The organism is Flagellimonas hymeniacidonis (genome assembly GCF_008040165.1).
GTDB lineage: Bacteria > Bacteroidota > Bacteroidia > Flavobacteriales > Flavobacteriaceae > Flagellimonas > Flagellimonas hymeniacidonis.
Map to the genome: position 1 here is coordinate 1,796,409 of NZ_VRUR01000001.1, position 57,671 is coordinate 1,854,079.

The 57,671-nt window shown below is 39.2% G+C and carries 50 protein-coding genes (2 of these 50 cut by a window edge); 28 read left to right on the forward strand and 22 right to left on the reverse strand.

Annotated elements, in window-relative coordinates; translation table 11 throughout:
* The 5 genes from FVB32_RS08135 to FVB32_RS08155 all read left to right on the forward strand — a co-directional run.
* A protein-coding gene (locus FVB32_RS08135; protein ID WP_147743021.1) for an MBL fold metallo-hydrolase crosses the window boundary here: on the forward strand, nt 1-153 show its end. Its footprint begins 1,851 nt before the window's first position; 153 of the gene's 2,004 nt are visible here — the last part of the coding sequence; its start codon lies beyond the left edge, outside the window; the stop codon is at nt 151-153.
* A gap of 267 nt (nt 154-420) precedes the next feature.
* Nucleotides 421-1,014, forward strand: a complete 594-nt coding sequence (locus FVB32_RS08140; RefSeq protein ID WP_147743023.1) for a Crp/Fnr family transcriptional regulator — start codon at nt 421-423, stop codon at nt 1,012-1,014.
* A gap of 79 nt (nt 1,015-1,093) precedes the next feature.
* Nucleotides 1,094-1,543, forward strand: coding sequence for a DMT family transporter (locus tag FVB32_RS08145; protein WP_147743026.1), 450 nt, complete (start codon nt 1,094-1,096; stop codon nt 1,541-1,543).
* Nucleotides 1,544-1,547: 4 nt separating this feature from the next.
* On the forward strand, nt 1,548-2,285 hold the full coding sequence (locus FVB32_RS08150) for a GNAT family N-acetyltransferase (RefSeq protein WP_147743029.1): 738 nt from the start codon (nt 1,548-1,550) through the stop codon (nt 2,283-2,285).
* Between the two features lie 40 nt (nt 2,286-2,325).
* Nucleotides 2,326-2,955, forward strand: coding sequence for an NAD(P)H-dependent oxidoreductase (locus FVB32_RS08155; protein ID WP_147743032.1), 630 nt, complete (start codon nt 2,326-2,328; stop codon nt 2,953-2,955).
* 255 nt (nt 2,956-3,210) lie between these two features.
* Here the strand turns inward: FVB32_RS08155 and FVB32_RS08160 are convergent, their stop codons facing one another.
* From FVB32_RS08160 to FVB32_RS08200, 9 genes are all read right to left on the reverse strand, one after another.
* A complete protein-coding gene (locus FVB32_RS08160; protein ID WP_394348883.1) occupies nt 3,211-3,504 on the reverse strand; it encodes an alanine:cation symporter family protein in 294 nt (97 codons plus the stop codon).
* Nucleotides 3,505-3,633: 129 nt separating this feature from the next.
* On the reverse strand, nt 3,634-5,268 hold the full coding sequence (pafA, locus tag FVB32_RS08165; protein ID WP_147743036.1) for an alkaline phosphatase PafA: 1,635 nt from the start codon (nt 5,266-5,268) through the stop codon (nt 3,634-3,636).
* Nucleotides 5,246-6,502, reverse strand: coding sequence for a ComEC/Rec2 family competence protein (locus FVB32_RS08170; protein ID WP_147743039.1), 1,257 nt, complete (start codon nt 6,500-6,502; stop codon nt 5,246-5,248). Before FVB32_RS08170 ends, pafA begins: the two co-directional genes overlap by 23 nt.
* Entirely contained in the window at nt 6,492-7,370 is an 879-nt protein-coding gene (locus tag FVB32_RS08175; protein ID WP_147743042.1) for a nucleoside phosphorylase, read from the reverse strand. Before FVB32_RS08175 ends, FVB32_RS08170 begins: the two co-directional genes overlap by 11 nt.
* An 8-nt stretch (nt 7,371-7,378) precedes the next feature.
* Nucleotides 7,379-8,308 carry a glycerophosphodiester phosphodiesterase family protein gene (locus FVB32_RS08180; protein WP_147743045.1) on the reverse strand — a complete coding sequence of 310 codons (930 nt, stop codon included), beginning with the start codon at nt 8,306-8,308 and terminating at the stop codon, nt 7,379-7,381.
* Nucleotides 8,309-8,440: 132 nt separating this feature from the next.
* Nucleotides 8,441-9,856 carry a RagB/SusD family nutrient uptake outer membrane protein gene (locus FVB32_RS08185; protein WP_147743048.1) on the reverse strand — a complete coding sequence of 472 codons (1,416 nt, stop codon included), beginning with the start codon at nt 9,854-9,856 and terminating at the stop codon, nt 8,441-8,443.
* A 17-nt stretch (nt 9,857-9,873) separates the two neighbouring features.
* The gene (locus FVB32_RS08190; RefSeq protein ID WP_147743051.1) at nt 9,874-13,398 is read right to left on the reverse strand and encodes a TonB-dependent receptor; all 3,525 of its coding nucleotides are present in this window, start codon (nt 13,396-13,398) and stop codon (nt 9,874-9,876) included.
* A 191-nt stretch (nt 13,399-13,589) separates the two neighbouring features.
* Complete coding sequence (locus FVB32_RS08195; protein ID WP_147743054.1) at nt 13,590-14,711, reverse strand: FecR family protein; 1,122 nt, start codon at nt 14,709-14,711, stop codon at nt 13,590-13,592.
* A 129-nt stretch (nt 14,712-14,840) separates the two neighbouring features.
* The gene (locus FVB32_RS08200; RefSeq protein WP_147743057.1) at nt 14,841-15,431 is read right to left on the reverse strand and encodes an RNA polymerase sigma-70 factor; all 591 of its coding nucleotides are present in this window, start codon (nt 15,429-15,431) and stop codon (nt 14,841-14,843) included.
* 1,823 nt (nt 15,432-17,254) lie between these two features.
* Between FVB32_RS08200 and FVB32_RS08205 the strand changes: the two genes are divergently transcribed.
* From FVB32_RS08205 to FVB32_RS08255, 11 genes are all read left to right on the forward strand, one after another.
* Nucleotides 17,255-20,311 (forward strand): SusC/RagA family TonB-linked outer membrane protein, encoded by a 3,057-nt coding sequence (locus FVB32_RS08205; RefSeq protein ID WP_147743060.1) that lies wholly within the window; start codon nt 17,255-17,257, stop codon nt 20,309-20,311.
* A gap of 12 nt (nt 20,312-20,323) precedes the next feature.
* On the forward strand, nt 20,324-21,880 hold the full coding sequence (locus tag FVB32_RS08210; RefSeq protein ID WP_147743063.1) for a RagB/SusD family nutrient uptake outer membrane protein: 1,557 nt from the start codon (nt 20,324-20,326) through the stop codon (nt 21,878-21,880).
* A gap of 16 nt (nt 21,881-21,896) precedes the next feature.
* Entirely contained in the window at nt 21,897-23,360 is a 1,464-nt protein-coding gene (locus FVB32_RS08215) for a hypothetical protein (RefSeq protein WP_147743065.1), read from the forward strand.
* 84 nt (nt 23,361-23,444) lie between these two features.
* Nucleotides 23,445-24,452, forward strand: a complete 1,008-nt coding sequence (locus FVB32_RS08220) for a glycoside hydrolase family 16 protein (RefSeq protein ID WP_147743068.1) — start codon at nt 23,445-23,447, stop codon at nt 24,450-24,452.
* Nucleotides 24,453-24,471: 19 nt separating this feature from the next.
* Nucleotides 24,472-26,025: a sugar porter family MFS transporter gene (locus FVB32_RS08225; RefSeq protein ID WP_147743071.1), complete on the forward strand. Its 1,554-nt coding sequence runs from the start codon at nt 24,472-24,474 to the stop codon at nt 26,023-26,025.
* Nucleotides 26,022-27,614 (forward strand): glycoside hydrolase family 43 protein, encoded by a 1,593-nt coding sequence (locus FVB32_RS08230; protein ID WP_147743074.1) that lies wholly within the window; start codon nt 26,022-26,024, stop codon nt 27,612-27,614. The genes FVB32_RS08225 and FVB32_RS08230 overlap by 4 nt, the downstream gene beginning before the upstream one ends.
* 19 nt (nt 27,615-27,633) lie before the next feature.
* A complete protein-coding gene (locus FVB32_RS08235) occupies nt 27,634-29,505 on the forward strand; it encodes a right-handed parallel beta-helix repeat-containing protein (RefSeq protein WP_147743077.1) in 1,872 nt (623 codons plus the stop codon).
* A complete protein-coding gene (locus tag FVB32_RS08240) occupies nt 29,502-30,629 on the forward strand; it encodes a glycoside hydrolase family 26 protein (RefSeq protein ID WP_147743080.1) in 1,128 nt (375 codons plus the stop codon). The genes FVB32_RS08235 and FVB32_RS08240 overlap by 4 nt, the downstream gene beginning before the upstream one ends.
* Before the next feature lie 12 nt (nt 30,630-30,641).
* The gene (locus FVB32_RS08245; RefSeq protein ID WP_147743082.1) at nt 30,642-31,343 is read left to right on the forward strand and encodes a phytanoyl-CoA dioxygenase family protein; all 702 of its coding nucleotides are present in this window, start codon (nt 30,642-30,644) and stop codon (nt 31,341-31,343) included.
* Between the two features lie 9 nt (nt 31,344-31,352).
* Complete coding sequence (locus tag FVB32_RS08250; RefSeq protein WP_147743085.1) at nt 31,353-32,336, forward strand: Gfo/Idh/MocA family protein; 984 nt, start codon at nt 31,353-31,355, stop codon at nt 32,334-32,336.
* 9 nt (nt 32,337-32,345) lie between these two features.
* The gene (locus tag FVB32_RS08255) at nt 32,346-33,368 is read left to right on the forward strand and encodes a LacI family DNA-binding transcriptional regulator (protein ID WP_147743088.1); all 1,023 of its coding nucleotides are present in this window, start codon (nt 32,346-32,348) and stop codon (nt 33,366-33,368) included.
* A gap of 184 nt (nt 33,369-33,552) precedes the next feature.
* On the opposite strand, the gene FVB32_RS08260 is transcribed toward FVB32_RS08255, so the two are convergent.
* The 8 genes from FVB32_RS08260 to FVB32_RS08295 form a co-directional block, all read right to left on the reverse strand.
* Entirely contained in the window at nt 33,553-34,191 is a 639-nt protein-coding gene (locus FVB32_RS08260) for a pyridoxamine 5'-phosphate oxidase family protein (protein ID WP_147743091.1), read from the reverse strand.
* Between the two features lie 11 nt (nt 34,192-34,202).
* Nucleotides 34,203-34,643, reverse strand: coding sequence for a nucleoside deaminase (locus tag FVB32_RS08265; protein WP_147743094.1), 441 nt, complete (start codon nt 34,641-34,643; stop codon nt 34,203-34,205).
* Between the two features lie 6 nt (nt 34,644-34,649).
* Entirely contained in the window at nt 34,650-35,105 is a 456-nt protein-coding gene (locus FVB32_RS08270; protein WP_147743097.1) for a DoxX family protein, read from the reverse strand.
* Between the two features lie 30 nt (nt 35,106-35,135).
* Nucleotides 35,136-36,182, reverse strand: coding sequence for an alpha/beta fold hydrolase (locus FVB32_RS08275; RefSeq protein ID WP_222707951.1), 1,047 nt, complete (start codon nt 36,180-36,182; stop codon nt 35,136-35,138).
* A 151-nt stretch (nt 36,183-36,333) separates the two neighbouring features.
* Nucleotides 36,334-37,320 (reverse strand): alpha/beta fold hydrolase, encoded by a 987-nt coding sequence (locus tag FVB32_RS08280; protein WP_147743101.1) that lies wholly within the window; start codon nt 37,318-37,320, stop codon nt 36,334-36,336.
* A 17-nt stretch (nt 37,321-37,337) separates the two neighbouring features.
* Nucleotides 37,338-38,072, reverse strand: coding sequence for a cysteine hydrolase (locus FVB32_RS08285; RefSeq protein ID WP_246139847.1), 735 nt, complete (start codon nt 38,070-38,072; stop codon nt 37,338-37,340).
* A gap of 99 nt (nt 38,073-38,171) precedes the next feature.
* Nucleotides 38,172-38,645, reverse strand: a complete 474-nt coding sequence (locus FVB32_RS08290) for a YHS domain-containing (seleno)protein (protein WP_147743104.1) — start codon at nt 38,643-38,645, stop codon at nt 38,172-38,174.
* A gap of 254 nt (nt 38,646-38,899) precedes the next feature.
* Nucleotides 38,900-39,466, reverse strand: coding sequence for a TetR/AcrR family transcriptional regulator (locus tag FVB32_RS08295; RefSeq protein ID WP_147743107.1), 567 nt, complete (start codon nt 39,464-39,466; stop codon nt 38,900-38,902).
* Nucleotides 39,467-39,672: 206 nt separating this feature from the next.
* Between FVB32_RS08295 and FVB32_RS08300 the strand changes: the two genes are divergently transcribed.
* The 5 genes from FVB32_RS08300 (at nt 39,673) to FVB32_RS08320 (ending at nt 43,635) form a co-directional block, all read left to right on the forward strand.
* Nucleotides 39,673-39,981 (forward strand): hypothetical protein, encoded by a 309-nt coding sequence (locus FVB32_RS08300; protein WP_147743110.1) that lies wholly within the window; start codon nt 39,673-39,675, stop codon nt 39,979-39,981.
* A 106-nt stretch (nt 39,982-40,087) separates the two neighbouring features.
* A complete protein-coding gene (locus FVB32_RS08305; protein ID WP_147743112.1) occupies nt 40,088-40,453 on the forward strand; it encodes a hypothetical protein in 366 nt (121 codons plus the stop codon).
* A 112-nt stretch (nt 40,454-40,565) separates the two neighbouring features.
* Nucleotides 40,566-40,979: a hypothetical protein gene (locus tag FVB32_RS08310; protein WP_187269521.1), complete on the forward strand. Its 414-nt coding sequence runs from the start codon at nt 40,566-40,568 to the stop codon at nt 40,977-40,979.
* Nucleotides 40,980-41,088: 109 nt separating this feature from the next.
* Nucleotides 41,089-42,657 carry an outer membrane protein assembly factor BamB family protein gene (locus tag FVB32_RS08315; protein ID WP_147743118.1) on the forward strand — a complete coding sequence of 523 codons (1,569 nt, stop codon included), beginning with the start codon at nt 41,089-41,091 and terminating at the stop codon, nt 42,655-42,657.
* A gap of 666 nt (nt 42,658-43,323) precedes the next feature.
* Complete coding sequence (locus FVB32_RS08320; protein ID WP_222707952.1) at nt 43,324-43,635, forward strand: hypothetical protein; 312 nt, start codon at nt 43,324-43,326, stop codon at nt 43,633-43,635.
* A gap of 87 nt (nt 43,636-43,722) precedes the next feature.
* Here the strand turns inward: FVB32_RS08320 and FVB32_RS08325 are convergent, their stop codons facing one another.
* From FVB32_RS08325 to FVB32_RS08335, 3 genes are read right to left on the reverse strand one after another with little or no spacing between them, the layout of a single operon-like run.
* Complete coding sequence (locus tag FVB32_RS08325) at nt 43,723-43,980, reverse strand: hypothetical protein (protein WP_147743124.1); 258 nt, start codon at nt 43,978-43,980, stop codon at nt 43,723-43,725.
* A 26-nt stretch (nt 43,981-44,006) separates the two neighbouring features.
* Nucleotides 44,007-44,585 (reverse strand): hypothetical protein, encoded by a 579-nt coding sequence (locus tag FVB32_RS08330; protein WP_147743127.1) that lies wholly within the window; start codon nt 44,583-44,585, stop codon nt 44,007-44,009.
* Nucleotides 44,582-45,103: a hypothetical protein gene (locus FVB32_RS08335; protein ID WP_147743129.1), complete on the reverse strand. Its 522-nt coding sequence runs from the start codon at nt 45,101-45,103 to the stop codon at nt 44,582-44,584. The genes FVB32_RS08330 and FVB32_RS08335 overlap by 4 nt, the downstream gene beginning before the upstream one ends.
* 219 nt (nt 45,104-45,322) lie before the next feature.
* Here FVB32_RS08335 and FVB32_RS08340 point away from each other — a divergent pair, with 219 nt between their 5' ends.
* Nucleotides 45,323-45,862 (forward strand): RNA polymerase sigma factor, encoded by a 540-nt coding sequence (locus tag FVB32_RS08340; protein ID WP_147743132.1) that lies wholly within the window; start codon nt 45,323-45,325, stop codon nt 45,860-45,862.
* A 14-nt stretch (nt 45,863-45,876) separates the two neighbouring features.
* Nucleotides 45,877-46,662 (forward strand): zf-HC2 domain-containing protein, encoded by a 786-nt coding sequence (locus FVB32_RS08345; protein ID WP_147743135.1) that lies wholly within the window; start codon nt 45,877-45,879, stop codon nt 46,660-46,662.
* Here FVB32_RS08345 and FVB32_RS08350 read toward each other — a convergent pair.
* Nucleotides 46,654-49,743, reverse strand: a complete 3,090-nt coding sequence (locus tag FVB32_RS08350) for a CHAT domain-containing protein (protein WP_147743138.1) — start codon at nt 49,741-49,743, stop codon at nt 46,654-46,656. The genes FVB32_RS08345 and FVB32_RS08350 overlap by 9 nt on opposite strands.
* Nucleotides 49,744-50,140: 397 nt before the next feature.
* On the opposite strand from FVB32_RS08350, the gene FVB32_RS08355 reads away from it, so the two are divergent.
* The 3 genes from FVB32_RS08355 (at nt 50,141) to FVB32_RS08365 (ending at nt 54,968) form a co-directional block, all read left to right on the forward strand.
* Complete coding sequence (locus FVB32_RS08355) at nt 50,141-50,758, forward strand: aminotransferase class I/II-fold pyridoxal phosphate-dependent enzyme (protein ID WP_147743141.1); 618 nt, start codon at nt 50,141-50,143, stop codon at nt 50,756-50,758.
* 535 nt (nt 50,759-51,293) lie between these two features.
* Nucleotides 51,294-53,186 (forward strand): helix-turn-helix domain-containing protein, encoded by a 1,893-nt coding sequence (locus FVB32_RS08360; RefSeq protein ID WP_147743145.1) that lies wholly within the window; start codon nt 51,294-51,296, stop codon nt 53,184-53,186.
* A gap of 165 nt (nt 53,187-53,351) precedes the next feature.
* Complete coding sequence (locus FVB32_RS08365; RefSeq protein WP_147743148.1) at nt 53,352-54,968, forward strand: hypothetical protein; 1,617 nt, start codon at nt 53,352-53,354, stop codon at nt 54,966-54,968.
* Between the two features lie 251 nt (nt 54,969-55,219).
* On the opposite strand, the gene FVB32_RS17720 is transcribed toward FVB32_RS08365, so the two are convergent.
* Nucleotides 55,220-55,387 carry a hypothetical protein gene (locus tag FVB32_RS17720; RefSeq protein ID WP_187269523.1) on the reverse strand — a complete coding sequence of 56 codons (168 nt, stop codon included), beginning with the start codon at nt 55,385-55,387 and terminating at the stop codon, nt 55,220-55,222.
* A gap of 863 nt (nt 55,388-56,250) precedes the next feature.
* On the opposite strand from FVB32_RS17720, the gene FVB32_RS08370 reads away from it, so the two are divergent.
* The gene (locus FVB32_RS08370; protein ID WP_147743150.1) at nt 56,251-57,450 is read left to right on the forward strand and encodes an FG-GAP repeat domain-containing protein; all 1,200 of its coding nucleotides are present in this window, start codon (nt 56,251-56,253) and stop codon (nt 57,448-57,450) included.
* Between the two features lie 6 nt (nt 57,451-57,456).
* Nucleotides 57,457-57,671, forward strand: partial view of an alpha/beta hydrolase gene (locus FVB32_RS08375; RefSeq protein ID WP_147743154.1) — the 5' end (the start) only. It continues 1,597 nt past the right edge of the window; the window shows 215 of its 1,812 coding nt (coding positions 1-215); it begins with the start codon at nt 57,457-57,459; its stop codon lies beyond the right edge, outside the window.

The following is a 57,671-nucleotide window of genomic DNA, read 5'->3' on the forward strand; positions in this document are numbered from 1 at the left end:
GAGGGCAGGTATCCTGCGAACCAAAAGATTAAAAGATTAAAGGAAGTAGCAGCTGACCGATTGCGATCTTCTGTACAATTTTTCGATCCCTTTAAGTTTGTTACCTACACAGAAATAATTGAAAAAGAACATCATCCTATATCTAGAAAATAGAAAGCGTTTTGCCATTTATAATATTCAAAAAGGATTCCTTAAGGAACCTTATTACAAGCAGGAAGACTTCCATTTTAAAATAGCACAGTCAATATTTAAATGTATTGGACCAAAGATTATCTGATGCGGTTTAGGAATGCTTCCAAAAAAGTTGATATTCCTCTTGTAAGCTTGAAAATAGCCTGATTCTGTTTTACTTAAGTATTGATTTCATTCTCGATAAAATGGTATCTTTATTTTGACCGAAATTTTAGCCATTAATCAAGAATGATTTCTTTTGACCATCCACATATTCAACTTTTCTACCAATACATTAACAGTTTTGCTCCGGTTTCCCAAGCCTCTTTTGAGGAGTTTTTGCCCTTGATAAGTATAAAAAAAGTTCAGAAAAATGAAATGATAATTTTTCGTGGTCAGACAGCAAGAAAAATTTACTTTGTATGCAAGGGAATATTGGTATCCCAGTGGGAGGATGATGAAGCCAACGTATATGTCAAAAACTTTTTTATCGAAGGAAGTTTGGCCGGTTCCACCGTTTCAATGCTGACAAACACACCTTCGGGATTTGGTATTGAATGTGTGGCGGATGGAATTATACTAGAGATGAATTATCAACGCTACAAAGAAGTTATATATGGCCACGAGGATTTGAAGAACTACTATATTTCTAACCTAGAAAAAAATTGGATCATTGAAAATGAAAGAAGACAGATTTCTTTCGCTGCAGAAAGTGCCACAGAACGCTATATATCTTTCCTTAACAGGTATCCCAAATTGCCCCAGAGAGTCCCACAGTGGTTAATAGCATCTTATCTGGGAATTACTCCGACACAGCTTAGTAGGATAAGAAAAAGCCTTTAATTCATTTATCAACATATGTAAATGCAGGGCATATAGCACTGTACTAATTTTGACCTATAAATCATAAATACTTTGAGTTATGAGTCAGTCAACACCAATTCTTTTAGCATTTATAGGCGGAGTGTTTTTGGCCTTACATGGAGGTTTGAACTCACAATTGAGCGAACAACTTAAAAGTCCGATGCTGACTTCACTGGTAGCCTATATTTTCAGTACGTTGATAGCTTTTTTGGCTGTGGCCATCAACACCAGACATCTTCCTTCTTTTTGCCAATTGAAGGACGTGCCCTACTACTTGTGGTTTTCGGGAGCACTATTTAGTGTGGCAGGGATTGGTCTGTACTATTATACCATTCCCAAACTGGGCATCTCAACAATGATCTCTATCGGTCTGTTCGGACAGATTTTGTTTTCGGTCGTTGCTGGTTACTTTGGGTGGTTTGGACTTCCTTCTGAACCTATGGCCTATAAAAAGATTTTTGGTGTTCTCGCCATGACTTTGGGAATTATTTTAATCAAAAACAATTAATGCAATGGATTTAGTAAAAGCAAACATAGATAATTTGACCTCTTTATGGCAATTGGTAAATCGAAAAGCTGGGGCTTATGTAATTGGGGATGTTTTCGACTACGGAATTATAAACTACTCCAGTTGGCCCAATAGGCTGTGGTTCATAAATACACCAAATCAAGGTGACCTGAACAATGCTAAACAAATTATTTCTTCGTCCAAGACCAGTATTACCGTTCCCTTTTGGAACATCAGCGGGAACGATTACGAGCCCTTGCTGATAAAAAATGGCTTTGAAAAAGTTTTGGAACAGGTAGGAATGTCTTCCGACCTTACAAAAGGTAATTTTACACTTTCAGAAATTGACTTTCGCGAAGTAAAAGACGAAGGCACAGCGCTATTATGGGAATCATTATTTAAAAAGGCCTTCAACTACAAAATTCATCATGAACTACTCCTGAAAAGCTATGATGAAGTGAATTATCTAATTGCCTATGACAAGGCATCCCCCGTTGGCACTGCTTTGATTTACTATACTAAAAATGAGATAGTTGGAATTCATTCCATGGGAATCATTCCCGAGATGCGAAGAAAAGGTTACGCTGAAAAGATGATGCATTCCATGTTATATGAAGCGGTTAACAAAGGATATAATTATGCTGTACTTCAAGCCTCGGCAATGGGAAAAGGGTTGTATGAAAAGCTAGGTTTTGAAGAACAGTTTTTAATGAGAAATTACGCACTAGAGCAAAATATATAAATAGAAGGATAACAATTTTTAATCTATAACAATTAAAAAAATGAGACTAGTTGAAAATTTAAAATGGCGTTATGCCACCAAAAAATTTGATTCCGGGAAAATCGTGTCAGAGCAAGATTTGGATTACCTGAAAGAAGCGGTACAATTGTCTGTGTCGTCCTATGGTTTACAGTTATACAAAGTGCTGATTATTGAGGACAAGGCATTAAGAGCGCGCTTAAAAGAGGTTTCTTGGGGGCAATCGCAAGTGACCGAAGCATCGCATTTATTCGTCTTTTGTAATTTTTCAGAACACAAAGAAGAGCGTATAGACGATTATATAAACAACATTGTCAAAACTCAGCAAATACCGATTTCAGAAGTGCAAGGTTATGGGGATTTTATTAAAGAAAGCCTTTCCCAAAAGAACGAATCTGAATGGCAGTCTTGGTCCAAACGACAAACATACTTATCTCTCGCCAATTTACTGAGTGCATGTGCTGAACTCAAGATCGATGCTTGTCCGATGGAAGGCTTTGACCCCAAAGCCTATAATGAAATACTAGGTCTGGATAAAAGAGGGCTTAACGCTTCGGTTATTGCAACAGTTGGATATCGTTCTGAAAAAGATGCTACCCAATATCGCAAAAAGGTCAGAAAAACTATGGAAGAGTTATTTGAAACAGTATAAAAAGCATTTTCATTTTGATTTTTCCCACTTTCAGAATTTCAGATAATCGATACCTCTATACCAGAATGTTATTGGAATATCAATCACCAATTAGTAGACAGGCCGATTTATACTTTAAGAGGACAAGTAAATGATTCAAAGGATTTAGAGGGGTTTAGCTATCCTAAAAGTAATGATGTAGTTTATTGTGATAAATGTAGAAATCTTTAAAGCAATGAATCTATAAGCTTAAATAAAGGTTCGCTTTTAATCTGTCTACCTTTTTGATAGTAGTGCAATGTATTTTGTGAATTCGTTTTTTACGTTGGGAAACAACATTAACAATCCGATTATATTTGGAAAAACCAAAGCCAATATCATGGCATCAGAAAACTTTATTACGACATCCATGGTAATCGCAGCGGCCAAAACCGTAAAAACGAGAAACAATAGTTTGTATGTTAAATCGGTCAGTTTTCCTTGTCCAAAAAGATATTTCCAAGCCCGAAGACCATAGTAGGACCAAGATAGGATAGTGAAAAAAGCGAACAAACAAACTGCTGCCATCAAAGTATAGGACGACCCTTTGATTGAACAAAATGCTCAATCGTTAGCAGGACAGGTTGGGTTGGGTTGCATGCATCTGCACCATACAAAGCTTCTTTTCCATATCCACTATGCATTTTAAAGCCCTTGGGTTTAATCGAATAACTCATGTATCGGCTCGCTGGAAGCATTGGAAGGCAAGGGAATGTCCAATAAAAAAGAAAGAGTCGGTACAATCTGGTCAATGGTATGTTTTGCAATACTTGTTCCTAGAGGCACCTTCCAACCATACCACAACATGGGTACATGGGTGTCATCGTTATATGCTGTTCCGTGGGTGGTGCCTTCTAGTCTTTTTGGCATCCATCCTGGTTTGAAGCGTAAAAGAATATCTCCTGAGTTCTGACGATGATAGCTTTTTCTGAAAATTTTATCGATTTCGAAGTTTCTAGTATTGTGAAGATACGGCACATACATTTCCGCAATACCTTCCATCGATTCTAATAGAGCAATGGAAGTTTCGAGAACTTCTCTTTTTGATGTTTTAACCGTATTCAGATAAACTTGGATCTTATCCAAGTGGGAAATATAATCCCCCTGACCGTACAGTTTCCAGAGACTTCTATTCAGACTATCTTTGATTGCGGCCGTATCGAAGAATTTGCCCGGAAGTCTTGAACTTTCCAAAAATGGTGGGTGATCACTGGCCGCATGGTCAGCGGTCAGGAACAGTAGATAATTTCCTTTTCCAACCTCGTCATCCAAGAAACCGAGGAGTTCGGAAAGCTCCCTGTCGATGCGCACATAGGTGTCCTCCAGTTCCTTGGAACGGATTCCAAAGCCATGCCCTACATAATCGGTACTGGAATAACTTATGGTCAAAAAGTCTATTTCATCGTCCTGTCCCATTTTTTCTCCTTTGATGGTCGCCTTGGCCATTTGGGTTAACAGCGTATTGCCAAAGGGCACTTGGGGCAGCAGTGCGAAATCACCATTCTTTTTTCTGAGCTTTTTGAGGTCATAGGGGAATTCGGAGGTTTTCTTGCTGACGAATAGTTTTTCCATAGAACTGGCATCCGGTCCGCTATGGCTATATTTTTCCAAAGGTAATAAAGGTTCCCATTTCACGTTCAAAAGGGAATCGGCGACCTTTCTTTTATTGAATTTGTTCAACCATTTCGGAAGATTATCCGAATAGTAAGAACTTGTTATAAAGTCCCCTGACTCGGTATTGTACCAAAATGCATAATCGGCCAAGTGGCCCGCCGGAAAAATGGCACCCCTGTCCTTCAATGAAATTCCTGTTACCTTTGAGCGTCCGTTGGAAAACAGTTTAAGTTCATCGGTAATGGTATTGGACTTCAAATTTTTTGGGGAGCGGGAATAACCCGTCACTTTCTTTTCAGAATTTGGCCCGTCCACCAGAAATTCGGCTTCATCTTCAGCGCAATACATCGGGCGCCTTTTTTCTCTATTATACCAATCGTTGGCAACTATTCCATGATTTGCAGGTGTCGACCCTGTATAAATAGAGGCATGGCCCGGTCCGGTTGCCGTTGGAACATAGTTGTAATGCATGTTCTTGACGTTAAAACCATCTCGTATCAAACGTTTAAATCCGTTCTCGGAATAGTTATCCCAAAAACGGTACAGATACTCCTGCCGCATCTGGTCGACTACGATTCCGACAACCAATTTGGGTTTATCGTTGTGCTGTGCGAAACTATATTGGCTGCATAGTACAGCCATCAGGATAAATGCAATTTTAATTACTTTGATAGGGGCCATAATACTTGTTTATATTTAAAGTTGCTTCATCCAAAACGTAAACCATAAAGCTTGCTCCATTGTGAGCGACACGCACTACAATATGCCCTTGAAGGCTTTTATAATTGTCCTTAAACCATGGACCGTAAGTAACCAATGTTTCAGGATGCATGTTTGTTGAGAAAATATCCCTTATGTTGGTCTTCTGACTTTGATGAATTAAGCGTTGGTATACTTCTTGTCCTGGATGGTCTGAGCACCATAATTGCTGAACTACCACCTTGGGGTTTAGGGTTTCGACAAAAAACTCATTCGTCGCATCTCGATTCCCATGGTGGTTAAGAGTTGTCACTTCTACCTGGCCCACAACTTTTGCAATTGGCGTTTCTACATCAAACCATTTGGGAAGGCCAAAGCCTTGCAGACCTGTATTATCACCACCTGTGAAGTAGTCGAAATCACCATAGGACATCTTTAGTGCCAAGCTCAGTGGATTTTCATTGTAGCCACCTTTATAAAAAGCTGTCATATCATTTGCGGAAAAATACTCCATGGTAATGCTGTCCATTCCCGTCCAAATGGTACCGTTGGATTTGATATTGCGAATGGAAAAATTTCCGTACTTGTTTCTGTGGTTTAAGAGTTGTATTTGGGATTTACTGCCTACTTCCAAAGCCTCGACAGGCATTTTCGTTGTTGCCAGGAAAGAAATATATTCCTGAAAAATACTGTCATTTTTTAGATAGGTGGTAAGGTCAAATGGAAAGTTGAGGTACGGCGAATTCCGATCTATGATTTTCCCAAAGGGAATGTCCTTTCCTAAATCCATTAGACTTCCGTAGTGGTCGGAATGAAAGTGGGAAATCACCGCATAATCTATGTTGTCCTGATGTTTTTTTGGAGTAACATTTTTGATATAGTCCGATATCCATTTCCAAGTTGGTTTACTATCATCAGGTACCGGGGAGGTGGCTTTTAAGGGATTATATTTTTCTTCGAACTTCTCCTTGTCCATACTTCCGGCATCCAAAAGCATGGTGGTGCCATCTGGAAGAACAAAAAACGTGCAATTACCACTTCCTGTATTGATATGATGAATGTCCAAATAACCTTCTTGCCAATCCGAAAGTTTCTTTTGGACTTTGGGCAATTCGGTGTTTTGACGATGTGTACCTATTGGTTCGGACTTGGGCCTGCAAGCCCACTGACATCCTAACAACAAGGTGGTCAGAATTATACCGATTTTATGATTCATCTGCTATAATCTTATGTAAAACATATATTATGAGTTCTTTGACTTTTTCACGATAGTTTTTATTGGCCTCTTTGTTCAATCTATTTGCAATGACCAGGCAGATGGCGATGGCATCATGTCCCAGCATTTTGGCTAGACCGTATAGCGCAGAGCTCTCCATTTCGTAATTGGTTATTGTATGGCCATGATATTCGAAATCGGAGAGTTTATTGTTGATGTCGTCCAGTTTTTTGGAAAGGCGCAATTCCCTTCCCTGAGGCACATAAAACCCTGGTGCTGTAATGGTGATACCTATAAAGGTATCCTCGCTCTTTAATTGAAGAAGCAATTTTTTTGAGGCGTCCACCACATATGGATTCAGAAATATGGAATGGCCTCCCACCAAAATCCGAAACAATCTACGGAACTCTTCATTTACGACTTCTTCCCCTTTTTCATAGAAATATAGGAGATTATCAAACCCAACTGATTTTTCGGAAATGACATACGAATTGACAGGAATGTGTTTTTGAAGACTACCTGAAGTCCCAATTCTTATAAATTCAAGTTTTCTTTTTTCTTTCTTTATTTCCCTCGTTTCAAAGTCGATATTGACCAATGCATCCAATTCATTCATAACAATGTCGATATTACCAATGCCGACACCGGTGGAAACAACTGTAATTCTTTTATACTCGAATTTTCCGGTGATGCTCACATATTCTCTGTTGGCTATTTTGAATTCGATATCAGAAAATAAAGATTCAAATACGTCTACCCGTTTGGGGTCGCCCACCAGAATGACGGTATCTGCAATTTGCCCTGGTCTCAAATGCAAATGGAAAATACTTCCGTCAGGGTTTAGGATTAACTCGGAATCTAAAATCATGTGTGGTCTTAGTTATGCAAGTTCTCACTTCGTAAAAATTCCAGTAACAACTTCGGGCGATCAGTTTGGATAATATCGACATTGTTGTCGATGTACCATTGATAGGTATTGATGTCCATTGCGGCTTTTTCATCATCATGGCCACCACTCAGACGAGGCCATAACGAGTTGACCCAAACACTTGATCCTTTTTCACGTATTTCGTTGAAATAAGAACCTAAACCGATGGTGTCGTTCGGGATTATAAATTCGAATGCCACAGGTTTGCGGTGCTCCACATAATCATCAACAATTTCACTGCTACCTTGCTTCAAGCGGATTACAGGCATAAAATTGACGTTGCCCAGATATGTTCCGAATTCTTCTTCTACCTCCATTCTTGTTTTCGTTCCTTTGATGATAACCTGATCCAGGGTTTCCGTCAGTTTTACAATTTGAAAACACTTGTCAAAAATGGAATAGCTTTTATCCAGATTGACCAGAATCTTGTTCTTGGAGGTCATAAGTGCTTCTCCAAGTGTTGGTATTTTATGCGGAGTAGCGACTCCCAATCCATCTTTTAAGTGCAATGTCCTTAACGAATCCAATGTCCAATCTTTGACAAATCCTTTTCCGGTAGTGGTACGGTCAATAGTTTCGTCATGCATGAGCACTAAATGGCCGTCTTTGGTTTCCCTTATGTCAATTTCTACCATATCCACACCCATATCGATACAATTTTGGATGGCTTGCAACGAATTTTCAGGTGCATTCCGCCAATCTCCTCGATGCGCTACTACAATGATTTCTTTGTTTGCTGAATTGTTGAGATTAGCGATTTTATCCTGGATTGTGGATGCCTTGATATCTGCTGCATCCTTAGGGATTATCTCAGTGGTTTGTTGTCCTTTACAGTTTCCCCATAGCAGAAGGGCCGTAAAAAATAAAAAGCGTTTCATGTTATGTTTTTTGAAGGTTTGTTGGTGATTCTTTAAAAAGAAATAAAAGGGGGGACGTAATCCCCCCGATTGAAATAAACTAAACTAAACTAACTCAAACTAACTAGTGCTGTTCTTATGCTGTAATTCTGGTTAATACCCTGGATTTTGGGTGATGGATGAATCGGTGTCCAATTGACTTTGCGGTATTGGAAGAATCAATTTGTTGTCATCTATGGTTACATTGGCTCCGGTGCTGCTAAAAAAAGCGTTCATTACCGAAACTGCCGTACCGTAGCGTTTTAGATCGAACCAACGATGGCCTTCCCCGATAAACTCAAAACGACGTTCTTGGCGAATTGCATCCCGAACTTCTGCTTGGGTCGTTGCCGTCGTTGCCCCCAAACCAGCTCTTGCCCGAATTGTATTTAGCTGAAGTATGGCATCAGCGGTCTGATTGTTTTCATTTAGCGCTTCGGCGTATTTGAGGATGACATCGGTGTATCTAATAATCAAATGGTCACTTCCCCCATCATCGGCACCTGTGGTCGATACCTCATACTTAGTAGAAAAGTAAAAAGGGTTTGCTCCAGGATCTACAGCCACATAATCATTGAGTCTGGTATCCCCAGCATCATAGGAATCTATAAAATCCTGTGTGGGCAGATTGTGGCCTTTTGCATTTGCCGTTGTCCCGGAAGGGCGGAACTGGGAGCCCGCAGGACTGCCTTCAAAACTGCCATCAACGTTAAACCCGCTTGCAAACTGCACTTCGAACAAGATTTCGGAATTACCTTCGTTGGCCACACCAAAAATCTCAGCGGTTGTAGCTGCCAAGGTGTATTCACCGGAATTCACCACTGCCTCCAAATTGGTCAATGCACTGCCAAAATTACCTTGGGTCAATTGTACATCACCCAACAATGCTTGAGCTGCACCCCTTGCAGGCTTACCTAATTCTTTGCTTACCGGAAGATCCTGGATGGCATCATTTAGATCGGTTTCAATTTGGGTATATACCTGAGCCATTGGGGTACGGCCTTGACCAAAGAAATCGAAGGGGCTCTCGGTTTCGGTGGTGACCAAGGGCACATCGCCATAGAGTCTTACCAAATTGAAATACAATAGGGCCCTAATGAATTTCATCTCACCAATTCTACTGGTTTTACGGGAGGCATCTTCATATTCTATGTCGGTAATTCGATTCAAGACCGTATTGGCCCTCTGGATGCCTTTGTATGATTCGCGCCATATATCTCCTACAAGGTCGTTACCTGCGTTGGTCGAAAAATCATCTAATTGCCCAAAACGACCACCATCATTTGCCGCAATTTCCTCAAAGGAATCTTCCCCTGAAATTTCACCAACACCAATTAAATCTAGGCCATAAAGACCTCCGTTTTGCAATTGTGCATAGACTCCCGCTATAGCGCTTTCCAATTCTTGTTCATTGGAATAGAAGTTATTGGCAGACTTTTCGGTAATTGGAATAATATCCAATTCATCTTCACATGAAAACAGCCCAAGGAAGACAACCACCATTAAAAATGTATATTTATTAAAGTTCATTTTGTTCAGTTTTCGGTTTAAAATTTAACGTTTAATCCCAGTGCTATAAAGCGTGTCAACGGACTAGCAGATTGAATCCAACCCCTTGTGAGGGTTTGTTGGTTATTGCTGTCCCTTGTATCCAATGCATCAGGATTGTATCCCCGGAAATTCGTACTATTGAAAATATTGTTCCCCGTTAGGTAAATTCTTAGGAAATCGATGCCCAAATAATTGGTGACACTTTCCTGGAAGTTATATCCGAGTTGCAGACTTCTCAAACGGAAATAATCCGCATCGTATACGGAAAGACTGGAAGACCTTGTTAACCTTCCGGCAGAGGAAAAACTGGAAAAATCCGGTCTTCTGAAAAAGCCATTGGGATTTCTATCGGAATAGTAGTTGTCAAAATAATGCTGGGTTGGCACAAAAAAGCCTTCCCCACTTTCTGCAAAGTAAACCATACGGTCCGAGACTTTTCTGCCTTCTATTCCCGTGAATTGGGCATTAAAATCAAATCCTTTATAGTTGAGGGTAAAACCAAAACCATAGGTAAAATCTGGATTGTAGTCCCCAAGGGTAACCCTGTCATCCGGGGTAATTTGTCCATCACCATCGGCATCCCTTACCACATAATCACCAACTTCGGTACCCGCTAGCGGTGTCACCGTTGCTGCATCTATTTCGGCCTGGGTTCTGAATACTCCCTGGATGTCATAGGCATAGAACTCCGCAATACTTCCACCAACTTTGGTAAGGAAGCCCATTCCCCCGTTGCTCTGGATAATCTGTTCCTGACCTTCTCCCAAGGCCAAAACCTCATTTCTGCTACTGGTGATGTTGGCATTAAAGCCCAATTTTAGTTCGCCAATCTCAAAGTCGTTTCCTCGGATTTCAAATTCGAACCCCTTGTTTTCCAATTCGCCAATATTCTGCAAGGATTGGGAAAATCCCGATTGTTGTGGCACTGGAACTTCCAATAGGAGGTCGGAGGTCTTGGATTTGTAGTATTCGGCCGTGAACAATATTTTGTTATCCAAAATACCAAGGTCCACACCCATATTCAGCGCGGTATTGGTTTCCCATGAAAGGTCGGGATTGGGAGAGGTTTGCGTATATGAACCTGGAACCAGTTGTCCATCTACCACATAATTATCCGGGTCAATCAATGCGATGGAACCAAAATCCCCAATTTGATTGTTACCGGTTTGGCCCCAGCTTGCCCTTAGTTTGGCAAAACTTAAAAGCCCGTCTTCAGGAAAGAAGGTTTCGTTGCTCAACGTCCATCCGCCGGAGACAGATGCGAAATTTCCATATTTTGTATTTGCTCCAAAACGTGATGAACCATCCCTTCTAAAAGAACCAGAAAGGGAATATCTGCCATCATAGTCGTATTGCAAACGGGCAAAATAGGATTCAAGCGCCCATTTGCTCCTGCCAACGACGGCAGAAGGATTGGTGGCCCCGGCTATGTTCCGAAGGTTGTCATCTGCAAAGTTATTGCCCTGTAATCTTGTGTTGAAAAAGCTTTCTTCTTGATAACTGAAACCCAGCAAAGCGTCAAAGGTATGTTTGTCTAGGATTTTGTTATAGGTCAGAAGGTTCTCCGTGATGAAATTTTCCCTTCTAGCGTTGTTCTCGAAAGCCTGCGTAAGGTTGTTCGCCACTGGAGTTCTATAGTTACCAATGTTTGAAGGAGCAAAGAATTCTGTAAAAATGGTGTTGAAATCACCGCCCAGTGAGGTTTTGAACTTTAAATTGTCCCAAGGTTCCACTTCCACGTAAGCATTTCCAAACAATCTTAAACGTCGTTCAAAAAAATCGGTCAGCTCCGTTTGTGCAACGGTATTCTCGGAGATTGGCCCGTCCCAATTGTCGTTATTGTCCTGTAATTGATTTGCTATGGCAAAAGTACCATCTGTATTTCGGATTGGGTAATAAGGTTGCATCAATATGATGGAGAAACTGGGGTCTGGTTGAGCACGGTTATTATCCACACCGTAATTGGACCAACCCGCCTCACCGGTTGGATTGGAATTGACCAACGAAATATTGGAAGTAATTCCAAACCGGATCCGCTTGTTTATTTGGGAATTCAACTGCATATTGGCCGTGTAGCGCTTGTAATCAGAATCCATTATAATGTTTTCTTGATTCAAGTACCCGAAAGAAATGGAGTAATCTGTTTTTTCTGTTCCACCACTGAGGTTGATATAGTGATTCTGTTGGGCAGCAGTACGGAATACGGCTTCTGTCCAATTGGTGTTGGTCAAACCTGCCTGTCCATCCAAATAGCCCTGTAAATAATTTGGAATCCTACTACGTTTTCCTCCTCCATTGGCATCACGAGTAGCATTGTCATCGGTTATGCTCCTACCTGGCCCTCCAGAAACATATCCAAAATTCCTGGAATCAGAATCGAACAAAGCTGCATCATAGGCATCCACGAGTTCAAAGTTGTCAATGCGATCTTGAAATCCATAATAGGTATCATAGGTTACCTTTAAACTCCCTTGTCTTCCTTTTTTGGTGGTGATTAAAATAACACCATTGGATGCCCGGGAACCATAAATAGCGGCAGAAGCTGCATCTTTAAGGATGTTGACGGATTCGATGTCTTGAGTGTTGATGGAACTAAATGAAGATCCTTCGGACAAAGGATTTCCATCGATTACGATTAACGGGTTGGTTCCTGCTGTCAAAGTGTTGAGACCTCGAATCTGAATTACGGAGTTCTCACCGGGATTCTTTCCATTGCCAAGCACCTGTATTCCAGATACGTTCCCTGAAAGTGCCTGCTCAAAGTTTGCAGACGAGAAGTTGTTCAGTGCTTCGCCATCGACTTTGGAAACGGCTCCGTTAAACTTTTCCTTGGTGGTAGAACCGTAGCCGATAATGACCACTTCCTCCAATTTCCCTGCATCTGGCAGTAGCTGAATGTTTACGGTGGTCTGTCCACTAACAGCGATTTCTTGTGTGGAATATCCTAGATAGGAAACCTCGAGTATGGCATTGCCCGACGAGACCTCAATGGTGTAGTTTCCGTCAAAATCTGAACTCACCCCATTGATTGTTCCTTGCTCAATGATGCTGGCACCTGGTAGTGGTTGTCCATCCTCATCCGTAACCGCCCCATTTACCGAAAACTGGACTTTGGCCCCCAAGTTGGATTCCTCGGGTTGGGAAGTACGTTCAGATTCGGTTCGTTTCACCAAATAAATTCGGCGGTCGTTGAGGTTGAATGTGGTCTCCGTATTTTGAAAAACCCGGTTGAGCACATTGGTGATACGTTCCCGATCCACTTTGATCGAGACAATTCGATCTATGTTTACGTCTTTGATTTTATAGACAAACTCAAACTCGGTTTTACTTTCTATTTCATCTATCAATTGTCCAATGGAGACGTTGTTCAAATCCAGTGTTACTTTGGCACGTTGTCCGTAGGCATCGTTGGCCTGCATGGAAAAGAGAGCGGCCAAAAGGAACAACGTACTGAGTTTCATTTTTAGGTCATATTTAAATACTGGAAATAGGCTTCTTTTAAGTGTAAGAAGTTTTTTCATACTTTTATAGTGTTAATTGTGGTTAATCTTTTTTAGATTGATCACTTCTACCAATCGGAAGATGTTCGTAGCATTTTCCGATTTTTTTTGGTCAATTTTAACCTTAGTAAGAAGCAATCATTTAGTATTTGGTCACATCTTTTTTGGGTTATGTCATAGGCGATATGGTTTAAAGTTTAGCTGTTCGGTAGTTATTGTATGATTATTTTATCATTCAGGAATTGGTATTCAATACCGTAATTGGCTTTTAATTCCATGAGTACATCTTCTATGGGTTCATTTCCGAAATTCGCATTAAACTCTTCATGGGTCAAATCTGAATTGTTGTTTATAATGGTCACATCGTAGTGTCGCTCCAATTTCTTCATGATGTTACTAAAGGTCATGTTCCGAAAAACCAATTTCCCATTGATCCATGAGGTATACAAACTCGTTATAACTTCCGACGTATCGATATTGTTTTTGGCCTTGTCAAAACTTCCTTTGAATCCAGGCTTTAGGTATACGTTTTTTTCCGAACCGTATTCTTCTTCCTCGGTATATAGACTTACCGCACCTTCAACAAGCACAACTTCCGTAGTTTCGTCCTCTGGATATGCCGATACATTGAATTGGGTACCTAACACGCGAACGTTTAATCCATTTGTATTTACAATGAAAGGGTGCTCAGGATCTTTTGCCACATTCAGATAGGCTTCGCCTGTGATTAAGACCAATCTGTCTGAACCCGGAATAAATTGCACAGGATATTGGATGGAGGACCCAGCATTCAGGTGTGTGACTGTTCCGTCCGATAATTGGAGTTGAAAAGTCTTTCCTCTAGGTACGGTCAAGGTATTGTATGCCAATTCTGTTTTAGAAGCACTGTCGGAGTATTTCAAACTTTTCCCGTCTTGTTTTCCAACTACATTGCCATTGGTATCAAGTACTTCTACCTGTCCATTTTCATTGATGACTTTGACATCTCCATTCTCAAGTTGTAGGGTAATGGCATTTTCGGGGATGATAAGATTGGTGTTCGATGTATTGTTTTGCAGATAGAAATACCCTATTGCCATTAAACCTATAAATACAGCTGCTGCGGCAGACACTTTCCAAAAAATCGACTTTCTCCGCTTGGAACGGGTTTGTGTATTGATGGATGTCCATAACGATTCCTTTATGGCATTTTTGTGGGCTTCATCATTAAAATGAAGTTCTAAATGAGCCAACTTTAGTTCCTGCTTGAACTTTTCTAAAATTTCCAGCTCTTGATTGGATATAGATCCGTTAAGGTATTTATCCAACAGTTTTTTAAATTCTTGCTCTTGCATATTTTCTGCGCTATATAATTATGAACCATAAAGCCATGAAAACTCACATGAATTTTTCATAATTAACATTTTATTAACATTTTTGAATGGAATATGGGAATTTAGTGAGCCTAATTATTGGAGGAGGTATTAAAAGAGAGTGATAAATATAACAAGAGATGTCAAGGAGCTTTGGGCCAGCCTTAAATTTTGTCGGATGGACTTTAACGCAATGGACATTTGATTTTCCACAGATCGTTTGGAGATGCCCAAACGTTGGGCAATTTCTTCATTACTGGCAGATTCCATATGACTAAGTCTGAATATCTGTTGACATCTGGGCGGTAATTCGGTCAATGATCTTTCTATGATAAATTGGGTCTGATCCAGATTATGTTTGTTTTCAATGGCAGATTCAGATGCCAATTCCAATGACGCTATAGCTTGATGATGGCTTGCGTTAAGTTTGTTGTCCCGCAAATATTTAAAACAGCCATAGGTCACAGATTTAAAAATGTAAGCCTCAAAATTTTTAATGTCACAACCTTCCTTTTTCTGCCAGAGGTTAAGCCAAATATCCTGAACAATGTCTTTTGCGATATCCTCATCAAGAACTATGGATTTGGCATTGACGAACATGGGCTCCCAAAAAAGTTCAAATAGCTTTTTAAAAGCCTTTTTATTGCCCTTTTTGAATTCTGCTAAGAGTAGTATGTTGGTTTTCAGTTTTGAGGTTGACATTTCAATTCAATACCTGATTATATAAAATTTTATATGATAAATGTATAAAAAATGTATTTGTCTTCTAAAAATGATAAATATTTTAATCGATTGATAAGAATAATTTAATGTAAGAACAAAATGGGGTAGGCCTCTAAATGATAAATACAGCAGATGTTGTAGTTATTTCAACACTTTTGTTATCCTTTCTGGTAGGTTATATCATTGTCTTTTGTACCTACTTCTTTAGCTTTCTCTGTTCATGTTGAAAGGGTGTAATAAAAAGTAAAACCCTTCAAGTTTTGATTTGCAGGGTTTCTTATTGAGACGGTATGTGTCAGCTGAGGAAGAGGGTCTTTTTTAATAGTCTCGTTAATTAACCTTTTGTGAGATAATCTAAGTAGTTTTAAAAATAGAGCAAGCTTTTGTTTTGAGCCCTTCTTGTTGAAACTGGAATCTTTGATCTATAGAGCCAAACCATTATCCCTTGCGTATTGTAACGAATCACATGCATAACATATTTCGGCAAGCTAATGATGCAGCAGTATGACCCAACTTACAAGAGAAATTGAATTCTAAAATGACTTAAACAGGTTTAAATAGTATTAACCAATCGGAAAGCTTCAAATTGTTGTACCCATAGTAATTTAAAACATAAAAAAAGCCCCCGATTTGTTGGAAGCTTTTTCTTTTCTAGTAGCGGGAACAGGACTCGAACCTGTGACCTTCGGGTTATGAGTCCGGCGATGTATCAATATTATCATTAACTATTTGTTAAACAGGTATTTATGGCATAATTAAGGGTTGTTCTGTAGACCCGAACGGCTTTATAGGGATGGGTTTCAACCTGAAAATGATAGAAAAAGGTTGAGTGACATGATTTTTGTTTATTGGACTGAAAACTGGTCCCTAAATCTTAATTTAGCCCGGAAACAAATAGAAGAAAGCGACCAAGCAGAATTAAAGGCGGAAAAAGAAAGACCTTGGATTCGTCAATACTTAGTAGAAAACTTAGAACACTTCATAAGTATTTGAAAACCAAATTTGTATTGATCTACATGGATAACTCGAATTGTCAATTGAACAGGGAAGCACTCCGCAAAAAGTTCAAATAGACATGGGATTATTTACGTATATAAAGTCCTAAATAAAGTTGATTTTATGAAACAACGAAAATTGCTTCCAGCACTTTATTTTTGGTAAGTTACGGTCATGTGGGGGGTAATGCACTAAATGACTTATTATGAGCTGGTTAATTCTTTTCTACTTTTTCCTTTGACGAAATTAATAACCTTCCACAAGCTGTTTCTACTGGCTGAGGGTTCCAAAAATTAACATAAATCCCTTTATATTCTTTTTCTATTATTACAATTGTGGATTTGTCCTCCAGCTTCAACGTAGCTAGAAACCTATCCTTTTGTTTATTCTGGTAAGTTTTGAGCATAAATCAATTCCAGCAAGATTACCATTAGGATATAGAAATATTGAAATATCACTGATATTTCATTTTTCCTTGGCTATAAGTTGGAAATAGTCAATTTTTTGATTGTAATTCTATCAATTAGGCAAATCACTTGAGAATTTTCGAAAAATTTACGTAAACGGTTAAGTTAAATTTTCGTAAATAAAAATCAAAAACATTAAATACTTGATAATCAATATTTTAAAATCAATTAAAAATATTCAGTGTAGATAGTCCAAAAATCCTTTTTCCAAATTCATCCCTGTTAAAAAAGCTACTATTCCGCACATTTTCAAATAGTTTTGACTTGAAGAGTTAGCGGTACACGAACGCTCAAATTACTTCTAACTCAACTCAATTACTAACTAAATACTCGAAACTCATGAGTACAAACTATGTTGTTCTTTTTTTCATGCTACTGCTCACGGGAATAGGGTTTGAAGCTAATGCACAAACCATTACCGGAAACGTCTCGGACAGCTCGGGCCCCTTGGGTGGGGCAACTGTTGTTGAACAGGGGACGACCAACGGAACCCAAACAGATTTTGACGGAAATTTTTCAATAACCGTTGCGAATGCCAACGCCACCTTGGTGATCAGTTACATTGGCTATAACGCGCAAACTATTGGTCTAAATGGTGACACTGATATCACCGTAACATTGACCGAAAATGCTGAAACTTTGGATGAGGTTGTTGTTTTGGGTTACGGACAAACCCAAAACAAGAGACTAGTAACTACAGCAGTGGCCACTGTTAAGGCGGCTCAAATTAGGGAGCTGCCGATTTCTCAGGCAGAAGCTGCCCTACAAGGTACCATTCCCGGAGTGGTGGTGCAACAGAACTCTGGTTCACCAGGTTCGCCACAAACAGTTCGCGTTCGTGGAATTGGAACACTAAATAACTCGAACCCGCTTTATATTGTTGATGGAATCCAGGTTCCCAATTTAGGATTTCTCAATCCAAATGATATTGTTTCCCAAACCGTACTAAAAGATGCTGCGTCAACGGCCATTTATGGTTCAAGGGGTGGTAACGGAGTTGTTCTGGTCGAAACATTGAAAGGCTCTAAACGTACTATGAAACCACAGATTACCATCCGAACTTCGTATGGTATCCAAAGTTTGGCCAACAAACCAGACTTAATGAATAGGGACCAATATGTACAATACTATAATGAAGGGGTAGCCGCTGCTGGAACACCCGCCGCTGGATTTAGAGGTGCTTTTACGGATGCGGAAAGAGCGCTGTTACCGGATACTGATTGGTACGATGTATTATTTGATGATGTTCCGGTTGAGAATTACTACGGATCGATTGTGGGAGGTACAGAAAAAATAGCCTATTCCGTTTCTGGTGGTTACTTTGGACAAGAGGGGATTCTTGGTGGAGAGGGAAAGGCAGAGTTTAAACGAAGAAACATTAGAGGGTCTTTGCAAGCTGATATTACAGACCGCATATCTTTCAGCGGTTCGGTGCAGTATCAAAACCAAGACCGTTTTGTAATCCCACAAAACACTGGAGGAGCAGGAGTGGGAATCAGCAGTTTTATCAATGCGTTACCTGCAGTTTACCAACCATTTGATGAGGACGGCAATTTTGCCAACCCATTTTTGAACAACGGTGTACCTACGGCAAATGGCGTTCCTTTGAACAGTCTTGGTGCTGTTCAGAATCCATTGTTTTCCATTGCGGCAATCAATAACCAAATTATCCAAGACGCCACAAACTTCAACGTTTCTTTGGATTACAACTTATTGGATGACCTGACATTAAGAGGTTGGTACGGTTCTTTTTACAACGCCATTTTCAATAGGACCTTTACGCCGTTAATTCAACAACCCACCCAAGAATATGATACCTCTACCGGAGTATCTTATTCCGAGGTAAAAAGTACAGCTGAAAATCGACAGTGGGGCGGAACTGCTAAATATTCCTTTGATGAGTTGTCAGGCACTAACCACAATTTAAGTGCACTTGTCGGATATGAATTGGTCAAGACCAATTTCTTTGGGGGTGATTTGATCAATGATACAGGGGCTTTCTTCACCAACGATTTTGACAGGGTAAATTTTGCGTTATCAGACAATATAACCGATGCCACGGTAACCCCAGGAGTGACCATCCAAAGGTTCTTGGAATCTTTCTTTGGAAAAGTAGATTACAATTTCAAGGAAAAGTACCTGCTTAGTGCAGTTTTGAGAAGGGACAAATCCTCAAGTTTCGGATTAGACAACAGAGTAGGATGGTTCCCTGCAGTTTCTGCTGGATGGGTATTATCCGAAGAGGAATTTTTGAGCAATTCTGGAGCTATAGATTTACTAAAATTACGTGCAGGATGGGGAATTAGCGGAAATGACCAATCCTTAGGGCCATTCGATTATTTGGCACAGTTAACAACTCAAGCAGGATACGCTGGTCAACCCGGAATTGCACAAATTAGCTTGGCTAACCCAGCCTTGGGATGGGAAGAACTTACCCAGTTCAATGTGGGCTTGGATATCAATGCCTTCAATAATAAACTGGGAATTACCATTGATTACTACATCAAGGAAACCTCCGACATCTTATTGGCGGCAACAACACCTTTGACCTCTGGTCTAAATCCTGCTTCTGAAAACACGGGAACCATAGAGAATAAAGGATTTGAAATTTTACTTACTTATCGTGAAAATTACGATAGTGGTTTTGGATGGAATGTTGGCGCCAATCTTGGCTTCAACGATAATGAGGTTACCAGTTTAGGGGAAACTTCGTTTATAAATAGTGCCCAAATCCAGCCCCAGTTCAATGATTTTGCTTCTCGTTCCAGTGTTGGCAACGCGGTAGCAAGTTTTTACGGTTTCGTAGTTGAAGGAAGGGATGCCAATGGAAACCTGATCTTTGCGGACTTGGATGGGAGTGGTAACAATCAATTGGTTCCGGATAGTGGAGACAAAGCCATTATTGGTAATCCCAACCCAGATGCGACCGTCGGATTTAATCTCGGGCTAAACTACAAAGGGTTTGATCTTTCGGCCTTTATGTCAGGAACCATAGGAAACGACATTTTAGACGCTACTATTCGCTACGATGCTTTAGGGACTAATAGACCTGCCTCTTATATCACTGAACCGGGTGCACCACGAAATGTGGTGGTAAGCACGGCAGGAAATGGAGAAAACCTAATATCTGATTTCCATATCAAGGACGGTACCTATTTAAAATTAAAGAATGTGACATTAGGTTACAGTCTTCCAGATAGCGTTGTGGAAACCATAGGAATGAAAGGGTTACGACTCTTTGTATCAGGCCAAAACCTTTTTGTGTTAACCGAATATCCAGGGATTGATCCAGAGATTGGTCAGAACAATGTGAACTCATCATTGAACATTGGGATAGATCAAGGTTTCTTTCCGCAACCACGTCAAATACTACTGGGCGCCAGTATAAACTTTTAATAAGCTTTGAAAATGAAAGACATAAAATTTAAACCTAAGAAAATTGCAAAGTTGCTATTCGTTGCCCTACTGATATTGGGTACAGCTTGTAGCGATATAGAAGACCTACAACCGGCCACATCAATTTCCGTAGATACGGCTTTTGAAACCGAAAACGCTGTTATATCAAGTTTAAATGCAGCTTATGACCCGCTGCAATGGCAGCAAATTTTAGGAAATCAGACTTTTCCTCTGATGGCACAAGGGACTAGGGCAGACGATTGTCACTCTCAATCTGCCAGTTTTTGGGCAATTGGAGCACAATGGGATCAATTTAACACCATAATCCCATCCTTACCCGCAGTAGCTTCTTTGTGGGCCAAATGGTATAGAGGGGTATCGCGTGCAAATTTCACCATTGAATTGGCATCAAACTATGAGAACTTTGAAACCCCGGGATTACAAGATCAAATTGTAAGTGAAGCACGGTTCTTAAGAGGATTATATTATTTCGAATTAGTAAAACTTTGGGGAGGCGTGCCTCTTTTTGAAGAGGCGGTCACCTCAACGGATCAAGAGATTTTTAAACCAAGGGCATCTGCCTCAGAAGTATACGCCTTTATTGAGGCAGACTTGCAAGCCGCCGCCGCCATACTTCCGATTAAGGGTTCTGAACGGGTACAAGGTTCCGCTACCTCAGGTGCGGCATTGGGATTGTTGACCAAAGTATATTTATATCAAGAGAAATGGTCTGAAGCCGTCAATGCAGCCGATCAAGTGATGGCCCAGGGAGTTTACAGCTTGGAATCCGATTTTAGAAATAACTTCTTACAGACTACCGAATTTGGGCCGGAATCCCTATTTGAAATCAACTATCAAGACGGACTTTCAGCAACAGGTCCTGGAACAACACAAGAAGGTTCCGCCATGTGGAGATGGTCTTTCCCATTCCTTTCCGGTACCTACCCATCGTTCAACAACTTTATTCCAAGACAGGATTTGGTGGATTTCTTTGATGATAGTGATCAACGTAAAGCAACCACCTTTTTACTGCCTGGTCAAGTCTTAAATTCTCCAGGTTTGGCAGCATTGAATTTTGATCCAGTACCCGATAATTTCGGATACGCCATTGGTGTAAATACCGGAGCAAAAAAATATTTCTTGACATTCGAAGAGGTTCAAGTGCTCCTAGGACCGCCAAGTTCCCCTCTTAACGAGAAGGTACTTCGATATGCCGATGTTTTATTGATGCATGCAGAAGCTTCGATTATGGGTGGTGGTGGCGATGGAGCCACTTCTTTTCAACAAATACTGGATCGAGCGTATGGACCTGGAAACCCTGCTGCCCCTACCTATACGGTTCAAGGGGTGCGCGATGAGCGAAGAAGGGAATTGGCCACAGAAGGGTGGAACAGATTTACCGATTTAGTTCGATGGGATGCCGTTGATGGTGGTGGTGTAATTGCACCTGCATTGGCAGCTGTTGGCAAAACGGATTTTGTGGCGCCAAGGGATTTACTATTGCCCATTCCCCAACAAGAAATAGATACGTATCCTGCAGGAATGCTGGAACAGAATCCAGGGTATTAATCCAAAAGAAAGAAAAATGAAAAAAGTACATAGCATTAAAAAATCATCGCTTAGACTTGCCGCAATTGCCACTGCCCTAGGAGTTTTTGGAGTGATTCTATCCTGTGATGAAGAAAAATATTTTGAGCAGCTAAACACAGTAATAGCCTCCTATACAGATGGAATCCAAAACCTTGATGAAGAAGGTATTGACTGTGGTGGTGGAAGTGGAGTGGTATGTCCTTCTTGCACCGATGACATCCAAAATCAAGGTGAGGAAGGTATTGATTGCGGTGGACCATGCGAAATGTGTGTGCCCACTCCAAGAGCCGATGTTTTGGCAGGAGGTTCCTTGCCATATTATTTCACCTTTGAGGCCAATGACCCGGATTCAGGCCGTAATCTAGTTTCTTTGGCTCAGGCTAACCAAGGTGTCACCTTTAATTTTGGTGCAGCGGATCCGGCAGGTAGTGATGAGTTGGTAGGCCAAATTTTGAGACCGGAGAACGGACCTTTTGGTGGCTTTGAAGATTTTAAGTTTCAACCGCAACCGGCACCTATAGATTTTTCAACCTATAACAAATTCACCTTGGATGTTTATATCCCCTCGAGCAACGATTTTTCTGGAAATCTACAGCCTTTGGTGGAAGTGGTGCTGCACGATAACGTGGACGGTAACTTTTGGCAACGTTGGACCATTCTGCCCATTACCATAGATCCATCTGATTTTGATTCGTGGATTACCTTACGTTTTGATGGTACTGTGCCAACAGCGGTATCAGCAGATGCTGGAATTCCTTTGGCAGATAATACAACTTACGACAATATTACCCTAAGATTTGGTGGAAGCGCGCACACCGAGGCGGGTGAATTTTACATCAAGGATTTTAAACCTACTACCAGTTTTATTGCTCCTGGCACTCCGAGAGCTGATGCTCTTGCTGGTTCAGGACTTCCAGTGTATTTTACTTTCGAAACAGGTGATGCGGACTCCGGATTGAATCTGATTCCCAATGATACACCGTCCCAAGGTGTGGTTCCAGAATATCGGGTTGCAGACCCCGCCGGAAGTACTGATGCGGTGACCTTGATCAACCGTCCGGAAAATGGTCCTTTTGGTGGATTCGAAGATTTTAAGTTCCAACCCCAACCAGAAACCATAGACTTTTCAGTGTACCATAAGTTCACCTTGGATGTTTATATTCCTTCCACTAATGATTTTTCTGGGAATTTATCGCCCACCATTGAATTGATATTGCATGACAATGTGGATGGTAATTTCTGGCAGCGATGGACCGTATTAACAGTGGAGGTAGACCCTGCAGATTTTGATTCTTGGGTTACGTTGGAATTGGACGGTACCGAAGCCACTTCAGCCGCAGATGGCACAACATTACTCATGAACAATACCACCTATGATAATTATACGCTTAGGTTTGGAGGTTCGGGCCATACAGAAGCCGGACAATTTTACATAAAAGATTTTATTCCTTTTGAATAAGTTTAGTTAGATAGTTTCAATTATTGGCCATCGTTGGGGAGAAGCAATTTAATTCTCCTCAACTTTTACTTAACACTACTTAATATGTTCCGTATATTTAAATTTTATGGATTGCTTTTGTTGTCATTTATGATGATGACCCTTGCTTGTTCATCCAACAATGGCGATATACAACTAGTGGATGACGAAACTCCTGTACCCCAGGCCAGTTGTTCTGATGGAATTAGAAATGGCGATGAGGACGGAGTGGACTGCGGCGGCTCCAATTGTGAGGACTGTCCCACTAGTTTGGTTATTCCTGAATCAGGATACAGTACTCCAGAATCATATACTGGCTATACGCTAAGTTGGTCTGATGAATTTAATGGAGAAAGCTTGGATTCCGCCAAGTGGGATTACCATTTGGGCACTGGTTGTCCAAATCTCTGTGGCTGGGGTAACAACGAGCTCCAAGCTTTTACAGACAGAGGTCAGAACCTCTACTTTGAAGATGGAAATCTTATCATGGAGGCCAAAAGTGAGTTTATTTTTGGACAGGAATATTCATCAGCCAGAATCCATACAGATAATTTATTTGAGTTTCAGTACGGTCGGGTCGATATACGTGCCAGCATGCCTTCCGAGGCAGGTACATGGGTAGCGCTTTTTATGCTAAATAAAGAGTATACCATCCAAGACCCCGGAGCCTTCTGGCCCAGCGGTGGGGAAATCGATATTATGGAATATCTTGGAGAGGACACAAATGATATTTTGGGTACTGGTCATTATGGTATCAACTTTCCTGCCAATCACCATTTTAACTCGGTTCATTTTGAAGCCTTGGATGGAAATTCCTTTAATGAAGTATATTATGTTTTTTCCATAATTTGGGAAGAGGATAAAATTACGTGGTTGGTCAATGATATTGAATATCATACCATGACACCGGCAACTACACAAGCTAACGGGCAACCATATCCATTTAATGATCAGTTTTATTTTGTTTTTGCTCTGTCTGTAGGCGGGAATCTCCCAAATGTTAACCCAATAGCATCCAATTTCCCAGCATTTTTGGTCGTGGACTATATTAGGGTATTTAAAGCGAACGAATAAAACCCATGAACTCCTGAATATGGCAAGTACAACAAGAAAAACATGGTTTATTGCTTTTATCGTCTCTTTGGGAGGATTCTTGTACGGTTTTGATGCTGCCATCATTTCTGGAGTTATGAACTATGTAACGCCCGAGTTTGATCTCAGTACATCGGAACAAGGATGGGTGCCAAGCTCTCCGTTGTTCGCAGCTATGTTTGCCATGCTAATCTCCGGTAGGGCCAGCGATATTTTAGGAAGGAAAAAGATGCTTTTGATCATTGCATTCACCTATGCCTTATCAGCTTTATTATCAGCTTATGCAACAGGATTCCATATGCTGTGGATAGCCCGAATGATAGGTGGGATTGCCTTTGGTGCCGCCCTGGTTATTGCACCAGTTTATATAGCAGAGGTTTCTTCCGCGGAAGCACGTGGCAAGTTGGTCTCTATTCAGCAGTTAAATATCGTTTTAGGTTTTTTTGCAGCGTTCTTGAGTAACTATTATATCAATAATGCATTTACTTCGGAATCTACTTCCTTCTTGACCAATGCCAATGTATGGCGTTTTATGCTTGCGGTGGAGTTGTTGCCAGCCTTACTTTATTTCATCCTTTTGTTTTTCGTCCCAAGAAGTCCAAGGTGGTTGTTTATTCAGGAAAGGGACGCAGAAGCTGTGGAGGTTCTGACGAACATTCATGGTACACAAAAAGGGACATTGGCGGCCTCAACCATTGTCAAAAGTCTTTCAGAAGCCAGAAAAAATAAGAACAAGATTCAGTTCAAGGGGCTATTCAAGAAGCCTCTACGCTTTGTGCTTACCGTAGGCATTGGATTGGGTATCCTGCAACAAATTACTGGTATCAATGCCGTTTATTACTATGCAACCTCCATATTCAAACAAACCGGAATAGGAACGGACGCAGCCTTTGCTTCAGGAATTTTGTTGAGCCTTACAACGGTGCTTTTCACATTCGTTGCCATTTTTTTGATCGATAAAATGGGAAGAAGACCATTGCTGTTGGTTGGAGTTGGCGGGATTGCCATAAGTATGCTGCTTTGTGGCTATGGTTTTCAAAAGGCTACCTATGCCATCACCGAGGAAAAGCTGATGACACTTGAACCGTCCATTCAAGAAAAACTGCAATACTTAACAAGTAAGGAATACAACAATGATATAGATTTCAAAAATGAAATGCTTACAGCCCTAGGCTCTCAAGTATACACCAATAATGAAGGTGCAATTTTGGAAGCAGCAACACGGATGAACCCTACTTTGGTTCTTATGGGCATTCTTGGCTTTATTGCGTGTTTTGCTTTTTCCCTGGGACCTGTGATGTGGGTAATGCTCTCAGAATTGTTTCCCAATCGATATCGAGGTTTGGCCATAGGGTTTGTTGGATTCCTTAATGGTTTATCCAGCTGGTTGGTAACCCAAGCTTTCCCATGGGAGCTGGTTACTTGGGGCAATGCCATAACTTTTTATATCTATGGGGTTATTGCCCTTGTTGGATTCTTTGTTTTCCTAAAAATACTCCCAGAGACCAAGGGAAAATCACTTGAAGAATTAGAAAAAGATTTGATCAAACCATGAACTACATACAAAATCCAATATTGCGAGGTTTTAACCCTGACCCATCCATATGTCGAGTAGGTGATGATTATTATATCGCCACCTCCACATTTGAATGGTTTCCTGGCGTACAAATCCATCATTCCAAGGACCTAAAAAATTGGAGGTTGATTGCAAGACCCCTAAATAGGACATCACAATTGCATATGAAGGGGATTCCAGATTCTTGCGGAGTCTGGGCACCTTGCTTAACCTATGATGATGGAATATTCTACCTGGTCTATACCAATGTAAAATCCTTTGATGGGGTTTGGAAAGATACTCCAAATTATATGGTAACTACAATGGATATTTACGGGGATTGGAGTGAACCTATTTATCTATCCTCAAGAGGCTTTGATGGCTCCTTGTTTCATGATGGGGACAAAAAGTGGTATGTCAGCATGTTGGTAGACCATAGAAACGGTAGGTTTTTTGGGGGTATAGAAATGCAGGAATACGATTCGCTCCAAAAAAAGCTGGTCGGAGACCTTCATTACCTAACAGAAGGAACCGACTTGGGGCTAACAGAAGGGCCACACCTATATAAAAGAGGTGATTATTACTACATAGTGCTTGCGGAAGGCGGCACGGAATATGGCCATGCAATGAGTATCGGTAGAAGTTCTTCCATATTTGGTCCTTATGAATTTCATCCCAAACATCCTTTTATCTCGGCTGCAGAAAGCGAGGAAAATCCTTTGCAAAAATCGGGGCATGGGGATTTAGTGGAGACCCAAAATGGGGATTGGTACGCAGTGTTTCTTGTGGGTAGACCATTGACCACGAGGGGCAATTGCACGTTAGGCAGGGAAACCGCTATAGAAGAATTGGAATGGAAAGATGGTTGGCCTTGGTTAAAAGGGGGCGGACGCGTTCCAAGGGAACGAATACCGAAACCTAATTTACCTGAATATACCTTTTCCCATAATGGAAGTATGGTCAATTTTAATGCTAATTCCATTCCTATTGAATTCCAGTCTTTACGAATACCCATGACTGAAGATTGGTGCAGTTTAACCGCAAGAAAAGGCTATCTAAGGTTATACGGCAAAGAATCCCTGACCTCGCTTCACCAACAAAGTCTGTTGGCAAGGAGAATACAGGATTTTCATATCGTGGCCAGCACCGAGGTTGAGTTCCAACCTAAAAACCTGCACCATATGGCCGGATTGGTGTTCTACTATAACGCCGGACATTATCACTATGCATGTATCACATCAAATTCGGATGGTTCCAAAAGGATGTTGAATGTTATCTCGTCTGATAACTATAAAATGAGCTTTCAAGAAGAATTGGTAGATATCAACGGCGTTGAATCAGTAATCCTCAAGGGAGAAATGAATAAGGAGACACTTCAGTTTTCATATAGTACTGATGGTAAAACTTTTAGAACAATTGGCCAAGAATTGGATGCCAGTATTCTGTCCGATGACCATGTGAGAGATGGAAGAAGTAGGTACAGGCCTGCATTTACGGGTAGTTTTGTAGGTATTTGCTGCCAAGATTTGGCTATGAACGAATATCATGCCGATTTCAAATGGTTCGACTATCAAGAAATAAAAAACTAGCCATACAAAGATTATTTCGATGCTAAAAAATAGAATACAAATAATCATTTTTCTTGTCATGACCCTGCAGTTTTTCCAATTGGATGCCCAAAATTTTGATTGGAACGGCTATTCGGCCTGGGAAAATTTAACGGAGTATACCAAAACCTATGTGGTTGATCAAAGGCACCCGAACGCATCCGACTACAATGACGGGAGCAAGGAGCATCCTTTCAGGACAATTAATAAAGCCGCTTTTGTGGTGGAACCGGGTGAACGGGTTTTGGTCTATGGAGGTATTTATAGAGAAACAATTAAACCTGTAAAAGGAGGTGCCTCCACAGCTAAAATGATATCCTATGAAGCTGCCCCAGGTGAAAAGGTTGTGGTAAAAGGCTCAAGAATTTTAAATACTGAATGGAAGCAAAATAAGGTGTTTATGGATGTTTTAGCAGATTCCTCCCTTCAATATACTTGGTCCAGAAAAATTTGGGTGACCACGGTGCCAGATACTTTTTTTGATGACAGGTACTATCCGTTTCAACTTCCCAATATCTTACCAGAAGAACATGCATTGATGCCATGGGCCAATTTGGTAAAAGAAATTGCACCTTACTCTTCCAGACGTGCTCTGGTGTTTCAAAATGGGAAAAGAATGACCCAATTGGAGGATTACAGGGATTTGGCTAAAATCCCGGGTTCATTTTGGGTAGATGTAGATGGAAAGACGTTGCACGTTCATGGTTTTGATGGCAAAAACCCAAACACCTCGGTCATTGAGATTGCAACCCAGCAACATTTGTTTAAACCTTCTAAAGTTGGACTTAATTACATTCAGCTCCGTGGTTTCACTTTCGAACATTGTGCCAATGGATTTTTGCGTACCAGTACCGGGGCAGTAACAGCTTTGGGCGGGCACCATTGGATTATAGAGGATAATACCATCAGGCAAATCAATTCCTCAGGGCTGGAATTTGGTTATTTGGCTTACGAGACCAATGACCCAAATCCAGAGAATGTTCCAAGAGACAGAAAAGATAGTCAAGGCTTTATGATTGTACGAAACAACCATATCCATGATTGTGGCACGGCCGGCATACGAAGTTTTGTGGTCTCAGATGGCATAATTCAAAACAACCATATTCACAACATTGGTTGGCAAGATGCGGAGAATTATTGGGAGTGTTCCGGGATTAAAATGTTGGTTACGCATCGGACCTTGGTAAAGGGAAACCATATCCATGACATCCAAGGCGGAAATGGTATCTGGTTGGACTGGGATATTCGTTATTCCCGAACCACGCAAAATATTGTTCACGATGTTCAAAATATTCAAGGAGGCATTTTTGTGGAAGCTAGTCATTATCCAAATTTGGTGGATAACAACTTTGTTTGGAATATAGATGGCAACGGCATTTATGCCAACGACACCGATTACCTAATGGTTTATCACAACCTAGTGGCCAATACAACCGGCAATGCTGTACATGCCATAGTTCAGACAGATCGCTATCAAAATGGTAGGAAGTTGACCGCAGAGGAAAATAGAGTCTACAACAACATTTTTATTAATGTGAGACCCTTTAAATTTAGCTCTGATAGTAATACGGCGAATCACAATCTCTATATCAGCGCTTCGGAACCCAACTATATTGACTCTTCAACTTTTGGCAAAAATAACTTGGATCAGAATAGTTTTTTTTCAAGAGCGCAAGTTGAATTCAATAGGGAAACCCAATTTGTATTTTGGAACAGTCCTAAAACCTTGGAATTGGTGCCTTCCTTAGAAGAAGTCTCCATGGATTTCCACAACAATCCAAGAAAACCGGAAACCTTACCAGGTCCGTTTATTGAAATGTATGCACCTGGAATAAGTTTAAACGAAAATCAATCACAAAAAATCAATCCATGAAAAAGTTACTCATTTTGATCTTGGCCATCTTGGCATTTGGATGCAAACAACAGCCAGATGCGGAACTAGCGGTGGAATCCACACAAGAAGAAATTCCAAAAAGAAAGCTGGCAAAATTTGAACCCAAAGATGGTGAGGTATTGCTGTTTGTAGGACAGGAGTTGGAAGCAGTGGGTGGTTTGGAGGCATTTAATGATGGATATTTAGATCATTTTGACAGGCCAGCAGGTTGGACCACCTATTCAAATATCAATCCGGGTGAGAATTCATTTGGACGCACGCAAGAAGGCTTGGATGGACTTTTTGATACCCACGATTGGGGAGACAATGATTACAACGCCACCTTGCAGCTCAACAGTCCCAACTATGAAAATATGGCACTGGCCATTGGTCTCCAGTTTGTAAACCACGAGGAAAAAGTGGCAGATGGTTCCCATGATGCTTATATCAATAAATTGGCTGATTTTCTACTTTCCTTAGGTAAAAGACCCGTCTTCCTACGAGTTGCTTACGAATTTGATGGTGACCCTTGGAATCATTATGATCGGAAAACAACCATCAAGGCGTATAAGCGCATTGTGGACATGCTAAGAGCCAAAGGTGTTGAAAACACGGCATATGTGTGGCAATCAACTGGTTTTATCTCCGGACAAGAGCATTTGGAAGGCTGGTATCCAGGGGATGATTATGTGGATTGGTGCGGTGTTTCCTTTTTTAATAGATGGAAAGAAATTGAAATGTTTGAGTTTGCCCGCAAAAAGGGCAAGCCAGTCTTTATTGCTGAGGCCACTCCTACAATTTCTGATTATGGCGGAAAATTGTATGGCCTGACCAAAGAGACGCAGCTAAGTGACTCAATACAGGCGGAGGAAGCTTGGGAAAAGTGGTTTATTCCTTTCTTCAGTGCCATAGATGACAATCCCGATGTGGTTAAAGCGATGCACTATATTAATTGCCATTGGGATTCCCATCCTATGTGGGTTAATAACCCAACATTTAAAGGAATCGATGCCCGGTTGCACTTGAGTGATTCCATTAGTGAGCGATGGAGGAAAATTACCTCACAATCGAAATACATCAAATCCACTCCGGATTTATACGAGAAACTGTACAACAACAATTAAATACTTGGTTCTATGGACATTCAGGGATTGACCACTCAATTTTGGCAAGACGGATACATTGTACTAGAGAATTTTTTTGACGAAAAATTAATGAATGAGTACAATGATTTGATATTGGAACATTACGGGGTAAGTCCTAATTGGGAGCATACAGATGAATTTATATCGAAATCTGCCGTAGAGGTGATTCCTTGGTTTCCCTATCGTGAGGACAAACCTTATTTTGATGGGATTGAGAAGGATAAAAAATTCAACGGGATTACAGATGCTATCCTAAAGGATGGTTGGCAAAACCTCTATTGTATGATGATGTTTTCCAAGGCCGGTTCCAAAGGACAGGCCTGGCACCAAGACTGCCCTCCGGAAGATGAGAAAAAGTTCAATCTGAATAGATTGGTGTACACCCATGACATTACAGATGAAACAGGCGGGGAAATAGTGGTGATGCCTGAGGCCCACAAGGCCGGAGTACTTCCAGTGGGCAAACCCCATGACGATTTGGAAGGTCAATTGGTGTTTCAACCTAAAAAAGGTACCGTGATTTTTCTGCATGGTCATTGTTTTCACAGAGTAATGCCCGTTAAAAAAGACAGAATATCATCCAATTTTAGGGCAGTTCCCATAGGTACTCCTGAGGATATTACCGATGTATGTGTTTACCGGAATATGCGTTACCGGTTTTCTACCTCTGAAGTTATTGAGGAGCGCAACTAGATCATTGGTATGGAAAAGAAAATTCGTTGGGGTATAGTTGGATTGGGGAGAATTGCCAAGTTATTTGCTGAAGATCTTCAACTTGTAAAAGATGCGGAGTTGGTCGCCGTGGCTTCGAATAGCATTGACAGGGCCAGAAATTTTGCCGAGAATTTCGGTGTTCAAAACTATTACAACAATTACGAAAATCTGTTCAAAGATAATCTTGTGGATATTGTTTATGTGGCCACCTTGCACCATACCCACGCCGAGGTAAGTATAACCGCAATGAACTATGGAAAACACGTGCTCTGTGAAAAACCAGTTGCTGTTAGTGCTAAGGAAACTCAGAAAATGATTAATGCTTCCAAGGTAAATAAAGTCTTTTTCATGGAAGCTTTTTGGACCCGTTTTAACCCTTCAATTTTAAAAATTAAGGAATTGATTGATTCCGGGGAAATTGGGAGGTTGAAATATGTCAATGCGGAATTCACTTTCTACAAATTGAACGATGACCCATCTTCCCGGTCTTTAAATGTGAACCTTGCTGGTGGTTCGCTATTGGATATGGGGGTTTATCCCATATTTTTGTCCTATCTTATGTTGGGTGTGCCCCAGGAGCTGGTTGCCAAATCAAAGTTTTTTGATACTGGAGCTGAAATTCAAACCGCTATGATCTTTGATTATCCGGAAGCGCAAGCCATTTTATATAGCGGCTTTGCCAACAATACGGAAATGAAGGCTAAAATTTGTGGTGAAGAAGGAGAGATATTAATTCATCCCATATGGCATGAAACGCAAGGATTTACCATGGTGAAAAATGGTTGGAAGAAAACGTATGACCTGCCAACTATTGGAAAAGGTTTTACCTATGAAATCTTAGAAACCCATAAGTGCATATGCTCGGGTGAAATAGAGAGCAAGATATGGAGTCAAAATGATTCCATTTCACTTATGGAGGTGGTAGACTCGGTTAGAAAATTGGCGGGAATTGAATTCCCATTTGAGCATTGATAAAATGATATGTCGAAATTGACCCTAAAGGAAATAGCAGCACATTTTAAGGTTTCCATTGCTACGGTTTCAAAAGCCTTAAAGGATAGTCATGAAATTAGTGAGGAACTTAAGGTCAAAATCAAGTTATATGCCAAGGAAAACCACTATCGGCCAAATAAGTTAGCGTTAAACTTGTTCAATAAAAGCACTAAGACCATTGGCGTTGTCATTCCAAATATCCTGAATTACTTTTTTGTACAGGTCTTGTATGGTATTGAGAAAGTTGCCAATGAAAAGGGCTATAGTATAATAACTTGTATCACCAATCAGTCGTTGGAAAAAGAAACCAAAACCCTAGAGCTGCTCGGAACAGGATCGGTTGATGGTGTTATTATCTCCTCCGCAGCCGAAGAATCCGAACTGGAGGAACATGCAGAACATCTCAATGAACTTTCCGAAAATCAAATTCCGTTGGTTATGTTCGATAGGGTTACAGATTTGGTGGATTGTGACAAGGTAATTGTAGATGATTTTGAAGCCGGTTATATGGCCACCAATTTTTTTTTGGATACCGGATGTGAAACTATTGCAATTATAACACCAATTGAGGATTCGGTTATCAGCAGACTGCGAATTGAAGGTTATAAAAAGGCGCTGGAGGAAAAAGAAATGGAGTATGATGAAAAATTGGTGGTAGCCACAGATGACAAGGAAGATTTGAACCTTACCTTATCTCTCTTGCTTAATTATAAGAAGATTGAGGGTATCATGGTACTGGATGAAATAACCGCGGTCAAGGTGATGAGTATTGTAAAGGCCAGAGGATATCATGTCCCAAAAGATGTATCTATTATAGGGTTTACCAATGGAGAATTATCCAAATATGTTACACCTTCAATGACCATGGTAAGTCAGCACGGAAAATATATTGGGGAAACCGTTTCCAAAATCTTGATTGATAGAATAGAAAATAATGGTTCCAATAAACCGTTTGAGACCAAAATAGTAAAAACAAGCCTAGTTGTTCGAGATTCAACAATTAAGCTATGAATTCCAGATTTATCTTCGACCAATTATGGAATTAATGATAACAGTCGTTAAAAGAAAGGAAGGGTCCAGCAAAAACAACATTTATCAGGAATTCTGTATGCTTCCTAATTAGTTCCATAATTCTGCCATTATTTAAGACTGACTTGGAAATTGGAGAGTGTTTCAAGAAAGGTTCGTTTTTACGTCAATTTTGATTATTTCCATTGGCCCCACAATTCTCTAATCGCTCTTTTAGTGACTTGATTTCCTGTTCCAAATTTTCAACATAATCTTCTCGATCTTTGGCCATTTTGGCAATATCCTCTATTGTATACCTAGGCGTTATATGCTGGGGGCAGTTCCAATCAAAGGCTTTAATATGGAATACAAACATCCGTTCTGCCTTATACTTGTAATCTTCTAATTCTAATTTTTCCAGCAGGTCTGGTCGCTCATTTAAAGAAACTACTTCAGCCTCTGCATATATTTTAAGTCGTGCCCTATTTGGGTAATCCACAAGAATTAGAGAAACTTTTTCATGGGTCTGGATATTTCCGGTTGTTATATATTGCTTATTTCCTGTGAAGTCAATAAAAGCAAGAGTTTTTACGTCAATGAATTTTAAAAATCCTTTTGGACCACCGCGATGCTGTATATAGGGAAATCCATTTTCCCCAAAGGAAGCAACATAGAAACTGTCCCTTTCCCTTATAAAACTCATTTCACGAAAAGAAAGACCTTCCGGCAATACCATTTGCTCCATTCGCTCATATGAATTACGACTACCTTCTTTCTCTTGAACTGTTTTAATAGCATCTGTAAAGGCTAATTTTGCGTAGTTCATAATCTTTTATTTTAAGGTTTTAATTGAAAACAGATTGTGGGAGAACCCCATTCTTGCGGTACCATATCAGAAGTGAGTAAATTAAAATAGCCATTAGATCCACCCAATTTTTCAGTTCTTTCTTTATAGACCACATAACCTATCTTATGGTATCGAATGGCATAGCTGCACATCACACAAGGTTCCTTGGTGCTTATCAAAATAGCTTGGGACATATCTTTCCCTATTATTTTCCCAGCTTTTCTTATTACTTCCATTTCAGCATGACAACTCACATCTTGCTTCGTAGAAACTGCTTCTTCCGCTTTCGCCACTATTTCATTTTTTAAAATAATAAGACTTCCAACAGCACTATTTCCTTTAGAAGCAGCACTACGAGCAAGTGTTTCACAGATTTCCATGTACTTGTTAAAATCCTGCATTGGTAATTCATTAATAGTTTGATGTATCATCTGCTTTTATTCTAGATTAACTCCACTTCCCCATTTTTTATAGGACATTTTCAAATCCACGCTCCAACTCCCGCCCCCAAAGACAAGTATCAATACTGCCAGCATAATCATCAAAGGGGGCAAAATAGCTTCATCAGGTTGGGCAATAAATGCCTCAGGATTTCCGACTGTCAGATATACTTTTGTGGCTACCATCATAATTGGAACAATGGTAATGGCGGCAATCCTCGATAAATAGCCTAAAATCAGCGCAATTCCTAAGAGAATTTCCAATATTGGTATCATCCAGAAAAACAAAATACAATTAGGTATTTCAATTTCGGTCAATTGGGTACACCAGGCATGCTGGAAATTGTTTGAAGTTAGTTTTAAACTTCCCACCAACGTAAAAATGATTCCAAGCAATATTCGGTAAACACCTATCAATTTGTTGGGTGATGTATGTATGACTCTTTCTTTCATTTTTTCCACTCCATTAAAATTTATGAATCACTAATTTTTAAGAAATGCTTTGATAAGAAGTGCAATTTCCCCTGGAGCATCCTCAAGGCTATAATGACCTACCCCCTCTAACCTATGAATTTTCCCATTTGGGAAGGCTTCACTGAACAACGGAAGAAAATGCTCTGGCTGCAACGTCTTATCAGCCATTCCCCAGATAGCCAAAGCAGGTTTTTTGGATAGTTCTTTGGCCGTAACAGCTTCTACGGGCTCAAATTGATGAGCACCTTCGGCAAAACCTTTTGCCCAACCAATTGCCCCCAAGGTATGCTCAGGAGTCTTAAATGGGGTTCGATAAGCCTGCAGCCAAGTCTCTGTAATCAAATCATTGTTTTCAAATCCGTTCAGCTTCAGGGTACTCAGAATGTTGTAGTCAAGCTGACCTAGTACTTGTTCTAGTATCCCTTTCTCATATGCTTTAAATATCCAGCTAAACCAGGGTGAGGTAGCTCCGTTTTTCATAAGGGCATCAACAAGGCCCGGTTGTCCCAAGGGTGTAGGGCCATTAGTGCTGATAATGCGCTTAATTCGGTTTGGGTGACGAATGGCAAGACCCATGCCTACTGGACCGCCAAAATCGTGCATCACCAGTGTAATACCTTTTAAATCAAGATCTAGCACAAATTGCTCTAAATTCTCAATATGATCCTGTAGCAAATAGCTTCTATCTTGTGGGGTTTCACTTTTTCCAAAGCCCATATGATCGGGAACGATGACTCTGTGGTCGGAAGAAAGCGACGCAATAAGATGCCTGAATAGGTATCCCCAAGTGGATTCTCCGTGAAGGGCCAAGATAACCTCTCCTTGACCTTCATCGACGTAGTGCATTTTAAATCCAGCAATTTCCTTGAAGTGCGGTTTGTAAGGCCATGTATTGTTAAAAGTCTCTTCAGAAGAGATTGAAAATGACTGGGATGATATGGTCAAGTGATTTTTCATGTATTTTGAATTGTCCTCGAAATTTTGTGTTTGTACACTGCTATGCGGAAAAAAAATTCCAACGAGTAGCAATGCCAGTATTTTATATTGAATTTGCATGATTTGAAAGTTTATGATTTATCAAACACTTGCTTTACTTCATTATGCCAGTTGCGCATAAGATATCTGTCAATTACTTCTAGACACTGCAAATTGGTCAAAGAGAGCTGCATTAAGGAAATGTTATGCTCCCCTCGACCATTTTGAATGCTTATTTAATATTATTCTTCCGGAGAAATCTAAGAATATGCTGCGCTATTTCATCTCCCTTTTCCTCAAGGGCAAAGTGACCCGTATCCAGCAGATTGAAGTCTACATTGTTCAAGTCCCTTTTATAAGGATATGCTCCGTCGGCGGGAAAGATGTAATCATTCTTGCCCCATACGATAAGGGTTGGTGGCTGATACTCCCTAAAGTACTGCTGCCATTTTGGGTACAAGGGCACGTTTGTACGATAGTCATAGAACATGGCCAACTGAATATCATTGTTTTCAGTACGCGTTAGATGCTGAAAGTCTATATGCCAGTTATCAGGGCTAATTTTAGTGGTATCCTGTACTCCATGGGTATACTGCCATTTAAGGCCTTCTGGAGAATGAAAGCCTTCAAGGGCTTCTCCATTTTCTACGGTGTAATCATTCCAATATTTCTTTATTGGTATCCAAAAGTCGCGCAGGCCTTCCTCATAAGCATTACCGTTCTGTATGATAAGTGATTCCACATTTTCAGGATGTTTGGCTGCAACTCTGAACCCAATAGGTGCTCCATAGTCCATCAAATAGATGCTATATTTTGTAACCTTTTTGGCTTCCAAGAAATCTTCAACAATCCTTGACATATTGTCAAAAGTATATTGGAAATTGGCCATTGCTGGTTGCTCGCTTCTACCATATCCCGGATAATCTGGTGCCAGTATGTGATAGTCGTCAGATAGGTCAGAGATTAAATTACGAAACATATGGGAGGAGGTAGGGTATCCGTGTAATAATAGAATGGTAGGGTTCTTTTTATCTCCTGCTTCACGATAAAAGATATCGACACTATTTACCTTAAGAGATTTATAGGATGTTTGATTGCCTTTACGGACATTCTCATTTAGACCTTCCGCTCTTTCAAATGTGATGAAAGAATATAGAGCAAAGGATATCAATGCAAGAAGCATAGTACCCATTATTGATTTAATTATTATTGTTTTCATTTCTGTTTTTTTAACGGTTATTTGTTCATTGCTGTTTGCAACTCTTTAGTTGTATACACATGGCTTGCAAGAAATCTAAAGTTGGTCTGGGCAGCTGCATTGCCATCATCTCCAGGAATTATTGCAGAAGCTGTTGCATCACCCACCACGGCAATTTCAAAACCATCTTCCAACAATTCCCTTAAATGTGATTCTACACATAAGTTGCCCGACATGCCTGCCAATATTACCTTATCGATTTTTTGCTTTCTCAGTTGAAGGCTCAGGTCGTTTTGTTCCGGACCAAAAACCTTATGTGGTCCAACGACCGTTACAAAATCTTGTTCGATGTATTTTTTGTATTGCTCAAGCCAATCTGCTCCCGATCCTTCAAATCCTTCAAGGGACAATGGGGCGGCTCTGTCGAACATATTGATGTTGTGCATCAATTTTTCCAAAGCCCCTTCAAATTTCCAGCCATGGTCATGTTTAAAATAATAGTGGGGCGAAATAAATACCTGAATGCCATTGGCTTTCGCTAGCTTGAAAAGAGTTTCCAAATTTTCTACCGTGTTATTTTTGGTAACACTTTCGCCTACCACGCCCCATGTAACTCCATCAGGGCTTAAGAAGTCATTTTGGGGATCCGTGATTACAATTGCGGTCGTTCCATCAATTTCAAATCCCGGATCGGGTATCTGTGCAAATATGTTTGCACTAATGACCAATGTTACAATAACTGTAAACAATGATTTCATACGTTGCTTTTTCATGATACTTAGTTTTTATACTTTGATTGTTTTTCTATCCACATTTAATGTAATCAAACTATGAAACACCGCTGGTTGAAAAATCAGCGGTGTCCTGTTTCATTAGTTGTAGGTGACGCTAAGGTTCTTCCAGTTGTTGTCTGCTGTAGTTACTAATTTATTATGGTCTTTTTCATTCAACCAAAGCTGTTGTGCATCCAATTCCAGATTGTATAAAAACAGAAAGTACTTCCCGTGTTCTACAATAAACTTATTGGGGTCCACCCTGAATTTTGCTCCCGCATATATTCCAAAAGCACAGTATCCTCCGTATTCTGGTAAATATTTCTCGGGGTTTTTGTCAAAACGCGCTTTTTGTTCTGCTGAAGTGAAATAATAGACAACCTTTTTGTGTTCAGATTTGAATTCTTTGACCCCTTTTTGGGCAAGGCCTAAATCCAAATAGGATACTGGGCTATAACCTTGCAGGGCAATATTGCTGTTGTCTATGTTATTGGCCTTTTTATCTTGGCTCCAAGCCGTTGAAGTAGTCAAAATGACTACTGTTGCCATTAAAATTGTTTTTAAAGTTTTCATTATATATTTTTTTGATATTTGTTGTTTTTTTTGAATGAATTGTTGTTACACCATCACTTGTGAAAACCTTTATGCTCTTGGTGATGTTGTTCTGGACTATCTGTGGCCACTCTACTAATGGCGATATTTTTTTCAATTTGATGTTCTTTTCCCCATAAAGTCATTTTTAATTTGACATTGCCCCCTAGGCGGGAATTTTTTGCGCATATCATTTAAGTTACCAAACGTTTGGTAACTAATTTTTTCAAATTTTTTTAATCTTTCAAATACAATTTTTCAATGGCTTCCAACACGGCCTTAAAGGGCGCTACCGAACCAAGACTTTCAGAGACGACCAGTCCACCTTGAATGTGCACCAATACCTCTACCGCCTTTTCAGCTGCCTCTTCTTTGCTATAATCAAAATCAAGCCCCAATAATGTAAATGCATCTATCCAAGTCGTCATACTCCCCTTTATCTTATTTCCGAATAGGCCCTGTCCCGCATCCATGGACAATGCTCTAAGAAGGCACATCTCATGGCCATGATCATAGAGATCTTCGCTAATAATTTTAAGAGCTTCGCGAAGCCTGTCCTTGGGAGGAATTGAGCTGTCGGAAAGGAGATTATATATATGTTCTTTGACCCATTCCTCCGCAAAGTCCAGTACGGCGTCCGTAATTTCTTTCTTGCCGCCTGGAAACCTGTGATACAAACTGGCCTTGTTCAAATTGGCCGCTTGTGCCAATTGATTTAGACTGGAGCCCTCATAACCCTTTTTTCGCAATACCGACATCAGGTTTAATATTAATTTTTTATCCTCTATTTTCTTTGGTCTCAAGAGATTCCTTTTAAAATTATTTGACAAATCTATAAATAAATTATGTAGTAACCAAACGTTTGGTAAAAAACTTTTTGTGGCTATGTAAATCCGATTGGTCTATTCTGAACCTCTCATGCATATATATCTGATTCAGTCTCAAAAAACAGCCATTTTATGGGATAATGCATCGATAGTGAATTTTCTCTTGCTATTGTGTTCTATTCTTGGTTTTAGCAGATTCAATTTATTCGGAATCTTCCAAATACATAAGAAAAAGTACAAAACATGTTGAATGGTCTAAACCAGGAGATAGTATTTATGCTAATGTAAAATACATTGATGATTGTAATTGGATATTAACATATGACCCTAGATTGAATGAACTTGATGAAATAGAACAGCTTATCAATGCATCTGGAGGAATGCACTTGGAAACCATTGAAATAAGAAGGGATACTTTATTCTACAATGGTATTCTTAAAAATGATACCTTAACTTTTGTACAACCCGGAAGTATTTTGAAACTCAAATGACAAAGTTCAAAAAAGCGATTGGTAATATAAAATATGGTATATGCTAGGGTACAGTATTTTTTTAATTAAGAATCAATTTATAATATAGTCCCTCAAAAGCAATAAAATGATACAAGGTGGACTTTTTGAAGACTCAAATTACATTTTTAGAGTTTATTATCGCAAAAAGGGTAAACCTACTGGAAAACGTAGTAACAAGACTTACGCGAACACTTATGCTGATGTGCTTTATGACTTCTTGCTCAAGGAACTTTGTAAAAAGGTACATGGTCATGACTGGTGGAATAATGTTCTAAATGATGAAGACATTATCTGCCATAAAGAAAACAATGTTTCGGCATTCTATTCTGTAATCTTGAAGGATGGTAATAAAGTTATATGTGAGTATGATGTTGAAATGGAGGTAATTGGTTGCCGCAAAAATATTTTGAACAACCCCAATATATCACCTATTCGAAGGGTTGAACAATAATAAAGTTCAAATAAAGGATAGCTCCGATTGAAGTAAGGAATTTTAACCAAACAAATAATAATTGAAACCGAAAATCAAAATATTACTTCTATTAGTGCTATTTTCCATTACTATGAATGGACAAAAAACTAATCTGGAACTTGGCGAATTAAAAGCAGATATGGTTAAATATGTACTCGAAATTGGAGAAATATTTGAATTCAATCTCGATTTCACGGATAACTCTATCAAAAACGTTGAAAAAATTTTATCTGAAATCCACTCAGAATATAAAAGGACACAAGATCCCGAAGGATTAAATGGAGTTGCAATTCAATTTGGGTTTTACATTATGGAGACAATCGAAAGGAATCATGGCAATACCTGGTTTGAAAGGAATCACAAAGATTTTGGAGAAAACTCATTCCCTTTTTATTGGAATGAGATGACCTTGTTCCCAATTGGCTGGTGTCAAAAACGAATTTTTGATGGGTCAGATGATAATGTTTGGGCGAAATATAAAATTGCTGTAATTGACAAGAATTAGTAAAGTTCAATTAAAGGATTCCATTAGTTAAATTTTATGAGACATATTGTTTTTGTTATCACTGCAATTCTGACTATTAAATAATTTTTCCATTTTAAAAGTGTTGTCAATGAAATACAATCGAATTATCCTTATAACCTTATTGGTAATGTGCGTTACGGTCAGATCCCAAAAAAAGAAAATAACTGTCCTTGCAAACGATAAAAAGGAAATAGGAACCAATATAATATCCGAAACTGCAATTTTGGCCACTGAATATCTTTTTGCCGAAAGGGTCAGCGAATTTCAAATTGATACTTTATCAAACCACATTGACCTTCAGCTAAGAGGATTGAGCAAGAATGGAAAGTGGCTTGACAACAAAGGTTACACATTGAGGTACGATGCTGAAAATCAAAAAGTCTTATGGTCAGAAAAAGTTAATTATCAATTGGAAAATATTGAACAATTTGAGGGTATTACTCTTAGAACCAAAGCAGGGAAAACTTTCTGTATTGATAATGATACGGGTGAGGAACTCTGGGAGATAAAGAATTCCATTCTTTTTGTTGATCGAACCAAAAAGATAGCACTGGGTTATCGATTGGCCTCATCCAACAAGGACCCAGAAATACTCGAAGGAATCGATTTGAGAAATGGAAATATTCTTTGGGAAAGATTCATTACCCGTGAATATGGATGGGATGATATATACCGAATTGATGAATCTAACCTAATGATAGTTGCGGGTGGTGTCCATAAATTGAACATCAGTGATGGTACAGGTTGGGATTATCATACCAAAACAGGGAAGAAAGACTATACTTCTTCGGCTGTAGGTACTGGACTCGGAATTGTTGCGGGTCTTTTAACGGGAACATATGCCGCATCAACTGGTCACGATCTGGTTAGAGATGTGCGTTCAAACGTTATAGAGGATAGTTTGAATATCTATTTCGCCTCTAACGAATACTTTGTAAAGTTGGGTGAGAAAGGAAGCATTAGGTGGCAAATAAAGTTGCCAGATGATAAAACTAGTAAGTCACAAATTTTCAAAAAGGAAGAAGAACTGCTCATGGTCAACAAAGGGTTTGCCTACATGGGATATCGAAAACTTGATGTCGGCATGCCTTTTATAGCTTCTTTCGACAGTGAAACCGGGCAGCAAAAATATCTTATAGAAGTTGGGGAGGAAAAAAACGATAACATAAATGGAATTGACCTAGATGGAAATAACCTTTTATTGCTGTTTCCAAATCGGGTATCAAAATTTAACATGGAAAATGGGCAAATCATCGAAAGCTCTCCTTTCAGTGAAGTGGGCTTTGGAGGACTGAATAACTTCATTGGCGAACATGTCTTTATAGAAAACAACTCCAAATATATAAGTTTACCGAAAGTAGATATAGCAAAACACTATGTGCTAACAAACAAGAATAAAATACTTGTCCTTGATTCTGAGTTAAAACCTGAAGATGAAATTGATACTAACCAAGTTTATTTATACTATCTCAAATGGAAAGATTACAGCTTTCTCACCAGAGACAATAGTACTATGGTTATTGACGGGAAAGGTCAGAAAGTTGCAGAAATTACTGTAAACAAGAATTCAAGATTAATTGGTAATAAGCTGTATAGTATTTCTGATAAAAGTCTTTCGATTATAGATTTGAATCAAATCATTGACACCGAACCTTGATTTAGTGTTTTTAGTGAATCCGAAGTTCCCTATGACCCATTCCGGGATACTTTTCATTTTAGGATTATTTTGATGTACTATACATTTATACAAACAAATTGAAAATTCAAATAAACGATGCGTAACACGGATTTAACTATGAATACGGGAAAAATTCTGAAAAACTGAAATACAACAAAGAAATTGGCTTGACGGGGAGTAAAATTATGCATGTGATTGTGGAAGCTTTGACAATTGAATAAATCGAGGCTACTTTGATACAAAAATCACCAACAGAATACCTAAGATAGTATGCTACTATTGATTGATACATGTCAATCAATGTTTATATAGTAAAGATTTTCACAGGCATACTGTATATAAAATTAGTTTTAGGTAGAAATTAAAAAAGCTTCCGAGAAATCGGAAGCTTTTTCTTTTCTAGTAGCGGGAACAGGACTCGAACCTGTGACCTTCGGGTTATGAGCCCGGCGAGGTTATTCACTTTGTTTATAACGAATTGATAGTCAATTAATTAGTAATTATTTTAAGATAACTCCATAACCCGAACGTCTTTAAAGGTATTGTTCCCAACTTAAAATGATAACCTGTGTCCTATGATGGGAGAATTATCGAATACTTAGTTATACTTTTGGAAATAGTTTAATGAAATTGAACTTACTGATTATGGGAACTGAATTTGATTTGAACAAGGCTCTTCTTCCTGGAGGAATCCGGAATGAACTTCATCTTGAAAGAGCCTCTATTGCCCACAGACTATTAAGACTAATGGTCAAGGAAAATGGAAAATTAGAACCAATCTGGAAAAAACTTGGAGAAGTTATTAGGGCTTATGAAGATGAAAACTGGTCTCGAAATTCCAATATAACCCAGAAACAAATAGAAGAAAGCGACCAAGCAGAATTAAAGGCGGAAAAAGAAAGGCCTTGGATTCGTCAATATCTTGTAAAAAATTTAGAACACTTCATAAGCAATTAATGCCAGATTTGTATTGCTCAACTTGGATAATTTGAATTGTTGGTTTAATGGGGTTGCGCTCCGAAAAAAGTTTAAATAAATGTGGGTTTAAGGATACACTTGATAACAATCATCTGAATTTCCAGTTGGTGGGCAATAAGAGGCTTTGCAGGCACTGCCCTGTTTTTCTTTCGCAATTTCTACGCACCTAGACTCCGAAACAAATGGGTGGTTGGTCTGCACAAAGGGTTGACTAGTGCCAAAACCTCCACAACTAATGCTGCAATTACCACCTTCTTCACCTGACGAGCAGGAAAGAGAAAATATCAAAAATACTATTGAAAAATATTGAAAAAGAGGTTTCATAAATATTTTGGTTGATAAGGTTTAAATCATTCTTGAACAATACATTCTGCCGGTTCCATTAAGCTGGCCTGAAGATTTTTATTCAGTATTTCATAGTCAAAGAAGATGCCGGTATCATCGCTTCCCATTTTCTCTTCGGATACTTTATCCGAGGAAAAATAAACCTTTATATAGACCACGGGTTGGGAGGCAAGTAGTTGCATCTGCTCAGCGCTCACCTCATAATAAGGTCTGTTTATTTCTGTTGTCACTGGCAACGTAAACTTACCTAGTAATGTTCTGTCTGGATATAGTGTGATGATACTGTCATCTTGGAACCGAATTATTAATGGATTATCTTTTAAAATATCTATTCTTCGACCTAACTCACGAACCAAAACCAATGACAGATAATAATCATCATCTGACTTCACGAAGTTGGCGGATGCAGCTTGGCTGAATTTCGAGAATAAAGGCTTTAGCTTAGTGGCCTTTACAATTTTCTTGTCTTCAAAATGTTTGTTTGCCTTGCGCACCCTTTTTTCTGAGTATTTACATTTTTGTCCAAAAGATGTTGCACAAACGCATAAGGCCAATAGAATGATAAAATGGAAATGTGGTTTCATATTTTCATTGAGATTTTAATCGTTGCAACTCCCATTTCAGATGAGACATCAAATTGTAAGGGCAAGTAGAACCCAACAGATTTTTTATTCAGGTATATGGGTTTCCACTTAGGGACAAGAAGTCCTACCAATGCGCCCAAAACTGCACCTCCTCCTGTCATTGCCAAATAAAAACCGGCATCCTTTTCTTGTGGCCGCCCCAATGCATCAGTATCCAGATCTATAAGAAGAGAGCTCAAAGCTCCTGTTGCCGCGCCAAAAGATGCCCCTACCAAAACATGATTCCCTTTAGGGATTTTGATAAAATCTATCTCATCCACCATCATACTTTTCTGTTTCCCACTGTTTGAATCAAAAAAAGACGCTTCCATACCCGAAATAGTGAAATCCTTCGCGCTAATAACTTTGTGGTCTTGCAGGTATACTTTGGCTTTGGCATAACGGGTTCCATCGTGGGTTTGTGCAATTCCCTCAAATACCATAGTGAAAATCAATATCACAAAAACAACATACTTCATAAGATTATCTTTTGAATTGTACGCAAGTCTCGGCGGAAGTTTAACATAAAATGTATTCCCCTTATTTTATTATTCATTCAATGCTTACCGTACCTAATTAATAGACTCTGAAAAGGGCTGTTTTTTCCCGACGTTCATATAAAATTGTTTAGCGGGCGAAAAAGGGCATCGGGAAATTTTTATCTATTTTGCAGTCATTAAACCGACACCACAACCTCAATGGGTAGACCTATTCGAAATGATTCCGATGTTTTATGGGGCAATTATTTACAAGGTGATAGGGCCGCTCTCAAGGAACTGATAAATAGGTACAATGATGTATTGCTCATGTTCTTGCTTGGAAAAACCAAGAACAGGGAAATAGCCAAGGAGATAGCACAGGAAACCTGGCTTAAGATGGCAAAGCACAAAAAGGGCATTAAAAACTTCAAGGCATATCTGTATAAGGTAGCCTCAAATGCATGGATAGACATGTGCACGAAGAACAGCAAAATAAAAAGTGTCGAAAAAACTACCTCTTCAATTAATGGAATAGCAGTGAAACCTGAAGTTTTCTATAAGCTGAGGGAGGAGGATATAACCAAAATGTACCGCTCTTGTCTGACAGATGGAGAATATGAATTATGGAAACTTCATTGTGAAGGATATAATAGTGAAGAAATATGCAAGCGGCTTTCGATACAAAGAAAAACTGTGGACAACAAAAAATCCATGATTCGTAAAAAATTGATGCTGGAAATAAAAAACCTTACAAAATAGTTAATGCGGTTCTTATGAATGATTTTTTAACCAATGAAGGACATATAGGTTTTGAAGTACTGATCGACCATGTTGATGGTATTTTGGATTCCAAATCCCAAGAGAAAATCGAGGAGCACATTAAAAAATGTACTGAGTGTTCAGGAACCATAGACAGTATTAAATGGTATTATGAAACTTATGGAAAGGATAGGAAAAATCTTGAAAACTATCTGTTCGAAACTAAAAAAGGGATATTGGAAGCTTTGGATGATGTTTTACAGGAACCACACACCGAACCAAAAAAGATACTCCCTTTATGGCAAAATATTTCCCGTGTCGCTGCAATTGTACTTCTTCTCATAATTCCTGTCCTGTTTATTATCAATAGCTCAAAATCCTCAACTGCATTATTAAACGAATATCTTTCCTCCCCTTATCATAAACCACCTGTCTTACGAGGAGATGTTGACCAAAATATAATCCTTTGGAATCGAGTAGCCTTTCAATATGAGAGCAAGGAATATGATGAAACCATAACTTCCTTAAAAGCAATAATCGACCGAAAAGAAACACTTTCAATGGCTCATTTTTATACAGGTCTTTGTTATCTGTATTTAGAAAGCCCCAACCCTGGTAAGGCAATATCACACTTGCAAAAAGTAGCGAACGGCGAAAATCCATTTAAGGAGCAAGGGCTGTGGTACTTAAGTCTAGCTTATTTGCAGAACAGCCAAGAAACGTTATGCATACAGACTCTTGAAAGTATTAAGGGGTATAAGTACAAGGAGGCTCAAAAGTTATTAAGTGAACTAAACTGATGATTTAGTCGACCGTTTTCTATTTCTGAATAAAAACAGTATAATTATTCCGATCAAAAGGGCTGCTAATGCATATTTGTACCCCTTTAGTCCCTGGGATTCAATATTTAATGGCTGGGTATTTCCATGAGCAATAAAACCTGCCCAAAAATAGGGATGCTCGTACAGCGGGTTTTCAATATTTTGAAGATAATTCAATTTGGATTTTCGCAAGGCTTCATCAATGGGAAAGCCTACCATAAGATAGTCATAGAAATCAATCATAGGTGCAACCGTGGTTTCATCTGGGACTTTCCATAGACTAGCCACCAAACTTGGGCAGCCAGCATAGGCGAATGCACGCGAAAGGCTCATCATGCCTTCTCCCTTATTTATTTTTCCGTAACCACTATCGCATGCACTCAACACGGCCAAATCGGCATTGAGTTCCAAATTATAGATTTCGGAAACGTTCAAATAACCATCCTCGGTACTTTCTTCTTTTTGTGCGAACAGCAGTCTTGAGAACATAGGCTCTGTATCATCTAAAAGTCCATGCATGGCAAGATGTAGTATTTGATGGGAACCCGCTGTTTCTTTGAATACTTTTTCTGTAGCTGAAGAGCCAAACCAAGCTTTGCCATCCAATTTTTCTGCAATGCTGCGAACCTCTTTTTCCGCTCCTGGTAAAGCCATTATATCCATCGCCACATTGGTAGCAGTTTTTTCCACTCCGCTGTCCACAGGAGATGTTGCCGCAGATGATGCATATTTTGGGGCATATCCCCCAAAAGTTGATTCTCTCCGTACGCTTGCATTGGATTTAGGTGCTTCCGTTGAATTTCTTAGGAATGTTGATGAGTACGCATAACTCACAGAATAATCTTTTATGAGATAAGACAAGCCTTTGTACTTAAAACGCTCTGGATTTTCTGGAGGTCTTATTAGTAAGGCTTCAAAATTTAGATAACTCAACTCCCCATCTGGAACCACTATAATTTTCTTTAAGGACTGTTTTGATGCGCCCAATGGTTCACTTAGCAATATCCCATACAATCCATGGGCAGCATTAACAAATGCCCGCTTGGTTTTTGGGCTAGCATCAATTACCTGTTGATAGTTTGTCAAACCTTCCTTGAAATCCTGTATCCATTTTTTATAAGACACTGTTTTTTTTATGATCAAGGTGTTAAAATCATCTTTTGTAATACTAAAAAGATACAACTGATCTTCTCCTACAAAGAACTCCAAAAGCATACTATGCTCATCCAACAGTTTTTCCTGTACCTCTTCAACAGAAAATTCATCTACTTCATATTTTAGCTGATGATACCGGCTATAGCGCTTTTCAATTTCTTCTCTGATTGACTCATACGCCGTTCTGGTCCGTAATAACTTTTCTCTATATGTTTTTGTTTTTGCCGAGTCTTTTTTTTGAATCGCTGAGTGCAGTTCGCTATTGTAAAATGCTAATTTTATATTCAAGCTTTTTTCTTGCTCAACAACACTATCGGGAATCCCTGCATATTTCTTGATCTTGGAATATTTGAGTTCTTGCAATAGAAGAAATGCCTTGCTTTTTTCGGAAAATTCGAACGCCTGTTTTAAATATTCCTTATTGTTGTGCAGCTTAAATAGTTCATAGGAAACTTCAATTGATTTTTCATAGACTGGGATTGATTTTTCTATGAATTCTTGCTTGGAAATGGTTGACGTAATCTCAAATTTGAGCTGATCAATCAACTCCAAAGCAGTTTTGTAGGTAGTAAAGCTACCTTCAAGATCCAAAATGTTTTGGTTTGCACCCATTTGATAGCGAGACAACAAAACCGTTGCTTTTGCTGCCAACAAATCCAAAAGAATATTCTTTGATGCAACTTCCTTTGGAGAGGGGTTTGCATATATGTCGGTTTCATCAAAATTATTGGACAAAGAGGTTAGACCCTTTTGAAAATACGACAGGGCATTTTCCCATTGACCAAGTTTTGTGAAGTACGAGCCAAAGATGTAACAGGTGTTCGCATAATCTGGATGGTTTAGGCCAAGTACCTTGCCCTGAATGGACAAACCTTTGTGAAAATAATCCAAGGCCTTTATTTCTTTTTCAATGGCCACAAAACATTTGCCCAAATTAATATAGGTTGTGGCCACATAAGGATGATGCTCCGATAGTGTTGCATTGAATATATTCAATGCCTTTTTGTGATAACTTATGGCTTTTGTTGCGTTTCCAATATTTAACCATGCTGCTCCAAGATTATTATAAAAAATACCAGCATACACATGCTTTTCACCAAGTAATTGAATCAAAACCTCCAAAGCATTTTCATAGGCACCAATCGCTTTGACATAATTTCCTTGTGCATCATATGATTTCCCCAAATTGGAGTATCCTATGGCCTTAAATTGATTCTGTTCCCCGATTGCATTCTCCATCACATCCAATGCCCGTTGAAAATATTCTTGGGCATTTTTGAATTCCCCTTTACTTAAGTAAATGGCCCCAATATTGGTATAATCTTGGGAAAGACTAAAATCATTTGAATCTACTGATTTGAGACGGGTATCCAATCCTTTTTTTGCAGTTGTCAAGGCATTTTCATAATCACCTCGATACTTGTAGCTAACAGATAAACTACTGTAGGTCTGCGCTACCTTTGGGTGGATCTTCCCCAATGTATTCAACCTGATTTTCAATGCTCTTTTATAATTTTCAAACTGCTTTTCATAATCCCCTTGTCGACTCCAATCAAACCCGAGGTTTTGATAGGTATCTGCTATTTCAGGAATTTCGCCCAATCTTTCAAGTCCAGTGGACAGTGCCAATTGCAGATATTCCTGGGCTTCTTTATGCTCTGAAATGAGAGTATGGCATGCCCCTAATCCGTTCAATGATTTCACATAACCGAACCAATAAGGTACTTTTTCATAATTGGTGAGAGCTTTTTGATAATATATTATGGATTGTTTATAGTCACCAGCATCACCAAACTTGCGGGCTTTTTGGTAGAATTGATTCGCTAAAACAGTATCAAGTTCTTGGGCAAATAACCCCTGTAGAAAAAGTAAGGAAACAACAAAAAATCCACCAACAATTTTCATAAAATTAAGATGAGGTATACGCTGAGCTTTCAAAACGTGAATAATGTCAAATTAAATCAAAATTAATGGTACAAAAACTAGAATCAAAGTACGATAAAATATACCCTAACCAAAATACGATCTATGGATGCCAATAATAGAAAATCGACCGTTTTTTTTGACTAATATTCAGTGGAGGTTCAGAAACTTAAAAGTTCAGAAAAAGGTCGGATTATTTACGTATATAAGGTCTTGAATAACGTTCTTTTTATGATACCTAGGAATAATAGATTTCTTCTTTGCTGATGCAGTAACCTCTGCTAATAAAAAAAGTTAGTGCCCCATTCAATTGTTCTAACTATCATGAGGAGGGTGATCGGACCAAACTTAGAAATGTATACTTTTATTTTGAGATGAAATTCATTCAGATATCGTGTATTCTGGGGCTAGCTTTAATAGTATAGCTTCATTGAATAATAGTGAGAATCATATTGCTATTATAGGTTCCCCAGCCAAAACATTTGGTATGCAAAGCATTTCAAATGGCTATTTATATATTCCAAATCAAAACACATACAAGCAAATTAAAAACACTATTGGTTCTTTATATTTGGACCATGGAAGCATACATTCTGCTAATGCTACAATAGCAGCTTATACAAAAGGCGAGGAGTGGTTAGATGATTTTCTGATATATCTTGAAAAAACAATGCATTGGATTCAAGATTTTGTTACAAATGAATTACCAGAAGTAAAGCTATACAAACCAGAAGGCACCTACCAAGTTTGGTTAGATTTCAGTAAATTGAATTTATCTGATACAGCTTTAAAACATTTGGTTGTGAATCAGGCCAAATTGGCTTTGACCCCTGGTGATTGTTTTGAAGGTTCGCACACACAATTCATGCGTATGAATGTAGCTTCGCCATTGTCCAAAATTCAGCAAGCCTTTCGTCAGTTAAAAAACGCCATAAATGAAGGTGTAGATTGTTCATTTAACGAAGCTGTATCAGATACTGATTGTTGTTCGTGTTAAATTATTTATTTTAAAATAATTATACATAATTTCCTGTTACAACATCCATATGGCTTTGAGCTAGGATAAAAGTATATTGTGCTTTTTTTAGTGTCGTACACAAATAAAATTTTAGTCCCATAAAATCAACGTTTCTCGGAACAACTGGCTTACTGTTGTGAGGTAATTAATCCCCCCTTTATTTAAACTTTTCTGTATCTGAGCTAATCTGTAAAAACAGTATTGAAAAACGGTACAAAAAATAAAACCATTGATGCCATAGAAGGGAATTACCGGGAATACTAAAAGACTAAGTATGGGACACTCGACAGAACACTTATGTGAACTTGGAAATCTGTTTTTTAAAAAGCGGTTTTAAGGTACTTTCCAAAATTCCTATTAATTCAATTTGTGCTTAAACCAAAATTTAAAAAAAGTATGCTGAACGGCCCTAACATTAGTTTTTCACTCCAACAATAGAGGGCATTAAATCAGTCTTAGTTGCTTAATTTTAGTACCTTTAAGAAGGTAGTCCCCTGATTAATCTGTGATTCTAATGGAAAAGCTTGAAGGTGAAAATCTTGGTCAGGATCAAGTTTTACTCAAAAAACTTGGAGCAATTGTCCTAGAGAATTTGGACGATGAAGGTTTCAGCGTCCAAACCCTTGCCTATTCCTATGGCATCAGCCGCTCACAGTTGCACCGGAAGCTAAAAAGAATAAAAGGACAGTCCATAAGCCAATTTATTCGCGAAATAAGACTCAATGAAGCAATGAAAATGCTCAGGAACGATGAAGCCTCAGTTTCGGAGATTGCATACAAGGTAGGCTTTAGCAGCACATCCTACTTTAATACTTGTTTTCATAAACACTATGGATACTCCCCTGGCAAGGCAAAACACCATGATTATTCCGAAGAAGATGTTTTAGCGAAAGCCCCGATATTGCCAGAAGAGAAAAAGAGTTTACTTTCAAGACCATTATTAATGATTATTGTACTGGCAGCTATCTTCCTTACTATAATCCTAAGCCTGTATTGGGCTAAACCTGCAAATACGTTACCCAATAAACCAAAATCAATCGCGATTCTTCCACTGGATCATTTATCCGATAATACCTCCCAAGAGTATCTTACGGCCGGGATTCATGATGCGTTGATCGGTGAACTGGGAACCATTAAAGGGCTAAGGGTAATATCAAGATTATCCACCTTGCAATACCAAAATCGAGGCGGATTAATGAAAGACATTGCGAATGAGCTTGACGTGGATGCCATTATTGAGGGTTCGGTCGTTATTCAGGGTGATAGTCTCAGACTGCAATTACAGTTGATAGATGTTTATCCGGAGGAGAAACATTTATGGGCAGAGGACTATCATCGAAGCACAAATGAAATCCTTTCCTTGCAAAGTACGGTTATTGAAGACATAGCGAACTCCATCAAAATTAGTTTGACAAAGAATGACAAAGAACGTCTCATTTCTCAGCAAAATACCAATCCAGAGACCTACAAAGCCTATCTCAGGGGAATGTACTACATTTCCAAATCCAACGCTGAAGATTTTAGCAAGGGGATTGAATATTTGCACCAAGCAGTAGAAATTGACCCGGCCGACCCCATTGCCTATGCCGGTTTGGCCGAGGGTTATGCGCTTCTGGGGCATGGCCCAGACCCTATGAATTCACCTTGGCACAGAGGTAAGGCCGCTGCTTTAAAAGCCTTGGTGTTGAATCCTAAATCCGCTAAGGCGCATTCCGCCTTGGCCATGATTCAATTATACTACGAACGGGATTGGAAAGCCGCAGAGCGCTCATTTGCAATGGCCGAGCAATTGAACCCTAATCTACCTTACAACCGTTACCACTATGCTTGGTATTTGATTCTTTTGGGGAAGTGGGAAGAAGCTATTCATGAACATCAATTGGCAAAGCAATTGGACCCCTTGGCCCCATTGATCAGTTCAGATTTGGGAATGCTCTATTACTGGATGGGCAAGAACGATGAAGCAATCAAGGAAGTGGAAGAAGCATTGGAAATCGATAAGGAGTTTGCCCCAGCTTGGAAAACCCTCGGTGATATCTATATTTCGAAAGGGTGGCACGAGAGAGGTATAGAAGCATTTCAAAGATCTGTTGAAATCAACCCTGCCTCCTTATGGGCTTTGGGTACGGCCTATGCCAGAATAGGAGACAGGGACAAAGCCCTTGAAATTGCCGCTAAGCTTAAGAAAGGTCAAGTATCCTCCAGAAACGCTTTTGGACTCACTGCGATTTACGCCTTACTAGATGAAAATAACGAGGCTTTTAAATGGTTGATTCACAAGCCATCAGATGTTTATGTACCCTGGCTCAGGGTTTTTCCAGGCATCGACTCCTTTAGAAAAGACCCTCGGTTTCAAGAATTTCTCGATCAATTAAATTTACCCCCAATCACTATTTCTGCAACATAGTTTAAAGAATTCAACATAATTGAATTAAAAGTTTAAACGAATCACTACATAGTCAAAACTGCCCTCACACGCTTTTTTAGACCTTTAGGGTAAGCGTTCGCTATTTGATTGGCCAATCATTCTTAATGTTTAATCAGGTCGTAACGACCAAAAAATCTAATAATTATGAAAACTTTGAACATGTTTTCCTGGAATTTTATGGCCAAATCTTTTCTAAGTACAATCTTATTGGCGACTATAGGATGTGACGATAACAATGGGCAAGAATACATCTCCATTGATTCAGCATCTGATGAGAGAGAGTGGGTTAATTTTATTGAAGATCTGTCCTATGAATCCATTGTTTTGGTAGCGGATAAAAATGAATTAAACGATGCACTTCAACAAGTATCCGAGGGAGATTTGATTTTTTTTGAAGAGAACGGCTCTGGCGGATCTCAGGATCCTCAAAGCACAGAAGGGGAGCTACTGGCCGTATCAGGACTTGACGAAGGACAAATTACTATCAAAGATTTATCCGATAACAAAGCAAAGCTAAAATCATCCGGTACAGAATCTAAAGGCAAAGGTCAATATAGGAGAAGTTGCCGTATTCTCGAAATCAAAAGATCCATGCTTTCAGACGACATTGCCCATTATCAAATTTTGGTTCGTTTGGGCAGTGGGCCTTACGATATAGTTCGGATACATCGCGTGGTGAAGGAAACAAGAAGGTATCGTCCTGTGAGAACTTCTGGCAATATTTTTATGGTACACGGATCATCGCAAGACTTTGATGACATTTTTCTTCGCCCGGGAGTAGATAGCCCAAATGAGCAAAACTCCTCGCCCTATTTTTTGGCCTCGCAAAATATTGATGTTTGGGGCATAGATCTAGGTTGGACCTTAGTGCCTTTGGAAACCACGGATTTATCTTCATTTCAAGACTGGGGAACAACGAAAGACACAAGGCATGTTATGAAATCGATGGCCATCGCACGATTGGTAAGAGGGTTGACCAGACAAGGTTTCGGACGGATGAATTTACTGGGTTTTAGCTACGGTGGAAACCTTGCCTATTCAGCTGCTTTCAAGGAAACCCAACAACATCCAATTCTAAGGGATATCAAAGGGATTATTCCGACAGATTGGGCTATGTTATTTGCTCCTGAAGACGATGAGTACCGTGAAAATATTTGTAACAACGGTCGTGCGGCAGAAGTGAACTATTCAAATGGGGTTTACCAAACCAGCAATGGTGTTGCGTTTGCAGCGGTTGGCGGGGCTGCCCTGTCGGATCCAATGGGTGATTCCCCCTTTGCACCGGGTTTTACAAATTATCAATTTGCCATAGCCGCCGCCGCTTTGCCCGGCCCTTCGCCACAAGCACCCAGCTGGCACTTTTTAGGAGGCGAATTTGATGGACAAACTCCTACAGGTCTTCTATACACCGATACTGAACGATGGTTTAAATTATTGGTTTCTTTAGCACCACATCAACCAACGTACAATGCTGTAGAAGGTTTTGGTAAATTCTGTGAAGAAAATGTGGCTACCATTGAAAATCAACTTGGCGAACTTAGAATACCCATACTTTATATTGGTGCTGCAGGAGGTTTTGGTGAACAAGGTGTTTACAGTACCACTCGAACAAATAGCAAGGATGTAAGCATTCATATAGTCAGTAAACAACCTGAGGAACTACGGGCAATAGATTATGGTCATGCGGATATTTTCATGGCGGATGATGCTGCCCAAATGGTTTGGGAACCGCTCAGAGATTGGTTGATCAGCCACAAGTGAAGATTAAAGTGGAAATTCTTTTGAGATGCAAAAAGCAGATAGCGACTGTGGTCATCTCGAACAGTTTGATATATTAAAGTAAATCGTCTATTGGGATTAATGTTTGAATGGGCTCAGTTCTTAGAGCTGGGTCCTTTTTCCAATCTTATATATTTTCCTTGTTTCATCAAAGGAACGTTTTATGATACCATATATGTACAAGGCTTGCTTTAATTAATCCCAGGTTTATTTGAACTTTTTAAAATATCACATTAACCCTCATGATTCTGTATCGCTTCGAAAATTTCTTCCCATAACAAATCAATTTCTTCTGGATTCACAATTTGGAAGGTGGAAGCCACGGTTGAAAAATCATTTATAACTTTTATTGGGTCGTCATATTCAACACCTTCTCTAGAAATGCTAAGAACTTGTAGCATTTTCTTCAGTTCCGTTATTGAAAGCTCAGCATCCAAATTATGGCTGAACTCATTCCTGATTTTATTTAATTCGATTATTCCAGATTATACAAATGCCGCCCTTACATCTTTTTGTGGTAACAATTTAGCTTTATGGGCAAAGGTCAATCTTGCTTCAGATATATCGATCTCAGAACCTTTAAATGCAAGATAGTTGTTCAAATAATGTTCAACTATTAAGATGATACTTTAAGACCAGCCAGATAATGTTGTGGTCCTTATTTATTAACAATTTAAAAAACTCATTTTTTCTGTTAAACTCAGCTTCGATTTTAGAATATTAAGAAAATAAAGGTATTAATTAACTCTAATTCCATAGTTTCAAAATTTTGATTTGTGCTCCGTAAAGGGTAATCTTATATGACTGGGGTCGGTAGTTTCTGTATGTGATTTAAGGAAGTGTGGCAAATCAAAGATGTTAGCCAATAAACTTGTTTTTGGTGGTATTTTGTGCAGTAATACAACTTAAATCAAAATAACTTTGGAACTTCTTTAATAACGTATGCCCATGTAATAGTTTCGTCCCCAACTCCCTCATCTCTGAAATAATTTCTTCTCAAGGCATGCCAACTTGACCTATTGTCATCTCTGTTTGGGTTTAATTAAGACTTAGGATATCAATTCTTCAACTGATGTTATCGGATAGGATCCTCGCAACAAATAGTATTTTTTTTTCTTACATATGAAGTCACAAAGTTAATAAACAAACTCTCGGGGAAGCACTATTGCATTTCGCAACATATTATGTACTCCACAACAATTACCGTAACAATAGCAAAACTTGAACTACTTTTTACTGGAATTAAGTTTTAAACGACTCTATTGTGATTTTACAAAAGTTACCCCCAACCATTAAGTTCTTCATGCTGTTTGGAAGTTTGTATTCCACAAATTGTCAAAACACCCCACCAGATTATAACAGCAGTAATTCCATATTTAGAAACTCGTCTACAGCATATTTAAAAAGCACCAACCTAAATGGAAATTCCATGGATGGTGAATCAATAGATATAGATAATGATGGAGATATTGATATGATATTAGCCATGGAATTTAAAAAGAATATCATACTTATTAATGACGGGTCCGGAGTTTTACAAGATCAAAGTGATATAAGATTTCCAAAGACAGTTCATGATTCTGAGGATATCGCCATTGCTGATTTTGACAATGATGGTGATCTAGATATTGTTTTCGTTAGTGAAGACGATCAAACTAATGAATATTATTTAAACGATGGAAATGCAACATTTACAAATACTTACAAACGTATACATGTCACCGGAATATCCAATGTTGTAGAAACAACGGATTTTAATAATGATGGGTTTGCCGATCTGATTATTGGGAACAGAGGTCAAAATTTCCTGCTTATAAACAACCGAAAGGGTGGATTCTTGGATGAAACCGACTTAAGACTACCAGGTGGAAATCAAACAACCCAAGATATTGAATTGAAGGACATCGATGGGGACAATGATCTTGATATTATTGAAGCCAATGAAACCAGCAACAGGATTCTATTGAACAATGGCATCGGAATTTTCACGGACGAAACAGCTTTGCGACTCCCAAATATAGATGATCAAACCAGGGAAGTTGAACTTGCCGATATTGATAATGATGGAGACCTGGACCTTTTCTTTGCAAATGTAGATTTTGGTGGTATGGGTAATCCTCAAAATCGGTTATTACTGAACGATGGTACCGGGAAGTTTGAAGATATCACCCATGCCGCGTTACCACAAAGTTCCATCAGAACAGTGGGTGCTTCCTTTATAGATATTAATCTTGACGGTTATCCAGATATTATCTCTGGAAACCGTTTTAATGAACTTGACAACATCGTGCTCATAAATGATAAAAAACTAAAATTTCATGACAAGACAAAATATTATTTCCCGAAGTTAAATACATACCCGTTTGACTTTCAGTACGCTGATTTTAATAATGACGGGTTAACTGATATCTATATCTGCAATTTCAGAGGTGAAGATATGTTGTTATCCAGAACTGCAAAATAGGAATATATGATAGACCTAACCCTGTTCAATTCTTTGCTTATGTTCAATCGTGTAGTTCTTCTTCTTTTCATAGTTCAGTTTGGTACCGTTTATGGATGTACCGCTGGCATCCAAAACCGAGAGGAATTGGTTATAAATCAAATCATCAAGAATGAGATAAAAGAATTCTATGATATCCCCTATTATACCGGAAAGGAGGCAGATTCAATAAAGCACAAACT

Coding starts and splice junctions, on each gene's coding strand:
- FVB32_RS08325 (WP_147743124.1), bottom strand. CDS start 43,980: ATGAAACCTCTTTTTCAATATTTTTCAATAGTATTTTTGATATTTTCT.
- FVB32_RS08305 (WP_147743112.1), top strand. CDS start 40,088: ATGATACAAGGTGGACTTTTTGAAGACTCAAATTACATTTTTAGAGTT.
- FVB32_RS08260 (WP_147743091.1), bottom strand. CDS start 34,191: ATGAACTACGCAAAATTAGCCTTTACAGATGCTATTAAAACAGTTCAA.
- FVB32_RS08335 (WP_147743129.1), bottom strand. CDS start 45,103: ATGAAGTATGTTGTTTTTGTGATATTGATTTTCACTATGGTATTTGAG.
- FVB32_RS08170 (WP_147743039.1), bottom strand. CDS start 6,502: ATGAATCATAAAATCGGTATAATTCTGACCACCTTGTTGTTAGGATGT.
- FVB32_RS08315 (WP_147743118.1), top strand. CDS start 41,089: ATGAAATACAATCGAATTATCCTTATAACCTTATTGGTAATGTGCGTT.
- FVB32_RS08155 (WP_147743032.1), top strand. CDS start 2,326: ATGAGACTAGTTGAAAATTTAAAATGGCGTTATGCCACCAAAAAATTT.
- FVB32_RS08290 (WP_147743104.1), bottom strand. CDS start 38,645: ATGAAAACTTTAAAAACAATTTTAATGGCAACAGTAGTCATTTTGACT.
- FVB32_RS08220 (WP_147743068.1), top strand. CDS start 23,445: ATGTTCCGTATATTTAAATTTTATGGATTGCTTTTGTTGTCATTTATG.
- FVB32_RS08275 (WP_222707951.1), bottom strand. CDS start 36,182: ATGCAAATTCAATATAAAATACTGGCATTGCTACTCGTTGGAATTTTT.
- FVB32_RS08140 (WP_147743023.1), top strand. CDS start 421: ATGATTTCTTTTGACCATCCACATATTCAACTTTTCTACCAATACATT.
- FVB32_RS08365 (WP_147743148.1), top strand. CDS start 53,352: ATGAAAACTTTGAACATGTTTTCCTGGAATTTTATGGCCAAATCTTTT.
- FVB32_RS17720 (WP_187269523.1), bottom strand. CDS start 55,387: ATGCTACAAGTTCTTAGCATTTCTAGAGAAGGTGTTGAATATGACGAC.
- FVB32_RS08310 (WP_187269521.1), top strand. CDS start 40,566: ATGAATGGACAAAAAACTAATCTGGAACTTGGCGAATTAAAAGCAGAT.
- FVB32_RS08245 (WP_147743082.1), top strand. CDS start 30,642: ATGGACATTCAGGGATTGACCACTCAATTTTGGCAAGACGGATACATT.
- FVB32_RS08320 (WP_222707952.1), top strand. CDS start 43,324: ATGGGAACTGAATTTGATTTGAACAAGGCTCTTCTTCCTGGAGGAATC.
- FVB32_RS08340 (WP_147743132.1), top strand. CDS start 45,323: ATGGGTAGACCTATTCGAAATGATTCCGATGTTTTATGGGGCAATTAT.
- FVB32_RS08360 (WP_147743145.1), top strand. CDS start 51,294: ATGGAAAAGCTTGAAGGTGAAAATCTTGGTCAGGATCAAGTTTTACTC.
- FVB32_RS08240 (WP_147743080.1), top strand. CDS start 29,502: ATGAAAAAGTTACTCATTTTGATCTTGGCCATCTTGGCATTTGGATGC.
- FVB32_RS08180 (WP_147743045.1), bottom strand. CDS start 8,308: ATGAAACGCTTTTTATTTTTTACGGCCCTTCTGCTATGGGGAAACTGT.
- FVB32_RS08215 (WP_147743065.1), top strand. CDS start 21,897: ATGAAAAAAGTACATAGCATTAAAAAATCATCGCTTAGACTTGCCGCA.
- FVB32_RS08255 (WP_147743088.1), top strand. CDS start 32,346: ATGTCGAAATTGACCCTAAAGGAAATAGCAGCACATTTTAAGGTTTCC.
- FVB32_RS08285 (WP_246139847.1), bottom strand. CDS start 38,072: ATGAAAAAGCAACGTATGAAATCATTGTTTACAGTTATTGTAACATTG.
- FVB32_RS08350 (WP_147743138.1), bottom strand. CDS start 49,743: ATGAAAATTGTTGGTGGATTTTTTGTTGTTTCCTTACTTTTTCTACAG.
- FVB32_RS08175 (WP_147743042.1), bottom strand. CDS start 7,370: ATGATTTTAGATTCCGAGTTAATCCTAAACCCTGACGGAAGTATTTTC.
- FVB32_RS08345 (WP_147743135.1), top strand. CDS start 45,877: ATGAATGATTTTTTAACCAATGAAGGACATATAGGTTTTGAAGTACTG.
- FVB32_RS08190 (WP_147743051.1), bottom strand. CDS start 13,398: ATGAAAAAACTTCTTACACTTAAAAGAAGCCTATTTCCAGTATTTAAA.
- FVB32_RS08150 (WP_147743029.1), top strand. CDS start 1,548: ATGGATTTAGTAAAAGCAAACATAGATAATTTGACCTCTTTATGGCAA.
- FVB32_RS08200 (WP_147743057.1), bottom strand. CDS start 15,431: ATGTCAACCTCAAAACTGAAAACCAACATACTACTCTTAGCAGAATTC.
- FVB32_RS08230 (WP_147743074.1), top strand. CDS start 26,022: ATGAACTACATACAAAATCCAATATTGCGAGGTTTTAACCCTGACCCA.
- pafA (WP_147743036.1), bottom strand. CDS start 5,268: ATGGCCCCTATCAAAGTAATTAAAATTGCATTTATCCTGATGGCTGTA.
- FVB32_RS08210 (WP_147743063.1), top strand. CDS start 20,324: ATGAAAGACATAAAATTTAAACCTAAGAAAATTGCAAAGTTGCTATTC.
- FVB32_RS08235 (WP_147743077.1), top strand. CDS start 27,634: ATGCTAAAAAATAGAATACAAATAATCATTTTTCTTGTCATGACCCTG.
- FVB32_RS08330 (WP_147743127.1), bottom strand. CDS start 44,585: ATGAAACCACATTTCCATTTTATCATTCTATTGGCCTTATGCGTTTGT.
- FVB32_RS08265 (WP_147743094.1), bottom strand. CDS start 34,643: ATGATACATCAAACTATTAATGAATTACCAATGCAGGATTTTAACAAG.
- FVB32_RS08250 (WP_147743085.1), top strand. CDS start 31,353: ATGGAAAAGAAAATTCGTTGGGGTATAGTTGGATTGGGGAGAATTGCC.
- FVB32_RS08270 (WP_147743097.1), bottom strand. CDS start 35,105: ATGAAAGAAAGAGTCATACATACATCACCCAACAAATTGATAGGTGTT.
- FVB32_RS08225 (WP_147743071.1), top strand. CDS start 24,472: ATGGCAAGTACAACAAGAAAAACATGGTTTATTGCTTTTATCGTCTCT.
- FVB32_RS08280 (WP_147743101.1), bottom strand. CDS start 37,320: ATGAAAACAATAATAATTAAATCAATAATGGGTACTATGCTTCTTGCA.
- FVB32_RS08195 (WP_147743054.1), bottom strand. CDS start 14,711: ATGCAAGAGCAAGAATTTAAAAAACTGTTGGATAAATACCTTAACGGA.
- FVB32_RS08145 (WP_147743026.1), top strand. CDS start 1,094: ATGAGTCAGTCAACACCAATTCTTTTAGCATTTATAGGCGGAGTGTTT.
- FVB32_RS08205 (WP_147743060.1), top strand. CDS start 17,255: ATGAGTACAAACTATGTTGTTCTTTTTTTCATGCTACTGCTCACGGGA.
- FVB32_RS08185 (WP_147743048.1), bottom strand. CDS start 9,856: ATGAACTTTAATAAATATACATTTTTAATGGTGGTTGTCTTCCTTGGG.